50 protein-coding genes and 1 riboswitch (1 of these 51 only partly in view) are annotated in these 56,388 nt (G+C 73.3%); of the genes, 28 read left to right on the plus strand and 22 right to left on the minus strand.

All coding sequences use genetic code 11. From position 1 onward, the window contains the following. The first annotated feature begins 74 nt into the window (after positions 1 to 74). Both WN71_RS00005 and otsB read left to right on the plus strand, forming a co-directional pair. Positions 75 to 308 (plus strand): DUF3263 domain-containing protein, encoded by a 234-nt coding sequence (locus WN71_RS00005; protein WP_046591252.1) that lies wholly within the window; start codon positions 75 to 77, stop codon positions 306 to 308. A gap of 55 nt (positions 309 to 363) precedes the next feature. Beyond that, positions 364 to 1,236 (plus strand): trehalose-phosphatase, encoded by an 873-nt coding sequence (gene otsB / locus WN71_RS00010; protein WP_046591251.1) that lies wholly within the window; start codon positions 364 to 366, stop codon positions 1,234 to 1,236. A gap of 36 nt (positions 1,237 to 1,272) precedes the next feature. Here the strand turns inward: otsB and WN71_RS00015 are convergent, their stop codons facing one another. Further along, positions 1,273 to 2,670, minus strand: a complete 1,398-nt coding sequence (locus tag WN71_RS00015; RefSeq protein WP_107469508.1) for an alpha,alpha-trehalose-phosphate synthase (UDP-forming) — start codon at positions 2,668 to 2,670, stop codon at positions 1,273 to 1,275. 161 nt (positions 2,671 to 2,831) lie between these two features. Further along, positions 2,832 to 3,776, minus strand: coding sequence for a glucosyl-3-phosphoglycerate synthase (locus tag WN71_RS00020; RefSeq protein WP_046591250.1), 945 nt, complete (start codon positions 3,774 to 3,776; stop codon positions 2,832 to 2,834). 155 nt (positions 3,777 to 3,931) lie between these two features. Continuing rightward, positions 3,932 to 4,077: riboswitch (SAM riboswitch) on the plus strand. An 18-nt stretch (positions 4,078 to 4,095) separates the two neighbouring features. On the opposite strand from WN71_RS00020, the gene thrC reads away from it, so the two are divergent. The 7 genes from thrC to WN71_RS00055 all read left to right on the plus strand — a co-directional run bounded on the left by thrC (position 4,096) and on the right by WN71_RS00055 (position 11,907). Then, positions 4,096 to 5,385: a threonine synthase gene (gene thrC, locus WN71_RS00025; RefSeq protein WP_046591249.1), complete on the plus strand. Its 1,290-nt coding sequence runs from the start codon at positions 4,096 to 4,098 to the stop codon at positions 5,383 to 5,385. Continuing rightward, positions 5,382 to 5,657, plus strand: a complete 276-nt coding sequence (locus WN71_RS00030; RefSeq protein ID WP_046591248.1) for a MoaD/ThiS family protein — start codon at positions 5,382 to 5,384, stop codon at positions 5,655 to 5,657. Before thrC ends, WN71_RS00030 begins: the two co-directional genes overlap by 4 nt. A 443-nt stretch (positions 5,658 to 6,100) precedes the next feature. Further along, complete coding sequence (locus tag WN71_RS00035) at positions 6,101 to 6,304, plus strand: cold-shock protein (protein WP_004986573.1); 204 nt, start codon at positions 6,101 to 6,103, stop codon at positions 6,302 to 6,304. A gap of 393 nt (positions 6,305 to 6,697) precedes the next feature. Continuing rightward, positions 6,698 to 8,320, plus strand: a complete 1,623-nt coding sequence (gene groL, locus WN71_RS00040; protein ID WP_046591247.1) for a chaperonin GroEL — start codon at positions 6,698 to 6,700, stop codon at positions 8,318 to 8,320. A gap of 246 nt (positions 8,321 to 8,566) precedes the next feature. Beyond that, the gene (locus tag WN71_RS00045) at positions 8,567 to 9,655 is read left to right on the plus strand and encodes a tyrosine-protein phosphatase (protein ID WP_046591246.1); all 1,089 of its coding nucleotides are present in this window, start codon (positions 8,567 to 8,569) and stop codon (positions 9,653 to 9,655) included. Positions 9,656 to 9,878: 223 nt separating this feature from the next. Continuing rightward, on the plus strand, positions 9,879 to 10,997 hold the full coding sequence (locus WN71_RS00050) for an NADH:flavin oxidoreductase (protein WP_046591245.1): 1,119 nt from the start codon (positions 9,879 to 9,881) through the stop codon (positions 10,995 to 10,997). Between the two features lie 28 nt (positions 10,998 to 11,025). Further along, a complete protein-coding gene (locus tag WN71_RS00055) occupies positions 11,026 to 11,907 on the plus strand; it encodes a metallophosphoesterase (RefSeq protein WP_046591244.1) in 882 nt (293 codons plus the stop codon). A gap of 72 nt (positions 11,908 to 11,979) precedes the next feature. Here WN71_RS00055 and WN71_RS00060 read toward each other — a convergent pair whose 3' ends face one another. From WN71_RS00060 to WN71_RS00075, 4 genes are all read right to left on the minus strand, one after another. Beyond that, positions 11,980 to 12,561, minus strand: a complete 582-nt coding sequence (locus WN71_RS00060) for a hypothetical protein (RefSeq protein ID WP_046591243.1) — start codon at positions 12,559 to 12,561, stop codon at positions 11,980 to 11,982. A gap of 561 nt (positions 12,562 to 13,122) precedes the next feature. Then, on the minus strand, positions 13,123 to 14,793 hold the full coding sequence (locus WN71_RS00065) for a PTS transporter subunit EIIC (protein ID WP_046591253.1): 1,671 nt from the start codon (positions 14,791 to 14,793) through the stop codon (positions 13,123 to 13,125). Positions 14,794 to 14,809: 16 nt separating this feature from the next. Then, positions 14,810 to 15,745: an N-acetylmuramic acid 6-phosphate etherase gene (gene murQ, locus WN71_RS00070; RefSeq protein ID WP_046591242.1), complete on the minus strand. Its 936-nt coding sequence runs from the start codon at positions 15,743 to 15,745 to the stop codon at positions 14,810 to 14,812. A gap of 97 nt (positions 15,746 to 15,842) precedes the next feature. After that, on the minus strand, positions 15,843 to 16,778 hold the full coding sequence (locus tag WN71_RS00075; RefSeq protein WP_046591241.1) for a MurR/RpiR family transcriptional regulator: 936 nt from the start codon (positions 16,776 to 16,778) through the stop codon (positions 15,843 to 15,845). 55 nt (positions 16,779 to 16,833) lie between these two features. Between WN71_RS00075 and WN71_RS00080 the strand changes: the two genes are divergently transcribed. Together WN71_RS00080 and WN71_RS00085 are read left to right on the plus strand one after the other, a co-directional pair. Next, on the plus strand, positions 16,834 to 17,214 hold the full coding sequence (locus tag WN71_RS00080) for a hypothetical protein (protein WP_046591240.1): 381 nt from the start codon (positions 16,834 to 16,836) through the stop codon (positions 17,212 to 17,214). Between the two features lie 11 nt (positions 17,215 to 17,225). Further along, positions 17,226 to 17,489 (plus strand): DUF4031 domain-containing protein, encoded by a 264-nt coding sequence (locus WN71_RS00085; RefSeq protein ID WP_046591239.1) that lies wholly within the window; start codon positions 17,226 to 17,228, stop codon positions 17,487 to 17,489. Positions 17,490 to 17,792: 303 nt separating this feature from the next. On the opposite strand, the gene WN71_RS00090 is transcribed toward WN71_RS00085, so the two are convergent. Both WN71_RS00090 and WN71_RS00095 read right to left on the minus strand, forming a co-directional pair. Beyond that, entirely contained in the window at positions 17,793 to 18,860 is a 1,068-nt protein-coding gene (locus tag WN71_RS00090; RefSeq protein WP_206299979.1) for a GNAT family N-acetyltransferase, read from the minus strand. Between the two features lie 28 nt (positions 18,861 to 18,888). Next, positions 18,889 to 19,533, minus strand: coding sequence for an HD domain-containing protein (locus tag WN71_RS00095; RefSeq protein WP_046591237.1), 645 nt, complete (start codon positions 19,531 to 19,533; stop codon positions 18,889 to 18,891). 46 nt (positions 19,534 to 19,579) lie between these two features. Here WN71_RS00095 and WN71_RS00100 point away from each other — a divergent pair, with 46 nt between their 5' ends. Together WN71_RS00100 and WN71_RS00105 are read left to right on the plus strand one after the other, a co-directional pair. After that, positions 19,580 to 20,245, plus strand: a complete 666-nt coding sequence (locus tag WN71_RS00100) for a maleylpyruvate isomerase family mycothiol-dependent enzyme (RefSeq protein ID WP_046591236.1) — start codon at positions 19,580 to 19,582, stop codon at positions 20,243 to 20,245. A 106-nt stretch (positions 20,246 to 20,351) separates the two neighbouring features. After that, on the plus strand, positions 20,352 to 21,050 hold the full coding sequence (locus WN71_RS00105) for a copper homeostasis protein CutC (RefSeq protein WP_046591235.1): 699 nt from the start codon (positions 20,352 to 20,354) through the stop codon (positions 21,048 to 21,050). 262 nt (positions 21,051 to 21,312) lie between these two features. On the opposite strand, the gene WN71_RS00110 is transcribed toward WN71_RS00105, so the two are convergent. Beyond that, positions 21,313 to 23,403, minus strand: a complete 2,091-nt coding sequence (locus WN71_RS00110; RefSeq protein ID WP_046591267.1) for a HelD family protein — start codon at positions 23,401 to 23,403, stop codon at positions 21,313 to 21,315. Positions 23,404 to 23,671: 268 nt separating this feature from the next. Here WN71_RS00110 and WN71_RS00115 point away from each other — a divergent pair, with 268 nt between their 5' ends. Next, positions 23,672 to 23,851 (plus strand): hypothetical protein, encoded by a 180-nt coding sequence (locus tag WN71_RS00115; protein WP_206299980.1) that lies wholly within the window; start codon positions 23,672 to 23,674, stop codon positions 23,849 to 23,851. 199 nt (positions 23,852 to 24,050) lie between these two features. Here the strand turns inward: WN71_RS00115 and WN71_RS00120 are convergent, their stop codons facing one another. Together WN71_RS00120 and WN71_RS00125 are read right to left on the minus strand one after the other, a co-directional pair. Beyond that, positions 24,051 to 25,694, minus strand: a complete 1,644-nt coding sequence (locus WN71_RS00120; protein WP_046591310.1) for a DNA repair helicase XPB — start codon at positions 25,692 to 25,694, stop codon at positions 24,051 to 24,053. Positions 25,695 to 25,748: 54 nt separating this feature from the next. Then, the gene (locus WN71_RS00125) at positions 25,749 to 28,283 is read right to left on the minus strand and encodes a helicase C-terminal domain-containing protein (protein WP_046591269.1); all 2,535 of its coding nucleotides are present in this window, start codon (positions 28,281 to 28,283) and stop codon (positions 25,749 to 25,751) included. 120 nt (positions 28,284 to 28,403) lie between these two features. Between WN71_RS00125 and WN71_RS00130 the strand changes: the two genes are divergently transcribed. Both WN71_RS00130 and WN71_RS00135 read left to right on the plus strand, forming a co-directional pair. Then, positions 28,404 to 29,423 carry a hypothetical protein gene (locus WN71_RS00130; protein WP_046591270.1) on the plus strand — a complete coding sequence of 340 codons (1,020 nt, stop codon included), beginning with the start codon at positions 28,404 to 28,406 and terminating at the stop codon, positions 29,421 to 29,423. Positions 29,424 to 29,480: 57 nt separating this feature from the next. Further along, positions 29,481 to 30,128 carry an HAD family hydrolase gene (locus tag WN71_RS00135; RefSeq protein WP_046591271.1) on the plus strand — a complete coding sequence of 216 codons (648 nt, stop codon included), beginning with the start codon at positions 29,481 to 29,483 and terminating at the stop codon, positions 30,126 to 30,128. Here the strand turns inward: WN71_RS00135 and WN71_RS00140 are convergent. Next, complete coding sequence (locus tag WN71_RS00140) at positions 30,101 to 30,355, minus strand: hypothetical protein (RefSeq protein ID WP_046591272.1); 255 nt, start codon at positions 30,353 to 30,355, stop codon at positions 30,101 to 30,103. The two genes, WN71_RS00135 and WN71_RS00140, sit on opposite strands and share 28 nt — an antisense overlap. Positions 30,356 to 30,519: 164 nt before the next feature. On the opposite strand from WN71_RS00140, the gene WN71_RS43150 reads away from it, so the two are divergent. After that, a complete protein-coding gene (locus WN71_RS43150) occupies positions 30,520 to 30,903 on the plus strand; it encodes a cold-shock protein (RefSeq protein WP_046591273.1) in 384 nt (127 codons plus the stop codon). A gap of 107 nt (positions 30,904 to 31,010) precedes the next feature. Here the strand turns inward: WN71_RS43150 and WN71_RS00150 are convergent, their stop codons facing one another. The 4 genes from WN71_RS00150 to WN71_RS00165 form a co-directional block, all read right to left on the minus strand. Beyond that, the gene (locus WN71_RS00150; RefSeq protein WP_046591274.1) at positions 31,011 to 31,865 is read right to left on the minus strand and encodes a 1,4-dihydroxy-6-naphtoate synthase; all 855 of its coding nucleotides are present in this window, start codon (positions 31,863 to 31,865) and stop codon (positions 31,011 to 31,013) included. A 5-nt stretch (positions 31,866 to 31,870) separates the two neighbouring features. Then, positions 31,871 to 32,575 carry a futalosine hydrolase gene (locus tag WN71_RS00155; RefSeq protein ID WP_079177557.1) on the minus strand — a complete coding sequence of 235 codons (705 nt, stop codon included), beginning with the start codon at positions 32,573 to 32,575 and terminating at the stop codon, positions 31,871 to 31,873. Positions 32,576 to 32,598: 23 nt separating this feature from the next. Continuing rightward, the gene (locus WN71_RS00160; RefSeq protein ID WP_107469510.1) at positions 32,599 to 33,111 is read right to left on the minus strand and encodes a DUF2771 domain-containing protein; all 513 of its coding nucleotides are present in this window, start codon (positions 33,109 to 33,111) and stop codon (positions 32,599 to 32,601) included. A 61-nt stretch (positions 33,112 to 33,172) separates the two neighbouring features. Next, entirely contained in the window at positions 33,173 to 34,600 is a 1,428-nt protein-coding gene (locus WN71_RS00165) for an MFS transporter (RefSeq protein WP_046591276.1), read from the minus strand. Between the two features lie 448 nt (positions 34,601 to 35,048). Between WN71_RS00165 and WN71_RS00170 the strand changes: the two genes are divergently transcribed. The 3 genes from WN71_RS00170 to WN71_RS00180 all read left to right on the plus strand — a co-directional run bounded on the left by WN71_RS00170 (position 35,049) and on the right by WN71_RS00180 (position 40,511). Beyond that, a complete protein-coding gene (locus WN71_RS00170) occupies positions 35,049 to 35,975 on the plus strand; it encodes a DUF3027 domain-containing protein (protein ID WP_046591277.1) in 927 nt (308 codons plus the stop codon). Between the two features lie 278 nt (positions 35,976 to 36,253). Continuing rightward, entirely contained in the window at positions 36,254 to 39,379 is a 3,126-nt protein-coding gene (locus tag WN71_RS00175; protein WP_046591278.1) for a sacsin N-terminal ATP-binding-like domain-containing protein, read from the plus strand. Between the two features lie 196 nt (positions 39,380 to 39,575). Further along, a complete protein-coding gene (locus WN71_RS00180) occupies positions 39,576 to 40,511 on the plus strand; it encodes a hypothetical protein (protein ID WP_046591279.1) in 936 nt (311 codons plus the stop codon). A gap of 63 nt (positions 40,512 to 40,574) precedes the next feature. On the opposite strand, the gene WN71_RS00185 is transcribed toward WN71_RS00180, so the two are convergent. Continuing rightward, positions 40,575 to 42,968, minus strand: coding sequence for an HAD-IC family P-type ATPase (locus WN71_RS00185; RefSeq protein WP_046591280.1), 2,394 nt, complete (start codon positions 42,966 to 42,968; stop codon positions 40,575 to 40,577). A 227-nt stretch (positions 42,969 to 43,195) separates the two neighbouring features. After that, a complete protein-coding gene (locus WN71_RS00190) occupies positions 43,196 to 43,477 on the minus strand; it encodes a DUF2530 domain-containing protein (RefSeq protein WP_046591281.1) in 282 nt (93 codons plus the stop codon). Between the two features lie 112 nt (positions 43,478 to 43,589). On the opposite strand from WN71_RS00190, the gene WN71_RS00195 reads away from it, so the two are divergent. Continuing rightward, the gene (locus WN71_RS00195) at positions 43,590 to 45,041 is read left to right on the plus strand and encodes an NCS2 family permease (protein WP_046591282.1); all 1,452 of its coding nucleotides are present in this window, start codon (positions 43,590 to 43,592) and stop codon (positions 45,039 to 45,041) included. Between the two features lie 34 nt (positions 45,042 to 45,075). On the opposite strand, the gene WN71_RS00200 is transcribed toward WN71_RS00195, so the two are convergent. Beyond that, a complete protein-coding gene (locus WN71_RS00200; RefSeq protein ID WP_046591312.1) occupies positions 45,076 to 45,258 on the minus strand; it encodes a ribbon-helix-helix protein, CopG family in 183 nt (60 codons plus the stop codon). Between the two features lie 153 nt (positions 45,259 to 45,411). Between WN71_RS00200 and WN71_RS00205 the strand changes: the two genes are divergently transcribed. The 3 genes from WN71_RS00205 to thpR all read left to right on the plus strand — a co-directional run bounded on the left by WN71_RS00205 (position 45,412) and on the right by thpR (position 48,045). Continuing rightward, a complete protein-coding gene (locus WN71_RS00205) occupies positions 45,412 to 45,849 on the plus strand; it encodes a MarR family winged helix-turn-helix transcriptional regulator (protein WP_046591283.1) in 438 nt (145 codons plus the stop codon). A 25-nt stretch (positions 45,850 to 45,874) separates the two neighbouring features. Beyond that, the gene (locus WN71_RS00210; protein ID WP_107469512.1) at positions 45,875 to 47,221 is read left to right on the plus strand and encodes an MFS transporter; all 1,347 of its coding nucleotides are present in this window, start codon (positions 45,875 to 45,877) and stop codon (positions 47,219 to 47,221) included. A 251-nt stretch (positions 47,222 to 47,472) separates the two neighbouring features. Next, positions 47,473 to 48,045 carry an RNA 2',3'-cyclic phosphodiesterase gene (gene thpR, locus WN71_RS00215; protein ID WP_046591285.1) on the plus strand — a complete coding sequence of 191 codons (573 nt, stop codon included), beginning with the start codon at positions 47,473 to 47,475 and terminating at the stop codon, positions 48,043 to 48,045. A gap of 131 nt (positions 48,046 to 48,176) precedes the next feature. Here thpR and WN71_RS00220 read toward each other — a convergent pair whose 3' ends face one another. Both WN71_RS00220 and WN71_RS00225 read right to left on the minus strand, forming a co-directional pair. Beyond that, entirely contained in the window at positions 48,177 to 49,172 is a 996-nt protein-coding gene (locus WN71_RS00220; RefSeq protein WP_046591286.1) for an aldo/keto reductase, read from the minus strand. Between the two features lie 57 nt (positions 49,173 to 49,229). Continuing rightward, on the minus strand, positions 49,230 to 49,904 hold the full coding sequence (locus WN71_RS00225; protein ID WP_046591287.1) for a GDSL-type esterase/lipase family protein: 675 nt from the start codon (positions 49,902 to 49,904) through the stop codon (positions 49,230 to 49,232). A gap of 148 nt (positions 49,905 to 50,052) precedes the next feature. Here WN71_RS00225 and WN71_RS00230 point away from each other — a divergent pair, with 148 nt between their 5' ends. Then, positions 50,053 to 51,027, plus strand: a complete 975-nt coding sequence (locus WN71_RS00230) for a hypothetical protein (protein WP_046591288.1) — start codon at positions 50,053 to 50,055, stop codon at positions 51,025 to 51,027. 85 nt (positions 51,028 to 51,112) lie between these two features. Here the strand turns inward: WN71_RS00230 and serC are convergent, their stop codons facing one another. Beyond that, positions 51,113 to 52,231, minus strand: a complete 1,119-nt coding sequence (serC, locus tag WN71_RS00235; protein ID WP_046591289.1) for a phosphoserine transaminase — start codon at positions 52,229 to 52,231, stop codon at positions 51,113 to 51,115. A 117-nt stretch (positions 52,232 to 52,348) separates the two neighbouring features. On the opposite strand from serC, the gene WN71_RS00240 reads away from it, so the two are divergent. The 3 genes from WN71_RS00240 to WN71_RS00245 form a co-directional block, all read left to right on the plus strand. Further along, positions 52,349 to 55,321 (plus strand): FAD-binding and (Fe-S)-binding domain-containing protein, encoded by a 2,973-nt coding sequence (locus WN71_RS00240; RefSeq protein WP_206299982.1) that lies wholly within the window; start codon positions 52,349 to 52,351, stop codon positions 55,319 to 55,321. A gap of 200 nt (positions 55,322 to 55,521) precedes the next feature. After that, positions 55,522 to 55,656: a hypothetical protein gene (locus WN71_RS43155; protein WP_276208059.1), complete on the plus strand. Its 135-nt coding sequence runs from the start codon at positions 55,522 to 55,524 to the stop codon at positions 55,654 to 55,656. A gap of 144 nt (positions 55,657 to 55,800) precedes the next feature. Then, positions 55,801 to 56,388 carry the beginning of an ABC transporter ATP-binding protein gene (locus WN71_RS00245; RefSeq protein WP_046591314.1) on the plus strand. The gene runs 1,464 nt beyond the window's last position, so 588 of the gene's 2,052 nt are visible here — the first part of the coding sequence; it begins with the start codon at positions 55,801 to 55,803; the stop codon falls past the right edge of the window.

A 56,388-nucleotide genomic window follows, 5' to 3' on the forward strand; every position in this document is an offset into this window, starting at 1 on the left:
CCCCACCGGCCCGCAGGTGGGACGGGACAGGGCACGGGGAGCCGCTGTCGGCGCCGAGCGCTACCGTGCGGAGCATGCACGAGCAGGAGCTCAACCCCCGGGAACGGGCCGTCCTCGCCCTGGAGCGCCGGGGCTTCACCGGCGCCGGTGCCAAGGAACGCGCCATCCGCGAGGAGCTCGGCCTGGCCCCCGTTCGCTACTACCAACTCCTCAACGCCCTCCTGGACGACGAGCGCGCCCTCGCCCACGACCCGGTGACGGTCAACCGGCTGCGCCGGGTCAGGGAGGCCCGGCGCTCGGAACGCTGAGCGGTGCTTCCCTGAGCCATGCGTGCCCCCGGGGCCGCGCGGTTAGGGTCCCTCTATGGGCATCCACCAGGACTCGACCATCTCCGAGGGCCCCCGTGGCCCCCTGCCGACGCCGGTCACCCCGGCCGGGCGCGACGGGCTGGCCGCGCTTCTCGCGCGGCCGCGCGGCGCGCTGATCGGACTCGACTTCGACGGCACCCTCGCCCCGATCGTGCCCGATCCGGAGCAGGCCAGGGCCCACCCGGACGCGGTCGCCGCGCTCGCCGCGCTGGCCCCGAAGGTCGCCGCCGTCGCCGTCGTCACCGGCCGCCCGGCGGGCGTCGCGGTGCGCCACGGCGGCTTCGCGGGCGTGCCCGGCCTGGAGCACCTCAGCGTCCTCGGGCACTACGGCGCCGAACGCTGGGACGCCGCCACCGGCGAGGTCACCGCCCCCGAACCGCACCCCGGCGTGGCGGCGGTCCGGGCCGAGCTGCCGGGCTTCCTCGACCGCATCGGCGCCTGGCGCGGCACCTGGATCGAGGAGAAGGGCCGCGCCGTCGCCGTCCACACCCGCCGCGCCGAGGACCCGCAGGCCGTCTTCGAGGCGCTGCGCGGCCCGCTCGGCGAGCTGGCCGGCCGGCACGGGCTGATCGTCGAGCCGGGCCGGATGGTGCTGGAGCTGCGCCCGCCCGGCATGGACAAGGGCGTCGCGTTCCTCGAACACGTCCGCGAGACCGGCGCGCAGGCCGTGCTCTACGCCGGTGACGACCTGGGCGACCTGCCCGCCTTCGGCGCCGTCGAGAAGCTCCGCTCGGACGGCGTGCCCGGTCTGCTGGTGTGCAGCGGCAGCGCCGAGGTCGCCGAACTCGCCGACCGCGCCGACCTGGTCGTGGACGGCCCCGAGGGCGTCGTACGGCTGCTGGCGTCCCTGGCGGCGCACATGGAGTGAGCGGCGAGCCGGTCCCCCGCGCGGGGGACCGGCCGCTCAGTCCGCCTCGACGAGCGCGTTCAGCTGGTCCAGGAACCACTGGGCCGGCGGCAGCGCGGTCGCCGCGGCGGCCAGGCGCTTGACCCGCTCCGCCCGCTCCCCGGCCGGCATGGTCAGCGCCTCGTGCAGCGCCTCGGCCGTCTGGACGACGTCGTACGGATTGACCGTGATCGCGTCCTCGCCCAGCTCCGCGTGGGCGCCCGCCTCCCGGGACAGCACCAGCGCGCACCCCTCGTCGGAGACGACCGGCACCTCCTTGGCGACCAGGTTCATGCCGTCCCGGATGGGGTTGACCAGCGCCACGTCGGCCAGCCGGTAGGCGGCCAGCGAGCGGGCGAAGTCGTCCTTCACGTGCAGCACGACCGGCGTCCAGTCGTCCGTCCCGTACCCGGCGTTGATCTCCGCGGCCAGGCGTTCGACCTCCGCGGTGTAGTCGCGGTAGACGGCGAGGTCCTGCCGGGAGGGGTAGGCGAAGGCCACGTGCACCACCCGCCCGCGCCACTCGGGGTGGTCGTCGAGCAGCTGCCGGAAGGCCAGCAGACCGCGCACGATGTTCTTCGACAGCTCGGTGCGGTCGACCCGGACGACGGTCCGCCGTCCGGGGCCGATCTCCTCCCGCAGCGCGGCCATGCGTTCGCCGACGTCCGGCTCGTGGGCCCGCTTGCGCAGGAAGTCCGCGTCCGCGCCGAGGCCGTGCACGCCCACCCGGGTGTCCCCGAGCCCGCCGACGAGGTCCGCGCAGCACGCGGTGAACGCGTCCGCCCAGCGCCGGGTGAGGAAGCCGAGCCGGTCGGCGCCCAGCATCCCGTCCAGCACCTGGCGGGCGATGTCGTCGGGCAGCATCCGGAAGTAGTCCGCCGGCGCCCACGGGGTGTGCGAGAAGTGCCCGATCCTGAGGTCCGGGCGCAGCTCCCGCAGCATCCCGGGGGCCAGGCACAGGTGGTAGTCCTGCACCAGCACCGCGGCGCCCTCGGCGGCCTCCTCGGCCAGCGCGGTCGCGAAGGCGCGGTTGTACGCCTCGTAGGCCGCCCACTGGCGCCGGAACTCCGTGTCGAAGACCGGCTCCAGGGGGGTCTGGTAGAGCATGTGGTGGACGAACCACAGCACCGAGTTCGCGATGCCGTTGTACGCGTCGGAGTGGATGTCGGCCGGGATGTCCAGCATCCGTACGCCGTCCTCGCCCACCCCGCGGCGCACGGCCTCGCGGTCGCCGTCGCCGAGGGCCGAGCAGACCCACAGGGCGCCCGCGTCCGGCCCGATCGCCGACAGACCCGACACCACTCCGCCGCCGCCGCGCCTGGCGGCGAGCGAGCCGTCCTCCCGCACCGAGTACGAGACCGGGCCGCGGTTGGACGCGACCAGCACCTTGTGCGCAGCATCGTGCGTGGAAGCCATACGCCTCAACCTAGCCCGGCCCGGAAACGCTCAAACGTACGGACGCGTCACGGGACGGATCACACCAGGTGACGAGAGTGTGGACGAACCCGTATACAACCGGCACACTCCGTCACTCGGGTGAATCCGCCCGCACACTTTCCGTGACGGCCCGGGTCCCGTCAGGCCACTCTGCGGGACGCGTACTCGGTGATGTCCGCCATCGGCGGCCGCTCCTCGGTGTCCACCGAGTAGGTGCGCGGCTCGAAGCCGTCCGGGCCGCGTTCGAACTGCGTGAGCGCGGGCCGTACGAGATGCCCGCGGGCCAGCCGCAGCTGCGCGGTGCGGTAGATCGCCGCCGCCATCCGGCCGAGCGCCTGCCCGTCCTGGTGCCGGTGCTTGCGCACGCCGACGTCGACCTGGGCGAGGGCGTCGAGCCCGACCAGGTGCAGCGCGTCGACCAGCATCCCGAGCTCGACGCCGTAGCCCACCGGGAAGGGCAGCCGCTCCAGCAGGGAGCGGCGGGCCGCGTACTCGCCGCCGAGCGGCTGCACGAACCCGGCCAGCTGCGGCCAGTGCATGTTGAGCAGCGGGCGGGCCATCAGCTCGGTGACCCGGCCGCCCTGCCCGGCCGCCGCGCCCAGCGGGCGGTCGTACATGGCCTTGACGAGATCCACGTCCGGGTCGGTGAGCAGCGGCCCGACGATCCCGGAGACGAAGTCGGAGGAGAACTCCCTGAGGTCGGCGTCGATGAAGCAGACGATGTCCCCGCCGGTCACCAGCAGGGAGCGCCAGAGCACCTCGCCCTTGCCGGGCACGGCCGGTATCCGGGGCAGGATCGTGTCGCGGTGGACCACCCGGGCGCCCGCGGAGGCGGCCACCTCGGCGGTGCGGTCGGTGGAGCCGGAGTCCACGACGACGATCTCGTCGACGAGCGGCACCTGCTGCATCAGGTCGTGGCGGATGATCGCGACGATGTCGCCGACCGTCTCCTCCTCGTTGAGCGCGGGCAGCACGACGGAGACGGTCCGTCCCGTGCGCTGCTTGGCCGCGAGGATCTTGTGGAGCGGTCGATCGGTCACGGACCAGGAGCGGGTGCTCAGCCAGCGCTCGACTTCTTCCAGCACAGTCTGCGGCTCCTCACTGTTGCGGTCACACGTCACCGTGTGATCCATCTCGCGGTTCGGACGACTATCTCAACTGTCCTGGCCTTCGGTTACAGTCTTGAACAACGCGGATGACCATCGCATGTCCGAGGTCACCGGCGTTCACAATCGAATACCGCTCATCCAGAGGGGCAGAGGGACACGGCCCGATGAAGCCCCGGCAACCCACCTAGACCGGACTCGTTCACCACCTGCGAGGCTCCCGGCGAGGGAAGGTGCCAAATCCGTCTCACGGCGAGATGCGTCGTGAGGAAGATGAGGAGAAAGGGCCTCGCCTCACATGGCTGCGCAGACTGATGCACACACCACGAATCCCACGGTCGACCTGGGCCCCGCCGCGGCGCTGAGCTGCCGCGAATGCGGCCACCGGGTCCCCCTCGGTCCGGTCTTCGCCTGCGAGGAGTGTTTCGGCCCGCTGGAGATCGCCTACGACTTCTCGGCGTACGACACCGAGGAACTCAGGAAGCGCATCGAAGCGGGTCCCGCGAACATCTGGCGCTACGCGCCGCTGCTGCCCGTCCCCGCGGACGTGGCCGACAAGCCCAACATCAACCCCGGCTGGACCAAGCTCGTCCAGGCCGACAACCTGGCCCGCGAGCTCGGTGTCGAGCCCGGCAGGCTGTTCGTCAAGGACGACTCCGGCAACCCGACGCACTCCTTCAAGGACCGCGTCGTCGCGCAGGCCCTGGAGGCCGCCCGCGCCTTCGGCTTCACCACGCTGTCCTGCTCCTCCACCGGCAACCTCGCGGGCGCGGTCGGCGCCGCGGCGGCCCGCGCCGGCCTGCGCTCCTGCGTGTTCATCCCGCACGACCTGGAGCAGGGCAAGGTCGTCATGGCCGCGGTCTACGGCGGCGAACTGGTCGGCATCGAGGGCAACTACGACGACGTGAACCGGTTCTGCTCCGAGCTGATCGGCGACCCGGCCGGCGAGGGCTGGGGCTTCGTCAACGTCAACCTGCGGCCGTACTACGCGGAGGGCTCCAAGACCCTCGCGTACGAGATCTGCGAGCAGCTCGGCTGGCGGCTGCCGGACCAGATCGTGGTCCCGATCGCCTCCGGCTCCCAGCTCACCAAGATCGACAAGGGTCTCCAGGAGCTGATCAAGCTGGGCCTGGTCGAGGACCGGCCGTACAAGATCTTCGGCGCGCAGGCCGAGGGCTGCTCGCCGGTGTCGGTCGCCTACAAGGCCGGCCACGACGTGGTCCGCCCGCAGAAGCCGAACACCATCGCCAAGTCCCTCGCCATCGGCAACCCGGCCGACGGCCCGTACGTCCTCGACATCGCCCGCCGCACCGGCGGCGCGGTGGAGGACGTCACCGACGAGCAGGTCGTCGACGCGATCAAGCTGCTGGCGCGGACCGAGGGCATCTTCGCCGAGACGGCGGGCGGTGTGACCGTCGGCGTGACCCGCAAGCTGATCGAGGCGGGGCTGCTCGACCCGGCGAAGACGACCGTCGTGCTCAACACCGGCGACGGCCTGAAGACCCTCGACGCGGTGGCCGGCACCGGGCTCACCGCCACCATCCGCCCGAACCTGGACTCCTTCCGAGAGGCTGGCCTCGCATCATGAGCGTGACCGTCCGCATCCCCACCATCCTGCGCACCTACACCGGCGGCAAGGCCGAGGTGAGCGCCGAGGGCGCGACCCTCGCCGCGGTCATCGCCGACCTGGAGCAGAACCACACCGGCATCTCCGCCCGCGTCCTCGACGACCAGGGCAAGCTGCGCCGTTTCGTCAACGTGTACGTCAACGACGACGACGTCCGCTTCGAGCAGGGCCTCGACACCGCCACCCCGGACGGCGCCGGCGTGTCGATCATTCCGGCGGTCGCCGGCGGCTGACCTGATGACCGATCATTACCTTGGGTAATGCCGGTCACCGACTGTTCATCCGATTGCCCCCTCCGTGAGAGAAGCGGAGGGGGCAATTCAGTGTGATTGAGCGCGGTAGAGTTGGGGAACGCGCCGCGAATCTGTGAACCGGCGCCCCGCATACCTGCCGAACGGCCGATGAGAAACAGCCAAAGTACGCAGGTCTTTTGCGTCTTATGTGCCCTTTATGGGGCCCGACTTGCCCAGAAATCGGGCGAATTCTCAGTAGATTCCGGACCGCGCCTGCCCGGATTTCTCGTCCGATTGACCTGTTGCAGAGGGCAGTTGGACAGATACATTCAGCCGCGGTCGACGCGTTCCGGCGCACGCCCCCAATCCAAATGGGGGGTGAGGTCTGACCCGGATCCGCGAAGTGTGGATCTGTGCAAGGGCCAGTAATAGGGGAGTTAGGCATGGCTCAGGGCACCGTCAAGTGGTTCAACGCGGAGAAGGGGTACGGCTTCATCGCGGTCGACGGTGGTGCGGACGTCTTCGTCCACTACAGTGCGATCCAGATGGACGGTTACCGCACCCTTGAAGAGGGCCAGCGGGTCGAGTTCGAGATCTCGCAGGGTCAGAAAGGCCCGCAGGCCGACATGGTTCGCGTCACCGCCTGAACGTTCTTCTGCGCAGGGCCCGCACCCACACCGGGGGCGGGCCCTGTGTGCTGTCCGGACACGGTCCGGGCGCGGTTCGTGTGCTGTCCGTGCGCGGTCCGGGCGCGCGGATCGGCGGCCCGCGACCGCCGGTTACGCGCCCCGCGCGCCCCGCGCGCCCGGGTTCGCCCAGGGCTGAGACCCCCTCCACACCCCGAGAGGCGCTTGCACTCGGCAGGGGCGAGTGCTAATCATTGGCGTTAGCACTCTGAAGGTGAGAGTGACAAAGAAGGACCGGGTCGGTGAGGCCCGCAGACCGGGTGGGGCAAGGAACCCACGGGTCGGCGAGCCGTCCGTCGCGGGCGCGGGCGCGGTCCGAAGGAATCACCCCCAGTCCTGGAGGGACCACTTCACATGGCCAAGATCATCGCGTTCGACGAGGAGGCGCGGCGCGGCCTCGAGCGCGGCATGAACCAGCTCGCGGACGCCGTGAAGGTGACGCTCGGCCCCAAGGGCCGCAACGTCGTCCTCGAGAAGAAGTGGGGCGCCCCCACGATCACCAACGACGGTGTTTCCATCGCCAAGGAGATCGAGCTCGAGGACCCGTACGAGAAGATCGGCGCCGAGCTGGTCAAGGAAGTCGCCAAGAAGACGGACGACGTCGCCGGCGACGGTACGACCACCGCGACCGTGCTGGCCCAGGCCCTGGTGCGCGAGGGTCTGCGCAACGTGGCCGCCGGTGCCAACCCGATGGCCCTCAAGCGCGGCATCGAGAAGGCCGTCGAGGCCGTCTCCGCCTCGCTGCTCGAGCAGGCCAAGGATGTCGAGACCAAGGAGCAGATCGCTTCCACGGCCTCCATCTCCGCCGCCGACACGCAGATCGGCGAGCTCATCGCCGAGGCGATGGACAAGGTCGGCAAGGAAGGCGTCATCACCGTCGAGGAGTCCCAGACCTTCGGTCTGGAGCTGGAGCTCACCGAGGGTATGCGCTTCGACAAGGGCTACATCTCGGCGTACTTCGCCACCGACATGGAGCGTATGGAGGCGTCCCTGGACGACCCGTACATCCTGATCGCCAACTCCAAGATCTCCTCGGTCAAGGACCTGCTCCCGCTCCTGGAGAAGGTCATGCAGTCGGGCAAGCCGCTGCTGATCATCGCCGAGGACGTCGAGGGCGAGGCCCTGTCGACCCTGGTCGTCAACAAGATCCGCGGCACCTTCAAGTCCGTCGCCGTCAAGGCCCCGGGCTTCGGTGACCGCCGCAAGGCCATGCTCGGCGACATCGCCATCCTCACGGGCGGCGAGGTCATCTCCGAGGAGGTCGGCCTCAAGCTGGAGAACGCGACCCTGGACCTCCTGGGCCGCGCCCGCAAGGTCGTCATCACCAAGGACGAGACCACCATCGTCGACGGCGCCGGCTCCGCCGACCAGGTCGCCGGCCGGGTCAACCAGATCCGCGCCGAGATCGAGAACAGCGACTCCGACTACGACCGCGAGAAGCTCCAGGAGCGCCTGGCGAAGCTCGCGGGCGGCGTGGCCGTCATCAAGGCCGGTGCCGCCACCGAGGTCGAGCTCAAGGAGCGCAAGCACCGCATCGAGGACGCCGTGCGCAACGCCAAGGCGGCCGTCGAGGAGGGCATCGTCGCCGGTGGCGGCGTGGCCCTGCTGCAGGCCTCCGGCGTCTTCGAGAAGCTGGAGCTGGAGGGCGACGAGGCCACCGGTGCCGCCGCCGTCAAGCTGGCGCTCGAGGCCCCGCTGAAGCAGATCGCCGTCAACGCCGGCCTCGAGGGCGGCGTCGTGGTGGAGAAGGTCCGCAACCTCACCCCGGGTCACGGCCTCAACGCCGCGACCGGTGAGTACGTCGACCTGATCGCCGAGGGCATCATCGACCCGGCCAAGGTGACGCGCTCCGCGCTGCAGAACGCCGCGTCGATCGCCGCGCTGTTCCTCACCACCGAGGCCGTCATCGCCGACAAGCCGGAGAAGGCCGCCGCGGCCGCTCCGGGCGGCATGCCGGGCGGTGACATGGACTTCTGATCCTCACGGATCGGAGCTGTCCTCTCCGAGGGCGGCACCCCCTGCTTCGGCAGGAGGTGCCGCCCTCGGGCGTTTTCGGAGGGTGGACCGGAGCGGCCGGCTGACGCCGGCGCGGCGGCGTCGGGGCCGCCCTCGGGCGTTTCCGCAGACCCGAGCGGTGCGGTGGCACAAACTGCCATCTCTGTACGGAGCGTCAGTCATCCGCAGTTCACCGCGATGTAGGTATATGCACACAGCATCGACCTCATGAACCTCCTCAGGAACACCGCCCTCACCGGTGCCGTCGTCGCGCTGGCCTCCGTCTCCGCGACCCTCGCCGCCCCGGCCGCCACGGCCGCGCCCGCCGCTCACGCGCCCTCGATCCACGCCACGGCCTCCCGCATCCCGTTCACGGCCGCGACCGTGACCGCGCAGGCCGACGGCTCGTACCACCTCGTCTGGACGGCGCCCGGCGTCCACTCGGTGACGATCCGCGCGAACGGCCATGTGGTCGCGCGCGGCGGCGCGAAGGGCGATGTCACCGTGCGCGGGCTGCCCGCCGCCGACCGCCAGTGGTTCGACTTCGTGCCCGAGCGCGGCGGCTCGCTGCACCTCGCCGACCGGCTGATCAAGCTGGACGGCGCGGTCAACTTCCGTGACGCGGGCGGCTACCGCACCAGCGACGGCCACTGGGTGAAGATGGGCGAGATCTACCGTTCCGACGCCCTCGACAAGCTCACCGCCGCCGACGTCGCCAAGCTGCGCCGGCTCGGCATCCACACCGTCTACGACCTGCGGATGTCCTCCGAGCGCACGGCCGCGCCCGACGTGGTGCCCACCGGCGCCACCTACCACGTCGCCGACGTGCTGGCCGGCTCCTCGACCTACACGGCCATGCCGACCACCGAGGACGAGGCCGTCCAGATGATGGTGGACGGCGAGAAGTTCATGGTCAGCGGCGCCTCCGCGCAGGCCGCCTACAGCGAGGTGTACGCGGGCGTCGCGGACCGCAAGGCGCACGGCGTGGTCTACCACTGCACCGCCGGCAAGGACCGCACCGGTTGGTCGAGCGCCGCCCTGCTGACCGCGCTGGGCGTCCCGCGCTCCACGGTCACCAGCGACTACCTGGCCTCCAACACCTACCGGGCGTCCGTCAACGCGGCGACGCTCGCCGCGATGCCCGCCGCCCAGGCCAAGGTCTACAAGCCGCTGCTCGACGTCCGCGCCGAGTACCTGAACTCCGGCTTCGACGAGGTCGCCGCCAAGTACGGCTCCTTCGGCAGCTACCTGAAGAAGGGGCTCGGCATCGACTCCCACGAGCTGCGCGAGCTGAAGCAGGAGCTGCTCGTCGGCTGATCCGGCTGACCCGGCTGACCCGGCTGACCCGGCTCATCCGGCTGACCCGGCGGCCACGGCGCGCGCGGACGGGGGCGCGCGTGGACGGGTGCGCGTGGCCGGGATCACAGGGGTTCGCGCGCCCGGTGGCGGAATGTGCGGGGGCCCCGGGAGGTTGAGGGTGGGAGTACTCAATGCACGTGCACATACCGTACGGTTTCCCACTTTTCGAGGAGTCCCCCACGTGACCGCCACCGCCTCCCGGGCCGCCGAGGTCCTCTCCCGCCCGTTCGCGCTCAACGGCCTGACCGTGCCGAACCGGATCGTGATGGCTCCCATGACCCGGATGTTCTCCCCGGGGGGCACCCCCGGCGAGGACGTCGTGTCGTACTACGCCCGCCGCGCCGCCGCGGGCGTCGGCCTGATCGTCACCGAGGGCACCTACGTCGGCCACGACTCCGCCGGCCAGAGCGACCGCATCCCGCGCTTCCACGGCGAGGACCAGCTCGCGGCCTGGGCCAAGGTCGCCGACGCGGTCCACGCGGCCGGCGGGAAGATCGTGCCCCAGCTGTGGCACATCGGCATGGTGCGCAAGCAGGGCCAGCCGCCCTACGCCGACGCGCCCGCGGTCGGCCCCTCCGGGCTGCGCATGGACGGCACCGAGGGCACCGGCAAGGCCATGACCCAGGACGACCTCGACGACGTCATCGACGCCTTCGTGGAGTCCGCCGTCGCCGCCGAGCGCATCGGCTTCGACGGCGTCGAGCTGCACGGCGCCCACGGCTACCTCATCGACCAGTTCCTGTGGGCGGGCACCAACCGGCGCACCGACGCCTACGGCGGCGACCCCGTCGCCCGCACCAAGTTCGCCGCCGAGATCATCGCCGCGGTGCGCGAGGCCGTCTCCCCGGAGTTCCCGATCATCTTCCGCTACTCGCAGTGGAAGCAGGAGGCGTACGACGCCCGGCTCGCGGAGACCCCCGAGGAGCTGGAGGCCATCCTCACCCCGCTCGCCGCGGCCGGTGTGGACGCCTTCCACGCCTCCACCCGCCGCTACTGGATCCCCGAGTTCGACGGCTCCGACCTCAACCTCGCGGGCTGGACCAAGAAGCTCACCGGCAAGCCCGCCATCACCGTCGGCTCCATCGGCCTGGACGGCGACTTCATCGGCGCGTTCACGGGCCAGGGCTCCCCGCTCAAGCGGATCGACGACCTGCTGGACCGCCTGGAGCGCGACGAGTTCGACATGATCGCCGTCGGCCGCGCCCTGCTCCAGGACCCGGAGTGGGCCGCCAAGGTCCTCGCCGACCGCTTCGAGGACCTGGCGCCGTACGACGCGGCCGCGCTGAAGACCCTCAGCTGAACCCCAACAGGCGCGTAGTGTCCGGGAGATGAGGATCCTTCATCTCTCGGACACGCATCTTCGCAGGCCCGGTGAGCCGGGCCCGAACGGCGTCGACGCCACCGCGTCGCTGCGCCTCATGCTCGACATCCTGCGCCCCCAGCGCGGTGTCGACGCGGTCGTCGTCACCGGTGACCTCGCCGACGACGGCGCCGAGGAGGCCTACGCCACCCTGTGGGAGCTGGTCGGGGACTTCGCCCGCGCGCTGGGCGGCCCGCCCGTCTTCTGCACCACCGGCAACCACGACGAACGCGGCGCCTTCGGCAAGGTGCTCGGCAGCGGCCACCTGACCGCCGACGGCACCGACCGCGCCGAGTCGGTGCCCGACCTGCCCGCCGGCGAGCGGGCCGCCGTCAGCACGGTCGGCGGCTGGCGGTTCGTGACGCTGGACTCGCTGGTGCCGGGCCGCGTGCACGGACTGCTCGGCGCGGCGCAGCTGGCCTGGCTGCGCGAGGTCCTCGCCGTACCGGCGGAGCACGGCACCGTGCTCGCCCTGCACCACCCGCCGATGGCCCTGCCCACCTCCGCCACCCAGCAGGCCTTCGGGCTGCGGGACCCGGACGGCCTCGCGGACGCGCTGCGCGGCAGCGACGTGCGGGCCGTCCTCACCGGGCACTACCACGCGCAGCTGTTCGGGATGCTGGGGTCGGTGCCGGTGTGGGTGACGCCGGGCGTGGTCAACCGCATCGACCTCGCCACCGAGCCCGGCGCGGAGCGCGCGGTGCGCGGGGCCTCCGCCTCCCTGGTGGAACTCGGCGGGCCGGCGAGCCCGCTGTTCCACACCTTCCACGCCCGCGATCCGAGGGCGCACGAGGCGGTCTACGACCTCGACGCGGACCGCGTGCGCGCGATCCTCGACCGGGCGGGCTGAGCGCGCCCGGCCCGCGCCGCGTCGTGCCTGCCGTGCCGTGCCGCCCGTGCCGCCCGTGCCGCCCGTGCCGCGCTAGAGATTGCCCAGCGGCTCGATGTCCACCTTCACCGGGGTGCCCCACACCCGGAGCACCTCGTAGTCGGTGAACTCGTGGACCAGCCGGTAGGCCATCGCCGGGCGCGGGCCGCGGCGCTGTGCCGCGATGTACAGCTCCGCCTCCCTGCGGTCCCGGCGCGGGGTGCCGCACAGCTGCCACTCCTGCCCGTTCCACAGCTCCGGCAGCCAGCGCTGCTGGGGCTGTGGGCGGTCGGCGCGGACGCCGTAGCGGGAGGGCGCGGTGGCGGACTGCTCGCGTCCGCCCCGGGCGCCCTGGTAGCCGCCGCCCAGCTCGGCGCGGCGGGCGGCGCGGCGGCGGGTCTCGCACAGCAGGCAGCGGTCGGGGGCGCTCTCGTCCACGGGGCCGTTCGGGTGCTCGGCGCAGCGGGTCGTCGGGGCGGCCGTGGTGACGCTGTCCTGGAGCAGGTCCAGGGCGCGCCGCAGATCCGCGCCGACCTCGTGCAGGCGGGCGTCGGGCGTGTCGGCGGAGAGGGCCTCCCCGTGCTCCCCGAGCAGACGCAGGGCGCGCCCGAGAGCGGTCAACTGGGCGTGGTTCACGACGGTCGGCTCCTCGTCCTGGCGACACGGGATCCCTCCACGGTCGCACGTCGTGGCTCCGCCGGTGCGCTCGGGTGTGTGGGCCTGGGCCCCGTGACGAGTCCGCGGGTCCGCCGTGGCCGATCGCGCAGTTCCCCGCGCCCCCAGGTGGGGCGGGCCTTGTGGTTCGTGTGCCGGCCCGTCGTGGCCGATCGCGCAGTTCCCCGCGCCCCCGGGTGGGCTGCGCCCTGTGGTTCGTGTGCGGGGGGTGGCGGGTTGGTCGCGCAGTTCCCCGCGCCCCTGGGGGGTGGGGCCCGAGCCTCGTGGTTTGTGTGCGGTGGTGGTGGGTTGGTCGCGCAGTTCCTCGCGCCCCTGACCGGGCGACCCCGAGCCCCGTCCAGGGGCGCGGGGAACTGCGCGAGCGGCCACGATGTACCCGCGGGGTGACACGGGCCTGTGCCCCTTCAGGGGCGCGGGGAACTGCGCGATCAGGCACGACGTACCCGCAGGGTGATAGAGGGGCGCGGGGAACTGCGCGAGCGGACACGGCGTGCCCGTGGGGTGGTGCGGGCCCGTGCCCCGTCAGGGGGCGTCGTCGGGGGCGGGGCGGAACAGGGCGTACGTGGCGAGGAAGCCGACCGTGTAAGCCGTCAGCAGCCCGCCCCCGTAGATCGCCGAAGTGAGCACCGCGCCCCCGCTCCCCGCGAGCAGCGGGAACAGCGCGAGTCCCGACGGCCCGATCGCCGTCGCCCCGACCCGGTCCCCGAGCATCGCGAACACGCCGAGGAACGCCCCGCCCGCCGCCCCGCCCACGCAGGCCGTGAGGAAGGGGCGGCCGAGCGGCAGCGACACGCCGTAGATCAGCGGCTCGCCGACGCCGAGCAGCCCGGCGGGCAGCGCCGAGCGGATCGTCGTACGCACCGAGCGGTCGTGGCGCAGCCGTACGTACACCGCCGCCGCGGCCCCCACCTGCCCCGCGCCCGCCATCGCGAGGACGGGCAGCAGGACCGTGTAGCCCTGCTGCTCGATCAGCGTGGTGTGGATCGGGATCAGCGCCTGGTGCAGGCCCAGCATGACCAGCGGCAGGAACAGCCCGCCGAGCAGGAACCCCGCCACCGGCCCGGTGGTCGCGAGCAGCCAGCCGGCCGCCGTCCCGATGGCGTTCGATACCGCGCCGGCCGCCCACATCAGGCCGTAGAGCGTCGCGAGACCGGTGACCAGGACGGTGAGGGCCGGGGTGAGGAGCACGTCGAGGGTCTCCGGGACCCACCGCCGGCACCAGCGCTCCACCCGCACCCCCAGCAGCGCGGCCGCCAGCGCGCCCAGCACCCCGCCCTGCCCGGGGGCGAGCGCGGTGCCGAACACGGTCACCTTCGCCACCCCGGGGAAGACCACCACCGCGGCGACGGCGGCGCCGAGCACGGGCGTGCCGCCGAACTCCTGTGCCGCGAGGTAGCCGACGAACACCGCGATCAGCGCCATGAAGGCGGACGCGATCGCGGCCAGCGCGGGGGTGAGCCACGGCAGCAGACGGGCGTTGACCAGCAGCCCGTTCAGCCCGGCCAGGACCCCGCAGCCGACCAGGGCGGGGATCAGCGGCACGAAGACGTCGGCGATCCGGCGCAGCGCGGCCTTCAGGGGGGTGGCGTTGCGCCGCCGCTGCCGCTCGCGCAGCCGCGCACCGTCACGGGCCAGCCGGTCGGCGTAGGCGGCGCGACCGGAGGCGGGATCGGTGCCGGGGTCGGTGCCGGGACCGGAGCTGGGATCGGTGCCGGCACCGGAGCCTGGACCGGTGGCGGGCCCGGTGTCGGGGCCGGAGCTGGAACCGGTGTCGGGGTCGGGGCGGGGGCCGGGACCGGTCGCGGACCCGACACCGGGACCGGTCGCGGCCCCGGTGTCTGGTCCGGCGGGGAGACGGGCGCCGGGTTCCCGGTCGGGTCCGGCGGGGGGACCGGCGGCCGGTTGCCTGCCGGGTCCGGCGCCGGGGGGCCGGGCGGCGGCGGCGCCCGGGGCGGGGAAGTGGGCCGCGACCTTCGCCACCACGCCGGGTCCCAGCACGATCTGGTACGACTCCCCGTCCATGACGACGCCGAGCACGCCGGGAACCCCGCGCACGCCGTCGTCGTCGACGAGCGCGGGGTCGGCGAGGCGCAGCCGCAGCCGGGTCATGCAGTGGGTGACGGAGCGGACGTTCGCGGCGCCGCCGACCAGCGGGAGGAGCGCGGCGGCGGTGGCGGGGGCATCGGTAGGCACCCGCCGAGCGTGCGGCTCAGCCGCCCGCCGCCGCCAGCGCGGCACGCAGATGTCCGCCGGACTCCTCCAGAAGGCGGGCGGCCGTCGGGCCGTCCACCCCCGCCAGAATGGTGAGGATGGCGTCCTTGACCTCGCCCCCGGTGGCGGTCAGCGCCCGCTCGATCTCCTCGTCGGGCGCGCCCGTGGCGAGCGCGACGATACGGCGGGAGCGGGCGCGCAGCTTGTCGTTGGAGGCGCGCACGTCGACCATCAGGTTCCCGAAGGTCTTGCCCAGCCGGATCATCGTGATCGTCGAGATCATGTTGAGCACCAGCTTCTGCGCGGTGCCCGCCTTCAGCCGGGTGGAGCCGGTGAGCAGCTCCGGGCCGACGACGATCTCGATGCCGTGCTCGGCGGCCGCCGCGAGCGCGCTGCCCGCGTTGCAGGACAGGCCCACGGTCAGCGCGCCGAGCCTGCGGGCGTGCTCGACCGCGCCGATCGCGTACGGCGTGCGGCCCGAGGCGGAGACACCGACCACCGTGTCGTCGGCGGTCAGCCCGAGCGCCCCGAGGTCCTTCTCCGCCAGCTCCGCGGAGTCCTCGGCGCCCTCGACGGAGGTGACCATGGCGGGCGGGCCGCCCGCGATCAGGCCGACGACCTGGTCGGGCCGGGTGTTGAAGGTGGGCGGGCACTCGGAGGCGTCCAGCACGCCGAGCCGGCCCGCGGTGCCCGCGCCCGCGTACACCAGCCGTCCGCCGCGGGCCATGCGGGCGGCGACGGCGTCGATGGCGGCGGCGATCGCGGGCAGCCGCGCGGCGACGGCGGCGGGCACGGCGGTGTCCTCGCCGTTCATCAGCCGCGCGATCTCCAGGGTGGGCAGCCGGTCGATCCCGGCCAGCTCGGGCCGGAACGCTTCGGTGGTCAGGGACTCCAACTCGGCGCGCAGATCGCGGGGGTCGGACATCGAGGTCATCTACGGCGGCTCTTTTCCGTGGCGGGCCGGCGGGGGCGACGGCAGGCTGAGGCGGGGGGCGGCGGCAGGCTGACGTGGGGGGAGGGGAGGCGGTGGGCTAGCGGGTGGCGCGCGGGGTGTGACGGTGCGCCAGCGCCTCGTAGGAGGCGGCCAGGGCGGGCGCCGCCCGCTCGTACGTGCGCTGCGCCACGCCTATGAACAGGCAGTCGACGACGAGCAGTTGACTGGTCCGGGAGGACATCGCGGCCGGGCGCAGCTCGCTCTCCCGGGCCGTGGACGTGGTCAGCACATGGTCGGCGTACTGCGTCACCGGAGCGGCCGGGCGGCCGGTGATCGCCACCGTCGTCGCCCCGTGCTCGAACGCCACCCGCAGCGGTTCTATGACGTCGCCCGTCGACCCCGAGTGGGTGATGGCGATCGCCACGTCGCCGGCGCGCAGCTGGACCGCGTTGGTGACGGCGAGGTGCGGGTCGCCGTGCGCGTGGGCTATCAGCCCGATCCGCAGCAGCTTCTGCACCAGGTCCTGGGCGACCAGGCCGCTCGCGCCGACCCCGTAGACGTCGATGCGCCGGGCGCCCGCGGCGGCGGCGACCGCGGCGCCGAGCTGGACGGTGTCCAGGCCCGCCGCGGTGTCGGCGAGGGTCTGCTGCTCGTCGTAGGCGAGCTTCGTGACCACGTCGGCGATCGGGTCGTCGACCGCTATGTCGGTGGTCAGCGCGGGCGCGCGGCCGGACTGCTGCTGCGCGGCCAGCCCGGCGAGGGCGAGGCGCAGGTCGCGGTAGCCGGGGTAGCCGAGCAGGCGCGCGGTGCGCACCACCGTCGCCTCGCTGGTGCCGGTGAGTTCGGCGAGTCCGGTGACCGTGAGGGCCGCGCAGCCGGCCGGGTCGCCCGCGACGGCCTCGGCGACGCGCTGCATGGAACGGGTCATCGACGGGGCCAGGGTGCGCACCTTGGCCGCGAGGGCGGCGGGCGCGGGCGGCGCGCCGGCGGCTCCCCCCGTGGCTGCGAAAATTTCCTTCACGTCCTGGGTCACCTCTGAAAGATATTTTCGGCACGGTGTCCCGGTCAAGACCGCGCACAATGGGAGCATGCACCCCATCAGCCCCCTGGAACAGGCGTTGCACGCGGCCCGTGCCCTGGTCCTCGCCGACCTGGTCGCCGGCCGCGTCGCCGAGGCGGACGTGGTCTCGCTGGTCGAGGACTCCGTCGAGGAGCGCCGCTGGTGGGTCGAACAGTGGCCGGACGGTGCCGCGTTCGTGGCCGGCCTGGTCGCGCAGGACGTCCAGGACGCGCTCCTCGACCGGTACGGGCGCTGGCCGCTCTGCCCGGTCTGTGCCACCGGCGACCCGCACGCGCTGGACGTGGAACCCGAACTCGGCCCCGATCCGCACTGGGTGTGCCACCAGGCCGGGGTGCGGGTCGCCGCCCTCGGCTCGCTCGGCGCGGCGGGCACCGCGCCGGCCTCCTGACGGGTGCCGTCGTGACCGTCTACATCGATCCGCCGGACTGGCCCGGCCACGGCCGCTGGTGGTCGCACCTGATCAGCGATGTCTCGTACGCCGAACTGCACGCGTTCGCGGAGGGGTTGGGGGTGCCGGCGCGGGCCTTCGAGCGCGACCACTACGACATCCCGTCGCACCGGTACGCCGATGCGGTGGCTGCGGGGGCGGTCGCGGTGAGCAGCCGGGAGGTCGTCGGGCTGCTCCATGCGGCGGGCCTCCGGCGGCGCAAGCGGGCCGGCTAGCCGCCTGGCTCGGCGGGCCTCCCGGGAACCCCCTGCGGCCCTGCGGCCCCCTCCGCGCAGTTCCCCGCGCCCCTGGATGCCTGCGGCCCGGCGGGGGCTTGTCGCGCAGTTCCCCGCGCCCCTAGATCCTGCGGGCCGGTGGGGCCTGTTCGCGCAGTTCCTCGCGCCCCTGGATGCCTGCGGGCCGGTGGGGGCTTGTCGCGCAGTTCCCCGCGCCCCTTACGGGGCACGATCACCGAGGCGCCCCAAAGGGGCGCGGGGAACTGCGCGATCAGCCCCCACCGGGCCGCGGTGGAAGAACGGCTAGCCGCCGAGTTCGTAGCGGAGTTCGTCGCCGTCCGCGCCCGTGAGGACGAACCCCACCCGGGAAACCACCCGCTGCGACGGCACGTTGTCCCGCTCGATCGTGGCCAGCAGCGTACGGAGCCCGGGGCGAAGCAGCGCCCACTCCGCCAGCGCGGACAGCGCCTCCGTGGCGTACCCCCGCCCCCGCGCGGACACCGCGAGGTCGTAGCCGACCTCCGCGCACCCGCTCGCGTCCGGCGCCCCGTGGAAGCCGATCGCGCCCACCGCACGGTCGTCCTCCGTCCGGACGAGCACGAACATGCCCCACTCCTCCTGGTGCGCCCCCGCCTCGTACGCCTTCACGACCATCCCGGCGGCGTCCCGCGTGCCCTCGAAGGGCCCCGGCTCCGCCCAGTCGAACCCGCCGTCGCCGCCCGCCCTCAGCTCCCGCGCCGCGGCCGGCGTGACGCCTTCGAGCCGCAGCCGTCCGGCCGGCAGGACGATGTTGTTGCGCCAGCGCCACTCGGTGACCGGCGCCCGGCCGGGCAGGTCGCCCCGGCCGGTGGCCCACAGCAGGGTCGGCCAGGCGTCGGGACCGGGCTGCACATGCGGGAAGAGCGTGGCGAGCACGGCGTCCGCGAGCCGCTCCGGCGCCTCGTACGCGAGGCCGAGGCCCTCGGCGACGTCATGGGTGTGCAGCAGGACCTCGGCGACGCCCATCGCCGCGAAGCCGTCCCGGTTCGCGCTGCGGTACGGGTAGGGGTGGAAGGCGCGCACCGCGCGCGGCGTGGTGCGCACGGCGGCGGCCAGCAGCGTGCCGGTCGCCTCGACGACGCTCACCGCGCCCGCGTTGTCCGTGCCCTCGTCGAAGGTGATCTCGAAGGGCACGTAGTGGTCCTGCGGCCGTCCGGCCAACTGCCCGGCGTAGGCGATGAGATCGCTCGCGATGTGCTCCACCGCCTGCCGGCAGCTCCACTCCAGCCGGCCGGCCCGCGGGCCCGTCCAGTCCCGGTCCACGACCGTCCGCAGGAGTGCCGCGCAGCTCGCGACGGCCTCCTCCACCTGTTCCCCGCCCCATGCACGCATGAGGTGCAGCGTAGGCGGGCCCTCCCGCTCAGGTCGACAGCAATTCCAGCTCCGCGGCGATGTTCCAGCGGGCCGTCGCCTCCCACTCGGCGGCGCCGTACGGGGTCCTGAACAGCCGTGGCAGCGCCAGCAGTTGGCGTAGAACGTCGGAGCGTCCGGCGCGGAAGGCGTCGTCGGGCACGAAGCCGTACTCCTCCCGTACGGCGGCGGTGTAGGCGGCGTACGCCGTCGGCGGCGCGGCGAGGATCGCGAGGTCGGCGTCGCACAGCACCTGGCCGTCGCGGTCGTCGTCGGCCGGGTCGTGGGTGACGGTCAGCCGCACCAGCCGGGCGACCTCGGCGGTCGTGGCGTCGGGCACGCCCGCCTCCGGCAGGGCGCGCTCGGCCAGCCGCGCGGACCGCTCCTCGTTCTCCGAGCGGTCCGGCAGATAGACCGCGTCGTGGAACCACGCGGCGAGCCGTACGGCGTCCACGTCGTCGGCGTACTCCTCCAATACGTCGATGTGGTCCAGGACCGCGGTGAGATGGGTGAGCGTGTGATAGCGGCGCTGCGGCTCCTGCCAGCGGCGCAGCAGGTCGTCGGCGTATCGGAACGGATCGGGGTGGCAGGCGCCGTCGCGCGCCGGCAGGAGGGTGCGCAGCCACCGGGACCGCAGTGCTTCGGTATCCGCCATGGACGCATTCTCCCGCGCCGCCGCTTCCGGCCCTAGCGTGGGATGCATGACGACTGCCGAGACGCGTGATCCCGAACTGCCCGGACGGCTGCTCATCACCGAGCGGGACGCCCTGATCCCGCTGCTGCGGGCCCGGCCCGACGCCGACTTCGCCCGGGCGGCCCCCGCCTGCCCGGGATGGTCCGTACGCGATGTGCTGGCGCACTGCTCCGCGGTGCTGACGCGGGTGGCGGAGCGCAGGTTCGAGAAGGGCGTGTTCTCGCCCGAGTCCAACGACCGCGACATCGCCGAGCGCGCCGCATGGCCGAACGCGCGGGTCGTCGACGAACTGGAGCGGGGGATGACCGAGGCCGGACCGCTGATCGCCCGCGCGGGCGGGATCCTCGACCCGATCGCGCTGGGCGAGTGGGTGCACGCGGGCGACGTGCGCGCCGCCCTCGGCGAGCCGGGCGCGTACGGCGGCGCGGGGCTGCCGGACGCGCTGGCGCTGCTGGCCCGGGTCTCCGGCGAGCGCGGGCAGGCGCCGCTCCACGCCGACCTCGACGACCTGGACGAGCCGCTGCGGCTCGGCGAGGCGAGCGGCACCCGGCCGCCGGCCCGGTTCATCGGGGACGCGGCGACGCTCGTACGGCTGTACACGGGGCGCTCGCTCGACGGTGCCAAGTACGAGCTGGCCGGGGTCACGGAGGGCGAGTTGAACCTTTACGGGTGAACGGCCGAAACCCGAGGTGCGCGTGGGGTCGGGACGTGTGAGGCGCGGTGGCGCAGGCTAATCTTGGATTGGACTAGACCTGTAGCCGCCCGATGAATGGGGTCCCATGAGCAAGCGTGCAGTCCTGGAGGTGATCGCCCTCGACGTCGAGGACGCGGTGGCCGCCCAGGCCGGAGGCGCGGACCGCCTCGAGCTCGTCACCGACATGGCGGCCGACGGGCTCACCCCGCCGGCCGGGACCGTCGCCGCGATCCGGGCCGCCGTCGACATCGACCTCCGCGTGATGCTGCGGCTCACGGACGGCTTCGCGGCGGGGGCGGCCGACGACGTCGCGCGGCTCGTCGAGGCCGCCGGGCGGATGCGGGAGGCGGGCGCGGAGCAGTTCGTGCTGGGCTTCCTCGACGAGCACGGTGCGGTCGACCTGGACACGGTGGAGCGGGTGGTGGCGGCGCTCGACGGCTGCCGCTGGACGTTCCACCGGGCGATCGACCGGGCCGGCGACCGGGACGCCCTGCGCAAGCAGCTGGCGGATCTGCCGGGGCTGGACACCTACCTCACGGCGGGCGCGGCGGGGGGCGTGGACGAGGGTCTGCCGACCCTGCTGGCCGAGGCCGCCCGCGCCGACGAGCCCGGCTACGCGCAGCACCTCCTGGTCGGCGGCGGGCTGCGCCTGGACCATGTGGCGGCCCTGCGCGCGGCGGGCATCGACGGCTTCCACATCGGCGGGGCGGCGCGCCCTGCGGGCTGGGCCCGGCCGGTCTCCGCCGACGCGGTTTCGGCTTGGCGCCGGGCCCTGGACGGGTGACGGCGCCGTCCGTCGGCGGCCTTTTTGCGCAGTTCCCCGCGCCCCTGAATCCGTGCGTGCCTGGGTCCCTGCGGGCCGGTGGGGCTTGCTCGCGCAGTTCCCCGCGCCCCTTCCGGGGCGCCCCGGAAGGGGCGCGGGGAACTGCGCGACCAGCCACGACGGACCCGCGGACACATGACGGGCGCAGGCCCCACCCTTAGGGGCGCGGGGAACTGCGCGACCAGCCACGACGGTGCCGCAGACGGGCACAGAACCGGGCCTTCTACGGGGCGGCGAGCTCGAGCGGCAGCGGCGTCGCGTGGGTGATGATCAGGCCTGAGACGGCTCGAGTCAGGGAGACGTAGAGGCGGCGCAGGCCCGTGCGTTCGTCGGGTTCGCCGTCGACCACCGCCTGCGGCTCGTCCAGGACCACGTAGTCGTACTCCAGGCCCTTCGCGAGGGACGCCGGGACCAGGGTCAGACGGGTCTCGGCGGTCGTCTCCTCGCCGGGCGCCAGGTACGGGATGCCGGCCTCCGCGAGGGCGTCGGCCAGCTCCGGGACGCGGGCGTCGGCGGCGATCAGGCCGGTCGAGCCCTCGTTCGCGAGGAGTTCCGCGCAGGCCGCGACCACGTCCGCGGGGCCGGTGGCCGGGCGCACCTCGAAGAAGCCGGGGTTGTCGCGGATGGAGGCGACCGGGGTCAGGCCGGGGGCGATGTGCGGCAGCAGCCGGGAGGCGTACGTGATGACGTCCGTCGGCACGCGGAAACCGGCCGTCAGCTCCTCGACCACGCCGTCCGTCTTGCCCAGATGCGTGAGCGCCTCGTCCCAACTGCGCGTCGCCCAGGGCGTGGTGCCCTGCGCGAGGTCGCCGAGGACGGTCGCCGAACCGGTGGTGCAGCGCCGGCCCACCGCCCGGTACTGCATCGGCGACAGGTCCTGCGCCTCGTCGAGGACCACATGGCCGAGCGAGTGCGTGCGCTCCACCAGGTCCCGGGCCTCGTCGATCAGCACCGCGTCCGCGGGCGACCACTTCGCCGCCTTCACCGAGCGCACCGGCTTCGCCCACAGGATCGTCTTCTGCTCGTCCTCGTCGAGCACGCCCGCCGCGTGCTCCGCGAGGAACTCCGCGTCGGTGAGCAGCCGCAGCACCAGCTTCGCCGGGTCGACCGGCGGCCAGATCTGCTTCACCGCCGCCTTCACCGCGCCGTTGCGGGCCACCGCGTCCTGCACCCGGTCGTCGGGCGCCTCGCCCGCGCGCTCCATCTGCACCAGCACCGCGTGCGCGATCCGCTGCGGCAGCGCCTCGCGGGCGGCGCCGTAGCGGATGCCCCGCTCCCTGAGCTCGCGCACGATCTCCTCGATCTCGTACGCCGGCACCCGCCAGCGGCGCGATCCGCGCACCACCATCACGGGCTCGGTGGGCGGGGTGACGTGCGAGGCGACGGCCCGGCGCAGCACCTCCGCCATGCGCGCGTCGCCCTTCACGATCGCGGCGGGCGCCTCGTCCGCGCCGCGCACCTCCACGTGCGCCACGAGGTCGTCCACCGTCGCCTGGCGCACCGTCAGCTCGCCGAGCGCGGGCAGCACCTGCTCGATGTAGTGCAGGAAGGACCGGTTCGGCCCGATGACCAGGGTGCCGGTGCGGGCCAGCCGCTCGCGGTGGGCGTACAGCAGATACGCCACCCGGTGCAGGCCGACGGCCGTCTTCCCGGTGCCCGGGCCGCCCTGCACGCACACCGTGCCGCCCAGCCCGCTGCGGACGATCTCGTCCTGCTCGGGCTGGATGGTCGCCACGATGTCGCGCATCGGGCCGACGCGCGGCCGCTCGATCTCCTGCTGGAGCAGCTTGCTGGAGCGCGCGGCCTCCCCCGGGTCGGAGAGGTGCTCGTCCTCGTACGCCGTGATGTCGCCGCGGGTGTAGCCGAAGCGGCGGCGCAGCGCGATGTCCATCGCGTCCTTCTTGGACGCCCGGTAGAACGGCTGCGAGACCGGCGCGCGCCAGTCGATGACCATCGGGTCGCCGTCGTGGTCGTGGACGTGCCGGCGGCCGATGTAGAAGCGCTCCCCGTCCGCGCCCTCCGCCTGGTCGGCGCCCGGGGCGTGCAGGTAGTCGAGGCGGCCGAAGAACAGGGGGGTGTCGCTGAGGTCGGCCAGCGCCTTGATGCGTTCGTCGATCTGCCGGGCGAGGACCTCGGCGTTGACCCAGTTCGCGGTGACGTCGCGGATGTCGAGCGACTCGACGTCCTCGCGCATGGCGCGCAGCGCGGCGCGGGAGGAGGAGAGGTGCGCGCGCTCCCGGGAGAGCGGGTCGGTCAGCGGGTCCGTGCCGGGTTCGGAGAGGTCGCCGCGCGGGTCGTGGGCGGACGTGGACAAGGGGGTGCCTCCGGTCCTGCTGCGTGGGTGGCTGCTGCGGGAAAGCCGGCCGGTTTCCGTCCGGTCGGCGGCGCTCCGGTTCGGGAGGCGGGCAAGAGCGGAGATTCTAGGCCGGGAGCAGGGGTGCGGGCCAACCGTTTTCCGTCCCCTAGGGGACACACCCTCACTCCCGGCGGTGCGCGCTCCACCCGGAGGGGTACGCGGCACGGGCGGCGATTCGAACCACAGACCGATGCCGTTCTTATGCCGCAAAACGCACCATGGATACATGAGCGCAGCCACCATCCACCCAGCCCCGGCCCGCCCGTCCGGCGCCACGCCGGTCACCGGCGGCCACCCCCATCGCCTAGGCGACCTCCTGCGCGCCCTCAAGGTCTACGCGGGCGCCGCCTTCAGCGTCGTCGTCCTCGGCGAGTACGGCGAGGAGACCGGCGTCCGCCGCAAGTGACGTCGGCCCGCCCGACCCACCGGGGCTCCGCCCCGGGCCCCTCGACGGTCGGTGCGGCACCGTCGTGCTTGCTCGCGCAGTTCCCGCGCCCCTTTCGGGGCACGGTTGCCAAAGCGCCCCTGAAAGGGGCGCGGGGAACTGCGCGAATGGGCCCCACCCCGCCGCACCCGACGACGCGCCGCCCCCGCCGGGGACCCGCCTAGCCCTCCGCCAGGAGTTCGTCCGCGTCCATGATCCGGTACGCGTACCCCTGCTCGGCCAGGAACCGCTGGCGGTGCGCCGCGAAGTCCTGGTCGATCGTGTCGCGGGCGACCACCGAGTAGAAGTGCGCCTGGTGCCCGTCCGCCTTCGGGCGCAGCACCCGGCCGAGCCGCTGGGCCTCCTCCTGCCGGGACCCGAACGTGCCCGACACCTGGATGGCGACCGTGGCCTCCGGCAGGTCGATGGAGAAGTTCGCGACCTTCGAGACGACCAGCACGCTGATCTCGCCCTCCCGGAAGGCGTCGAAGAGCTTCTCGCGCTGCGCGTTGGACGTCTCGCCCTTGATCACCGGCGCGTTCAGATGCTCGCCCAGCTCGTCGAGCTGGTCGATGTACTGGCCGATGACGAGGATCTGCTGCCCCTTGAAGCGGCGCACGATCGCCTCGGTGACCTTCCGCTTGGTCGCGGTCGTCGCGCAGAAGCGGTACTTCTCCTCCGCCTCCGCGGTCGCGTACGCGAGCCGTTCGGAGTCGGTGAGGTTGACCCGCACCTCTACGCAGTCGGCGGGCGCGATGTAGCCCTGCGCCTCGATCTCCTTCCACGGCGCGTCGAACCGCTTCGGGCCGATCAGGGAGAACACGTCGGACTCGCGGCCGTCCTCGCGCACCAGCGTCGCGGTCAGCCCGAGCCGCCGCCGCGCCTGGAGGTCGGCGGTGAACTTGAAGACCGGGGCGGGCAGCAGGTGCACCTCGTCGTAGAGGATCAGGCCCCAGTCCCGGGAGTCGAACAGCTCCAGGTGCGGGTAGACGCCCTTCCGCCGGGTCGTCAGCACCTGGTAGGTGGCGATGGTGACCGGGCGGATCTCCTTGCGGGTGCCGCTGTACTCGCCGATCTCCTCCTCGGTCAGTGAGGTCCGCTTCACCAGCTCGTGCTTCCACTGCCGGGCGGAGACGGTGTTGGTGACGAGGATCAGCGTCGTCGACTTCGCCCGCGCCATCGACCCGGCGCCGACCAGCGTCTTGCCCGCGCCGCAGGGCAGCACCACGACCCCGCTGCCGCCGTGCCAGAAGTTCTCCACGGCCTGCTTCTGGTACGGCCTGAGCGCCCAGCCGTCCTCGTCCAGCTCGATGGGGTGCGCCTCGCCGTCGACGTATCCGGCGAGGTCCTCGGCCGGCCAGCCCAGCTTCAGGAGCGTCTGCTTGATCTGCCCGCGCTCGGAGGGGTGCACGGCGACCGTGTCGGGGTCGATGCGGTTGCCGACGAGCGGGGCGATCCGCTTGGAGCGCAGCACCTCCTCCAGGACCGGCCGGTCGGTGGTGGTCAGCACCAGGCCGTGCGCGGGGTGCTTGGAGAGCGTGAGGCGGCCGTAGCGGTCCATCGTCTCGGCGATGTCGACCAGTAGCGCGTGCGGCACGGGATAGCGGCTGAACTGCACCAGCGCGTCCACGACCTGCTCGGCGTCGTGGCCCGCGGCCCGCGCGTTCCACAGGCCGAGCGGGGTCACCCGGTAGGTGTGGATGTGCTCCGGCGCGCGCTCCAGCTCGGCGAACGGCGCGATGGCCCGGCGGCAGTCGTCGGCCTGCTCGTGGTCGACCTCCAGGAGCAGGGTCTTGTCGGACTGGACGATGAGAGGACCGTTCACGACGTGCATCCTTCCGCGCGGGCCAAACCTCCAGTGTGCCCTACCGCCCCGTGATCAGGTCTCGTCCTCCGCCAGCTCGGCCACCCCGGTGATCCGGTGCAGGGGGTAGGTCCGCACCTCGTCCGCGGTGTGGTCGTACGCCGTGACGAAACCGCCCTCGACGCGGACGGGGGCGATGACGCGCTGGCTGGCGGCGCCGTCGGCGTTGACGTACCCGATCCACAGGGCCTCGCCGGTGAGGACCGCCGCCTGCACGGTGGCGAGGGTCTCGGCGGCGGCGGTCCGGGGCAGTCCCCCGTCGGCGCCGCGGGCCGCCGCCGGCGCCTGCTTGCGCGGGGTGGTGGCGGCCAGGTCACCGGCCCGGATGGCCCGGATCGCGGCGGTGAGCAGGGTCGCGTCCGGCGCCGGAGGACCGTCCGGGACCGGCTCGGGCGCGGTGCGCGGCGGGGTGCGGTGGGCGTGCGCGCGGGTGATCACGACATCGCCCTCGGCGGACTCGGCGGCCGGCGCGTACCCCATCGCGCGCAGCCCCTCCAGCAGGGTCGCCGGGTCGCTCTGCGCGGCCAGCACGGTCGGCGCGAGCCGGCGCAGCCGCAGCACCGCCGCCCGCTTGTCGGCGAGGATCTCGCTGAGCATGGCGTCGTCGTCGCAGCGGACGTACGCCGAGGCCGCGCCCACCCGCAGATGGCCGTGCCGGCGGGCCACGTCGTCGATCAGGTACGCCAGCGGCTGCGGCACCGGGGTGCGGGCGTGCGCGGTGAGGAAGTCGTGCAGGTCGGAGGCGCTGCGCCCGGCGTCCAGGGCGCGGCGCACGGAGCCGGGCGTGAAGCGGTACACGGTCGCGCCGCCCTTGGACTCGACGTCCGCGAGCACGTCCAGCACGTCCGCGAGGGGCCGCTTCAGCGGTCCGGGCGCCACCGCGGTCAGGTCCGCCTGGAGCAGCACGTGGTCCAGCGGCTCCGGCAGCAGCGGCGCGAGCAGCCGGGCGGCCGCGGCGGCGGCGACTGCCTGCTCGGCGGGCCCGAGGGGTTCCGGGGGCGCGGCGGGGCGACGGTGGACGGGCAGCTTGTCGCCGGGCCCGGCCGCCCGCGGGTGGGGCTCGGGCACCGCCGGGGCGCCCAGCAGGGTCCTGCCGTGCGCCGACAGCGCGCCGCGGCCGGTGACGCCGAGCAGCTCCGCCTCCGACAGCGTCCAGCGGGCCAGCCGGGAGCGCAGGTCGTCCTCCTGCTGCGGGCCGCGCAACGGCCGCTCCCAGCGCAGCCGGCCGAGCACCGAGTCGGCGGCCGGGGAAGCGCCCTCCGGCAGGCCCGCGAGCAGGGTCAGCACCCGGTGGCGCACCTCGGGCGCGGCCGACCGGTCGAGGCCCGGGCCCAGCGCCTGGAGCGCGCGCTCCTTCGCGTCGCGCCCGCCGACCAGTCCGGCCGTGCGGGTGGCCGCCAGCCAGGCCAGCGCGAGCCGCGCCCAGCGGTCGGCCGGGGGCTGCTCCAGCCATTCGTCGTAGGCCGGGGTCGCGGCGTACCGCTCGTCGGCCTCGCCGTCGGAGGCCAGCAGCCCGGCGGCGTAGGCGAGTTCGACCCAGAACGCGGCGACGGGCTCGGGCACGTCGAGGGCGACGGCGGTCCGCTTGAGGTCCCGCACGCTCAGCCCGCCGGCCCGCAGGACGGCCGGGCCGCCCTCGTCCCAGTCCTTCAGCAGCTCCTCGACGGTCGCCAGCGCCGTGTACGCCTGCCCGGCCGCCGTACTGTCCACAACCTGTGGACCGTGCGTGGCGCCCGGCTCGACCGGCGGTGCCACCGGCTCCGGCGCGCGGTGCGCGCGCCCGCCGCGCAGATGCAGCGCGACCTCGCGGGGCAGGACGACCGTGCCCGGCGCGGTCGGCAGCAGCAGGCCCCGGTCGAGCAGCCAGCGTAGATGCGCGGCCGGTTCGGCGGTCACCTGCCCGTACGGCGGCCCCCACACCAGCCGGGCCAGCACCGCGTGCGCCTCCTCGGGCGCCTCGGCCAGCAGCGCGGCCAGCCGCACCCGGTCGGAGAACAGGGCGGTCAGCGCGGCGGCCGCGGAGACCGCGTCGTGCGTCGAGGGCAGTCCGGCCGTCGCCACGATCTCCTGCACCCGCCCCGGCGACATGCCCGCGGTGGCCTCCCGCACGGCGGGGCCCAGGCCGGTGGGGGAGGGGTGCTGCGGGGAGGGCGCGAGCAGTTCGCGCGCGGTGCGCACCAGGCGCAGCCGGTCGTCCCCGCCCCACACCAACGCCTGTTCGCGCAGCGAGCCGAGGGCCCGCGGCAGCGCCCCGGCCACGACCGGGTCGCCGTCGTCCCCGGCCAGCAGGCCGAGCAGTTCGTCGTACGACGCCGGGTCCGCGGCCACCGCCAGCGCCTCCGCCGTCTGGAGCGCGAACCGGTCAAGACGCTCCAGCGCCCGCACCACCGACGCCCGCGTGCCCGCCCGGGTGGCGAGCTGCGTCAGATCGGTCGGCACCGGCGTGATGAGGTCGGGGCGGCTGCGCAGGAGCGCGGCGAGGGAGGCGTCGTCGCGTCCGCGAAGCGACTCCGCCAGGGAGCGGGGGGCTGACTGGGCCTCGGTGCTCATCTGACCCACGGTAGCGGGTACGGGCGACGGGGGTTGTGCCCCCGATCGGGCTGATCGGTGATGGGTTGCGCTACCTTCTCCCCCACGGGGTCCACCAACGCACCTGCCCCGGAGGGGACTTTGGGGATCGAGAGCGACCAGGTCGTCTACGAGTACCTGAGCCGGGTCGGCGATGTCGCGCACCAGCGCCAACTGCCGTCGGCGACTCGGATGCGCCTGGTCTCCGAACTGCGCAACGAGATCGACCGGCGGCGCGCCAAGGCGCCCGTGGACAGCCCCGCCGCCGTCCGCCGCATCATCGACCACCTCGGCAGCCCGGACGAGGTCGTCGCGGCCGCGGGCGGCACCGCCCCGGCGGGCGTGCCGCAGCCGCCGGCGCCCGCGGTGCCGGCGCAGCGCGACGCGGGGGCCGACGACGACGCCGGGAGCGGCCGGCGGCCGCGCGGGCTGCGGCGGATCGTGCCGGGACCCCGGGACCGCGACGACCCGCCGCCCGCCGCCGGGGCGGCCCCGCCGCATCTTGCCGGTCCGGACGAGATCGGCACCTCGGCGGTGCGGCCGGACTGGTGGCGCGGTGAGCGGGACCTGCTCGCGGGGGGCGACTCCGTGCCCGGCTTCGTGGGCGGCGTGGAGATCCCCGACCTCCTGAAGCCGCCGCCGAAGGAGCCGGCGGAGCCGACGGAGCCCAAGGCGCAGCCCGGCGCGGACGGCGGCGCGAAGGCCGCCGGGACGCCTGGTGCGGCGGACCCGCCCGCCGCCGTTCCCGCCGCGCGTCGGCGGTGGGTCCCCGTGCTGCGCCCCGGTCGCTGGTCCAACCCGCTGCTGCTGCTCGCCGCGGCGCTGCTGGTCGGCGGCGCCGCGCTGGGCAACTGGTTCGCGCTGCTGCTCGGCTGGCTCATCGCCTACGGGTCACGCCGGCTCAGCCCGAACGAGTCGAAGTGGGCCGTGATCGGTATGCCCGCGGTGGCGCTGGCCGCGGGGGTGGGGTGGCTCTGGGGCCGGCAGACCGGTCGCTGGGGCAGTCCAATCGTGGCGGGCCACATGAGCGACGCGATCAGCCAGACCTGGCCGTGGGTGGTCCGCGGCGCGGCTCTGGCCTCGGCCGCGTTCCTCCTCTGGCGCTCCCAACGCCACCGCTGACGCCCGCGGGGAACTGCGCGATCAGGCCCCGCCGACCCGCAGGGGACAATGGTGGGCATGGATGCTCCCCCGAAGCCGCCCGCAGGGCCCGTCGTCGGGTTCGATCTCGACATGACCCTCATAGACTCCCGGCCGGGAATCCGCGCCGCCTACGTGGAGCTCTCCGCCCGCACGGGGACGTACGTCGACGCCGATCTGGTGGTCACCCGGCTGGGGCCGCCGCTCACGGAGGAACTCGCGAACTGGTTCCCCGAGGAGCGCGTACCGGCCATCGCGGAGCTGTACCGGCAGGAGATCTATCCGTCCTTCGCCGTCACCGGGACCGCCGCGACGGCCGGCGCGCGCGAGGCGGTCGACGCCGTGCACGCGGCCGGCGGGCAGGTCGTCGTCGTCACCGCCAAGCACGAGCCCAACGCCAAGCTCCACCTGACCCACCTGGGCATCGAGGCCGACGCGGTGATCGGCGACCTGTGGGCGGAGCAGAAGGCGGTGGCGCTGCGCGAGCACGGCGCGCAGATCTACGTCGGCGACCACGTCGGCGACGTGCGCGGCGCCCGCGCGGCCGGGGCGCTGTCGGTGGCGGTGGCGACCGGTCCGTGCGACGCGGACGAGCTGCGCGCCGCGGGCGCGGACGTGGTCCTCGAGGATCTCACCCGCTTTCCCGCCTGGCTGTCCGGCTACCGCGGCACCGCCCCCCGCGCTTGACGCCGTCCGGCGGCGATCGAGCGCAGCACGCCCGCGCCCGCGATGAGGAAGCCGATGCCCATGAACATGCTCAGCCCGTACATGTAAGTCGGAAAAGCCTTCGCACCGAAGAACAGCGGGGCCATCGTGACGGTTGTGGCGATGGCGCCGAGGAAGAAGACGATGGCTCCGGCACGGATCAGTCCGTCACCGGCCACGGCGGAATTCGTTTGGGTTTTGTCACGCACCGGACCAGGGTAGTTCCCAGCGCGAAGGAACAACCCGGCGACGTCTTGTCAGCGGCCCGGGGACCATTAGCCTTGGTACAGGCGGGTCGGCGTCGACCCGCTCGAGTGCTGTCAAGAGCCGTTTCCGAAGCAGTTTTCCGACGAGTACGAGGACGAGGACAGACGTGCCCACCGGCAAAGTCAAGTGGTTCAACAGCGAGAAGGGCTTCGGCTTCCTCTCCCGCGACGACGGCGGTGACGTCTTCGTCCATTCCTCGGTCCTGCCCGCCGGAGTCGACTCCCTGAAGCCGGGGCAGCGCGTGGAATTCGGCGTGGTCGCCGGTCAACGCGGCGACCAGGCTCTTTCGGTGGTGATCCTCGACCCGACCCCGTCGGTCGCGGCCGCGCAGCGCAAGAAGCCCGACGAACTCGCCTCGATCGTGCAGGATCTGACGACCCTGCTGGAGAACATCACGCCGTCGCTCGAAGGCGGCCGCTACCCCGACAAGCTCGCCGGCAAGAAGATCGCGGGCCTGCTCCGCGCGGTCGCCGACCAGCTGGACGTCTAGAACTCCCGGCCGGCACCCCCGGCCAGAACTCCCGGCCGGCACCCCCGGCCAGAACTTCCGGCCAGAACTTCCGGCCGGAACTCCCGGCCAGAACTTCCGGCCGGAATTCACGGGAACGCGAGCGCGTCCGGGCCGAGGGGCGGTACCAGTCCCTCGGCCGCCGCACGCGTGAGCAGCCCCCGCACCGCCGCATAACCGTCCGCGCCGAGGTCGGCGGTGAACTCGTTGACGTACAGCCCGATGTGCTGGTCCGCGACGGCGGGGTCCATCTCCTGCGCGTGCTCCATGACGTACGGCCGTGAGCGCTCCGGGTCGTCCCACGCGGCCCGCACCGAGGCCCGCGCCGACTCGGCGAGCAGCTCCAGCGTCGCCTCGCCCAGCGACCGCTTGGCGAGGATCGCGCCCAGCGGGATCGGCAGCCCGGTGGTGCGCTCCCAGTGCTCGCCCATGTCCGCGAGCTTGTGCAGACCGTAGTTCTGGTACGTGAAGCGCGCCTCGTGGATGACGAGACCGGCGTCCACCTTGCCGTCCCGCACCGCGGGCATGATCTCGTGGAACGGCATCACCACGACCTCGCCGACCCCGCCCGGCACGGTGTCCGCCGCCCAGAGCCGGAACAGCAGATAGGCCGTCGACCGCTCGCTGGGCACCGCGACCGTGCGTCCGGCGAGGTCCGTGCCCGCCTCCCGGGTCAGCACCAGCGGCCCGCAGCCGCGCCCCAGCGCGCCGCCGCAGGGCAGCAGCGCGTACTCGTCGAGGACGTACGGCAGCACCGCGTACGACACCTTCAGCACGTCGAACTCGCCGCGCTCGGCCATGCCGTTGGTGATGTCGATGTCCGCGAAGGTGACGTCGAGGGCGGGCGCGCCCGGCACCCGGCCGTGGGCCCACGCCTCGAAGACGAACGTGTCGTTCGGGCAGGGCGAGTAGGCGATCTTCAGCGGCTCTGCGGGTGCGGTCATGCCAGTCATGCCTTCTTCCAGCCTTCGGGCTTCCAGCCTTCGAGTACGGTCGCGAGCTTCCCGAAGCCCTCGGTGAGGGCCGCGAGCGCGTCGCCGATCCGCCAGGCGGCGCGGTCACGCGGGCCCACGGGGTTGGACACCGCGCGTATCTCCAGGGCCGCCACGCCGTGCGCGGCGGCCGCCTCGGCGACCCCGAAGCCCTCCATGGCCTCGGCGAGCGCGCGCGGATGACGGGCCCGCAGCGCGGCGGCCCGTTCGGCCGTACCGGTCACGGTGGAGACGGTGAGGACCGTTCCGGCGCGCGCTTTGGTGGCGGTCACGAGCTCTCGTACGAGTGCTTCCGGCGGACGGTGGGTGACGGTCCCGAAGCCCAGCTCGGTGACCGGCAGGAACCCGTCGGCCGTCTCGGCGCCCAGGTCGGCCGCGGTGATCTCGTCGGCGACGACGAGGGAGCCGACCGGCGCGGCGGGCGCGAAGCCGCCGCCGATGCCGGCGCTGACGACGAGGCCGTAGGGGCTGCCGCCGAGCGCGGCGGCGGTGAGTGCGGTCGCCGTGGCGGCGGCGGCGCGGGCCGGGCCCACCCCGGCCGCGAGGAGGTCGGGACCGCCGGCCGGCCGGTGCAGGGTGCACCCGGGCAGCTCCACCTCGCGCACCGGCCCGGTGAACGCCCGTGCCACCGCGTCGCGCTCGGCGTCGACCGCGGTGGCCACGAGGATGCGTACCGGGGCCGTGATCAGTCGTCCTTCTTGAGCTTGAACGACCACAGACCGGTGCCGGTCGTGCCGCTCGCCTTGCCGTCCAGCGCCTTGATGGTGACCAGGGTGGTGTTGCCCGTGGCGCCGTACTGGGCGTTGAAGAAGACGCTGCCGGGGATGGTGCGGTAGGTCTTGTCGCTGTCCTCGACGAGCTGCTGACCGTTCATCAGGATGGTCCAGCGCTTGTCGGCGATCGCCGGGTCGACGCCGAAGCGGACGGTGTCGTCCGGGTCCACCTTGATCGACTTGATGTCGGTGTCCTTCAGGCAGGACGTCATCGTCGCGACCGTGAGGGCCTTGCCCTCGCCGCCACAGGTGGCCTCCGAGCTCACCGACTTGGTGCCGACGGTGATCGTCGAGACCGGCGTCGGCTTGTCGCAGGCCGACAGGACGAGCAGTCCGGCGGAAACGGCGCCGGCGGCGGCGACGGCGCGGCGGCGTCGCACGACGCGTGTTACATCAGCGGCTTCGCCGCGGGGCAGCGTGGTCATGGCCGAAGGCTATCGGGCAGGTCGGGCCCACCCCCCAATGGGGTGCGGCGTGCCCCGTTCGTTACGCCACTCGCGACCCTTTGGTCTTTCCCCCGTACCGCGCCGACGCGAGCAGCCCCCGCACGGTGGTCAGCCATCCGGCGGCCACGATCGCCGCGCCCACCGACAGGCCCAGCGTCCCGTTCAGCGGCATCACGATGCCGATCGCGCCGCCGAACACCCACGCCATCTGGAGCAGTGTCTCCGAGCGGGCGAACGCCGACGTGCGCACCTGCTCGGGCACGTCCCGCTGGATCAGGGCGTCCAGGGACAGCTTGGCGAGCGCCTGGCCGAACCCGGCGACCGCGGCCAGACACGCCACCAGGAACGCGCCGAAGAAGACCGCGGCCGTGATCGCCGCGCCGAGCACCATGCCCACGGCCGTCACGATGATGATCTCCGGCGCCCGGGCCCGCAGCCACGACGCGACCGCCGTGCCCAGCGCGTTGCCCGCGCCCGCCGCGACGCCGACGATCCCGAGCGACACGGCCGCGCTCTGCCCGGTCAGCGGGTGCTCGCGGAGCAGGAACGCGAGGAAGAAGATCAGGAAGCCGGACAGCCCGCGCAGCGAGGCGTTCGCGGCGAGGGCGTGGGTGACGGCGGTGCCGACCGTGCGCAGCCCCGGCCGTTTGACCGGCTGCCGGTGCGGGCCGTGCAGATGCCCCTCGTCCGCGGCGAGCAGGGCGATGTCCTCGCCCTTGGCCGAGTCGACCTTCGGCGGCAGGGTGAACGACAGGAAGGTGCCCAGGACGAAGATGGCGAAGGCGCCGTACAGCGGCCAGGGGTCGCCGACCCGGTGCAGCACCGCGGCGAGCGGCGCGGCCACGGCGGTGGCGAGCAGCCCCGCGAGGGTGACCCGGGAGTTCGCCCGGACCAGCGAGAAGCGGGGCGGCAGCAGCCGGGGCACCACGGCGCTGCGCACCACGCCGTACGCCTTCGATGCCACCAGCACGCCGAGCGCGGCCGGATACAGCTGGAGGCTGCCGCTCGCGACGGCCCCCGAGATGATCAGCGCGAGCAGCGCGCGGGCCAGCATCGCGCCCGCCATCGCGGCGCGGCGGCCGTGCGGCAGGCGGTCCAGGAGCGGGCCGATCACCGGCGCGAGGACGGTGAAGGGGGCCATGGTGATGGCGAGGTAGAGCGCGACGCGGCCGCGGGCCTCGTCCGTGGGCACGGAGAAGAAGACGGTCGACGCCAGCGCCACGGTGATCATGACGTCGCCGGCGCCGTTCACCGCGTGCAGCTCGATCAGCTTGCCCAGGCCGGACTCGCCCGCGCCGTGCGCGTGCGTCGCCTTGCGGATACCGCGCGCGGTGCCGGTGACCGGGAGGTGCAGGGCATGGCCGAGCGCGCGGACGGCGCCCTGGATCCGGCCCGGCCCGCCACCCTTGCTGTTCCCCCGGACCCCACCGACTCCGGTGGCGCCCTGGGGGGACTTCGCGGCTGCCACGACGCCATAGTGCCCCGAGAACGGACCGGATAGTGCGGTTACCGCGCGTATGGCCCTGTTGCGATCCCGCCCGCGGCCCGAGGGGGCTCGTGTCGCGCAGTTCCCCGCGCCCCTTTCGGGGCACGGCCGACTGGGCCCCTGAAAGGGGCGCGGGGAACTGCGCGATCAGCCCCCACCGGGCCGCGGACGACGTCGTACGGACCCCCGATTCGGCCGAGTCTCCGGCAGGAATCCCGCGCCGCGAAACGGCGTACCTGCCACTCGGTGTAGGCCATCCGTCCCGGAACAGGTAGCGTGCCTATCTCAGCCATCCCGCACAATGGATGACGCAGGTGCGCCCGAGCGCGATTCGGACGCGGACGTCGACGCGGCCCTCAGGTCCGCTCCGTCCGCCCGGCCGCCCAAGGCGACCGCACCCGTAAGACGGCGTAGGAGAGAAGCGATACCTGTGAGCGCAGCGAGCACGCGAAGCCGCACCCCCGACCGCCTGTGCGCCGAGGCCGTCGACCTCGCCCGCGCCGCAGCCGAGGAGGCGGCCGCGCCCGGTGTCGTCGGTGAGCACACCGGGCTGGTGTCCGAGGGCGACCGGGTCGTCACGCACCACTTCGAGTGCAAGGAGCTCGGCTACCGGGGCTGGCGCTGGGCGGTCACCGTGGCCCGCGCCTCCCGCGCCAAGATCGTCACCCTCGACGAGGTGGTGCTGCTGCCCGGCCCCGACGCGCTGCTCGCGCCGGAGTGGGTGCCGTGGAGCGAGCGGCTGCGCCCCGGCGACATGGGCCCCGGCGACCTGCTGCCCACGGACGCCGAGGACCTGCGCCTGGAGCCCGGGTACAGCGGCGAGGAGGAGCCCGCGCCGAACTCGGCCGTGTCGCAGGAGATGGCCGAGCTGGTCGAGGCGGAGGACGCCGAGGTGACGGCCGGTCCGCCGGCCGAGCTGCCGGCGGCGCCCTCGCGTGGCTCGATCGCCGCGCTCGCCGAGGAGCTGGGCATGCGCCGCGCCCGGGTCCTGTCCCGCTACGGCCTGCATGTCGCGGCCGACCGCTGGGAGGAGGCGTACGGCGCGAAGACGCCCATGGCCCAGGCGGCGCCGTCGACCTGCGTCAGCTGCGGGTTCCTCTCGCCGATCGGTGGTTCGCTGGGGCAGGCGTTCGGCGTCTGCGCGAACGAGTTCTCGCCGGCGGACGGGCGGGTGGTCTCGCTGTCGTACGGCTGCGGGGGGCACTCGGAGGCCGCGGTCATGCCGAAGCCGCCGCGGCCGGCTCCGCCGGTGGTGGACGAGACGCGGGTCGACCCCTTCCCGCTGCGGCCCTCGGCGGACTCCGGGTCCGTACCGGCGACCGCGGACGCGGACACGGCGGAACTCGGCCACTCCTAGCCCCCCGGGCGGGTCCCCGCGATCCGGCCCGCGCCCCGACGAAGCCCTTTCCCGCAGTTCCCCGTGCCCCTGATCGGGGCACGACGTCTGCGGGTCGGTGGGGGCTGGTCGCGCAGTTCCCCGCGCCCCTTTCGGGGCACGGCCGGCTGGGCCCCGAAAGGGGCGCGGGGAACTGCGCGAACGAGCCCCACCGGGGTGCAGGTGTCCGGGACCCTGCTGAACTTGCGGTAGCAGCCCCGCGCGGTACCTTCAGTCGTCGCCGACGATGGAGAGTGAACGTGAGCAAGTTCGTGCGCCCTGCCGCCGAAGGCGCGGACCCCTTCGGCACCGCGCGGCTCCGGCGCGGCGTGCTGGACGCGTGGGCCACCAGCCCCGCCCGCTTCCGTGAGGACGCCAACGCCGAGGAGGACCTGGTCCTCGGCGGCTACCGCGACCGGCTCGTCGTGGAGCTCGCCCAGAACGCCGCCGACGCCGCCGCCCGCGCCGGCGTCGAGGGCCGGCTCCGGCTCACCCTCCGCGACGACGTCCTCGTCGCCGCCAACACCGGCGCCCCCCTCGACGCCGCGGGCGTGGAGTCGCTGTCCACCCTGCGCGCCTCCGCCAAGCGCGACACCCCCGCCGCCGCGGTCGGCCGCTTCGGCGTCGGCTTCGCCTCCGTGCTCGCCGTGACCGACGAACCCGCCGTCGTCGGCCGCCACGGCGGCGTCCGCTGGTCCCTCGCCGAGGCCCGCGAGCTCGCCCTGGAGGAGGCCGGCCCGAACCCCGAGCTCGCCGACGAGATCCGCCGCCGCGACGGCCACGTACCCCTGCTCCGGCTGCCCTTCCCCGCCGAGGGCACCGCCCCGGACCCGTACGACACCGTCGTCATCCTGCCGCTGCGCGACACCGCGGCCGCCGCGCTCGCCGAACGCCTGCTGCGCGACATCGACGACGCGCTGCTGCTCGCCCTGCCCGGCCTCGCGGAGGTCGTCGTCGAGTGCGGCGGCGACACCCCCCGCACCCTGCGCCGCCGCACCGAGGGCACCTTCACCGTCGTGGAGGACTCCGCCGAGGGCACCACCCGCTGGCGCACCGCGGTCGAGCAGGGCACCCTCACCCCCGACCTGCTGGCCGACCGGCCCGTCGAGGAGCGGCTGCGCCCGCACTGGTCCGTCACCTGGGCCGTGCCCGCCGACGACACCGGCGCCCCGGCCCGCCCCCGCACCGGCCCCGTCGTGCACGCCCCCACCCCCAGCGACGAGCCGCTCGGCGTGCCCGCCCTGCTCATCGCCTCCTTCCCGCTGGACACCACCCGCCGGCACGCGGCCCCCGGCCCGCTCACCGACTTCCTCGTGCAGCGCGCGGCCGACGCCTACGCCCGGCTGCTCGCCGAGTGGCGCCCGGTCACCGAGGCCGCCATCGGCCTGGTGCCCGGCCCCCTCGGCAAGGGCGAACTGGACGGCGCGCTGCGCCACGCCATCCTCGAACGGCTGCCGCGCACCGCGTTCCTGCCGCCCGTGCTCGAACCCGCCGAGGACGACCCCGACCTGCCCGAGGCGCTGCGCCCGCGGGACGCGGAGGTCGCCGAGGGCGCGGGCGCGGCCACCGTGCGCGTCCTCGCCGAGGTGCTGCCCACCCTGCTGCCCGCGGGCCTGGAGCGCCGCGTCGAGCTGCGCACCCTCGGCGTCGCCCGGGTGCCGCTCACCGACGCCGTCGACCGCCTCGCCGGACTGGAGAAGGAACCCGGCTGGTGGTGGCGGCTCTACGACAGCCTGGCCGGCGTCGACCCCGACCGGCTCTCCGGGCTGCCCGTGCCGCTCGCGGACGGCCGGACGACCATCGGCCCCCGGCAGGTGCTGCTGCCCATGGCGGACGGCACCTCGATCCACCCCGAGACGCTGGCCCGGCTCGGCCTCAAGGTCGCCCACCCGGACGCCGCGCACCCGCTGCTGGAGAAGCTGGGCGCGCTGCCCGCGACCCCGCGCGCGGTGCTGACCACCCCCCAGGTGCGGGCCGCGGTCGCCGCCTCCCTGGACGACGAGGGCGGCATCGACTGGGAGCAGGACGCCCCCGACGCCGAGGAACTCGCCGACCTGGTGCTGGCGTTGGTGCGCGACGCCGGTCTCGAACCGGGTGACGAGCCCTGGCTGGGCGCGCTGGCGCTGCCCGACGAGGACGGCGAACTCGCCCCCGCCGGTGAACTCCTCCTGCCCGGCAGCCCGTTCGCCGCCGTCGTACGCGAGGGCGAACTCGCCGAGGTGGACGCCGAACTGGCGGCCAAGTGGGGCGAACAGCCGCTCTCCGCCTGTGGCGTGCTGGCCGGTTTCGCCCTGGTGCGGGCCACCGACGTCGTCCTCGACCCGGACGAACTGGAGCCCCGCGAAGGCGACTTCGCCGAACCGGACGACGCCGGTCTGCTGGACGCCGTCGACGTGTGGTGCGAGGACGTCCTCGACCGCTTCCCCGAGACCCCGGTGCCGCCGGTCGCCACCGAACTCGTCGCCGTGCGCGACCTGGACCTGGTGGACGAGGACCAGTGGCCGAAGGCCCTCGCCATGCTGTCGCAGCCCCCGCTGCGTGACGCCCTGGTCCAGCCGGTGCGGGTGCTGCTGCCCGACGGCACCCACGAGGTCGTACGGCCGTACACCGCATGGTGGTTGCGCGGCCACCCGGTGATCGACGGCCGCCGCCCGGCCGGACTGCTCGCCGCGGGCGGCGACCCGCTGCTGCGCGGGCTGTACGACGAGGCGGACGCCACCGGCTTCGAGGACGAGCAGGTGCTGCGCGCCCTCGGCGTGCGCACGTCGGTGGCCGCGCTGCTCGACGAGCCCGGCGGGGCGGCCGAGCTGCTCGACCGGCTCGCCGACCCGGACCGTCACGTCACCGGGGCGCAACTGCACGGCCTGTACGGCGCGTTGGCCGACCTCGACCCTGAGCAGGTGACCCTGCCGGACGAGCTGCGGGCCGTCGTCGACGGGCGGGTGGAGGTCGTGGACGCCGCCGACGCGGTGGTCGTCGACTCGCCCGACCTGCTGCCCTTCACCTCGGGCGTGCCGCTGCTGCCGGTGCGGCCGTCCCGCGCGGCCGAACTGGCCGAGCTGTTCCAGGTGCGGCGGCTGAGCGAGTCGGTCACCGGCGAGGTGGACTCCGAGGGCACCGAGCACGACGTGCCGGAGCCGGTACGCGTGCTGCTCGGGTCGCGGACCCCGCGGACGTACGTCGAGCACGAGGAGCTCGTCGTCGACGGCGTGGAGATCGACTGGCGGCTCACCGGCGACGGCGTGCTGCACGCGGCCACGCTGGAGGGCGTCGCGGCGGGCCTGGCCTGGGCGGCCGGCCAGTGGCCGCGCCGCTTCGAGGTCGCCGCCCTGCTGGAGGACCCCTCCCGCACGCAGGAGCTGGCGCGGGACCGCTGGTTCGACTGACCGGAGCGCGCGGGCGGTGCGGTCCGCGGCGGGCGGCGAAGATCACTTTCACTTTTCCTTCACCCGTCGTACAACCTTCACGCACCCTCGTGTATCAATTCATGCGAGCCACCTGGCTCCGTCATCACTTGGATCCCGGCTGCCCCGGCCGCGTGCCGTGCGGGCCGCCGGGACTCCCCTCCGACCAGAGGAACGCATGCGCATACGTGCCACCGTGGCCGCCGTCTCCGGCGCCCTGGCCCTCTCCGCCCTCGCCGTGCCGGCCGCCCAGGCCGCGGGCTCCCACTCGCCCAGCCACGACGCCGTCCAGCAGGCCGTGCAGTCCGTGCGCGAGGCCGCCGACGGCAAGTCCGCCTACACCGGCTCCACCGGCGAGGAGGGCACGCCGTACCAGCTGAGCGCGACCTTCTCGAACGTGAAGGTCAACGGCGGCAAGCCGATCGTGGTCGGCACCACCAACGTCGTCACCGTCCCCGTCACCTTCACCGTGACGCACGGCGCGGACGTCGACCTCGCGGCCGCCGACACCTACCTGGACGTCGAGCTCTACCGCGGCGACTTCGAGCTGCCGGACAACTGGCTGCTCGGTCCGGACTGGCCGTCCTGCACCGACGTCTCCACGACGAAGGCGAACTGCACGAGCAGCATCGAGGTCGACCCGAGCTGGGACCTGCTGGGCAACGAGGACGCCACCACGTGGAAGGCCGACGGCTACGTCGTCGACTACAACGACCAGGACCCGCTGGCCGATGACATCGACTACAGCAAGGTCGGCTACGCCGAGGCCGGCGACCTCGCCTCCGTCAAGCTCCAGCGCTACTCCAAGCTGACGGTCAACGCCTCGCCGGAGCCGGTGAAGAAGGGCAAGACCATCACGGTCACCGGCTCTCTCACCCGCGCGAACTGGGACGACTTCAAGTACCACGGCTACACCGTGCAGCCGGTGAAGCTCCAGTTCCGCAAGAAGGGCACCACCACCTACACCACGGTCAAGACGATCAAGAGCAGCTCGACGGGCTCGCTCAAGACGACCGTCACGGCCTCGGTCGACGGGTACTGGCGCTACAGCTTCGCGGGCACCTCGACCACCCCGGCGGTCAACGCCACGGGTGACTACGTCGACGTGCAGTAGTCACGGCATCACGAAGCCCCGTGCCTCGGCGGAGGCGCGGGGCTTCGCCGTGTGCGGCGAGCCTCAGGCGAACCGCCGGTCCACCCACCGCCACACCACTTCCAGGGCGACGCCCGCCACCGCCGCGATGCCCACCGCCAGCCAGGGCATCGCCACCCCGACCAGCTTCAGCGCGAAGAAGTGCTGGAGGGCGGGGACGATCAGCACCACGACGAAGGCCGCCGCCATCGCGGCCACCAGCAGCACCCGCCACCAGGTGTAGGGGCGGGCGATGATGGCCAGCACCCACATCGAGATCAGGAACAGGGTGAGCGTGGCGGCGCTGGTCTCCGCCTCCAACGAGCCGTCCCCCGTGTAGTAGTGACGGGCGATCAGGTAGGTGACGAAGGTCGCCGTCCCGGCCACCAGGCCGCCCGGCACCGAGTACCGCATCACTCGCCGTACGAAATGGGGTTTCGCGCGTTCCGTGTTGGGCGCGAGGGCGAGGAAGAAGGCCGGGACGCCGATGGTGATGGTGGACAGCAGGGTCAAGTGGCGCGGCAGGAAGGGGTATTCGACCTGCCAGAGCACCACCAGGATGGCCAGCAGCACCGAGTACACCGTCTTCACCAGGAACAGCGTCGCCACCCGCGTGATGTTCCCGATCACCCGCCGCCCCTCCGCGACCACCGAGGGCAGCGTCGCGAAGCTGTTGTCGAGCAGCACGATCTGCGCGACGGCCCGGGTCGCCTCGGATCCGGAGCCCATCGACACCCCGATGTCGGCGTCCTTGAGGGCGAGCACGTCGTTCACGCCGTCCCCGGTCATGGCGACGGTGTGCCCGCGCGACTGGAGCGCGCCGACCATGTCCCGCTTCTGCTGCGGGGTGACCCGCCCGAAGACCGTCCCCTCGTCCAGCGCCCGGCCCATCTCCTCCTGCCCCTCGGGCAGCCCGCGCGCGTCCACGGCCTTGCCGGTGAGCCCCAGCTTGGCGGCGACCGCGCCGACGGAGACCGCGTTGTCGCCGGAGATCACCTTCGCGCGGACGTTCTGTTCCGCGAAGTAGCGCAGGGTGTCGCCCGCGTCGGGCCGCAGCCGCTGCTCCAGCACGACCAGCGCGGCCGGCTGCACGCCCTTCGCCACCTCCGGGTCGTCGAGCTCGCGCCGGGTCCGGGCGAGCAGCAGCACCCGCAGCCCCCGCTCGTTCAGCCGACCGGTTTCGGCCAGCGCCGGATCGTCCGCGGTGAGCAGCACGTCGGGCGCCCCGAGCAGCCAGCTGCTGGTGACACCGTCGCCCTCGCTGAACGCGGCCCCGCTGTACTTGCGGGCCGAGGAGAACGGCAGCGACTCCACGCACCGCCACTCCTCGCTGTCCGGGAACGCGTCGATGATCGCCCGCAGCGAGGCGTTGGGCCGCGGGTCCGACTCGCCGAACGCGCCGAGCACCCGCCGTACGTACGCCTCGTCGCCGTCTCCGAGCGGGCGCACCTCGGTGACGTCCATGCCGCCCTCGGTGAGCGTGCCGGTCTTGTCGAGGCAGACGGTGTCGACGCGGGCCAGCCCCTCGATCGCGGGCAGCTCCTGCACCAGGCACTGGCGGCGGCCGAGGCGGATCACGCCGATCGCGAAGGCCACGGAGGTGAGGAGCACCAGCCCCTCGGGGACCATCGGGACGATGCCGCCGACCGTGCGGGCGACGGCGTCCTTCACGTTGTGGTTCTTCACCACCAACTGGGTGACGACCAGGCCGAGCGCGGCCGGGATCATCATCCAGGTGACGTACTTGAGGATGGTCGAGATACCGGTGCGCAGCTCCGAGTGGACCAGGGTGAACCGGCTGGCCTCCTCGGCGAGCTGCGCGGCGTAGGCCTCGCGCCCCACCCGGGACGCGGCGAACGCCCCGCCGCCCGCGACGACGAAGCTCCCGGACATCACCTGGTCCCCGGGCCGTTTGACCACGGGGTCCGCCTCGCCGGTGAGCAGCGACTCGTCGATCTCCAGGCCGTCGGCCTCGACGCACGCGCCGTCGACGACGACCTTGTCCCCCGGCCCGATCTCGATGAGGTCGTCCAGCACGATCGCGGACGTGCTGATCGGGGTGGAGGTGCCGTCGCGGCGTACGGTAGGGCGCGCCTCGCCGATCACCGCCAGCGAGTCCAGGGTCTTCTTGGCCCGCCACTCCTGGACGATGCCGATGCCGGTGTTGGCCAGGATCACGTAGCCGAACAGGCTGTCCTGGATCGGCGCGACCACCAGCATGACCAGCCAGAGCGCGCCGATGATGGCGTTGAACCGGGTGAAGACGTTGGCCCGGACGATCTCGCCCATCGAGCGGCTGCTGCGCACCGGCACGTCGTTGACCTGCCCGCGGGCCACCCGGTCGGCGACCTCGGCCGCGGTCAGCCCTCCGGCCGGGGTGGCCGGAAGGGGCGCCCGGTGCCCGGGTTCCAGATCGGCGCCCGCGTCGGTGTGGGTCATGCCTTCGACGGTACGTGGCGCCCTGGGGGTTCACCCCCTGAGCGATGGCATCCCGCCGGGTGCGGCCCGCCGGGGCCCTTTCGCGCAGTTCCCCGCGCCCCTGAAGTGATTTCGTCCGCGGCGCGGTGGGGGCTGGTCGCGCAGTTCCCCGCGCCCCTGTCGGGGCACCGCTACCTGGGCCCCCGGAAGGGGCGCGGGGAACTGCGCGAACGGCCGAACCGCCCCGGTCACCCCCCGTTCGGGCCCGCCGGAGCCCCGGCCCCCGCGCCCCGAGAGGAACGAATCGCCGCGTCGCGCTTGCGGACGTACCAGACGCCGATCAGGCCGAGGCCGCCGCCGGCCAGGCAGGTCCACACCCACCACGCGTGCCCGTGGTCGTCGAACCAGCCGTAGAAGGGGAGCTGCACCAGGAACAGGGCGAACCACAGAATCGTGCCGCCGATGATCGTCGGTACGACGGGCCCCTCCAGGGGCTCCGGTGCCTCGTGCTGGGGAGTCCACTTCGCCATGGGGCACAGCTTACGAGGTGATCAGGTCTACGCGCGGAGATAGCGCTTAGGTGATTCATATGTTCATACTGAATTCGTTTGCGTCTGTCCATTTCTGCTCGTAGGAACCTACATGTCCACCTCGGCCCCCGCCAAGGTCCCCGCCCCCGAACAGCCCGGGGCCCAGCCGTCGTACGGTGCACTCGACCGCTTCTTCAAGATCTCCGAGCGCGGCAGCACGCTCGTCCGTGAGATCCGGGGCGGCTTTGCCACCTTCTTCGCGATGGCGTACATCATCGTGCTGAACCCGATCATCCTCAGCAGCGCGAAGGACATGTACGGGCACCACCTGAACAGTGGCCAGCTGGTCACCGCCACCGCGCTGTCGGCCGCCTTCACCACGCTGCTCATGGGTGTCATCGGCAACGTGCCGATCGCCCTGGCCGCCGGTCTCGGCGTGAACTCCGTCGTCGCCCTCCAGCTCGCGCCGCGGATGACCTGGCCGGACGCCATGGGCATGGTCGTGCTGGCCGGCCTCGTGGTGATGCTGCTGGTCGCCACCGGTCTGCGTGAGCGCGTCATGAACGCGGTGCCCTACGGCCTGCGCAAGGCGATCGCCATCGGTATCGGCCTGTTCATCATGCTGATCGGTCTGGTGGACTCCGGCTTCGTCACCCGTATCCCGGACGTCGCCCAGACCACCGTCCCGCTCCAGCTGGGCACCGACGGTCACCTGCACGGCTGGCCGGTTCTGGTCTTCATCCTGGGCGCCCTGCTGACGTTCATCCTGATCATGCGCAAGGTTCCCGGCGCGATCCTGATCTCGATCGTCGGCATGACCGTGCTCGCGCTGATCCTGAACTCGGTCACGACCATCGACACCTGGGGCCTGACCGTCCCGAAGTGGCCCGGCAACCCGGTCTCCTCGCCCGACTTCGGCCTGATCGGTCACGTCAGCCTGTTCGGCGGCTTCTCCAAGGTCGGCGTGCTGACCGGCATCCTGTTCGTCTTCACGGTCCTGCTGTCGTGCTTCTTCGACGCGATGGGCACGATCATGGGCATCAGCGACGAGGCCAAGCTCACCGACGCCGAGGGCTACATGCCGGGCATCAACAAGGTCCTCTTCGTCGACGGCCTCTCGGTCGCCGTGGGCGGCGCCACCTCCTCCTCCGCCACCACCGCCTTCGTGGAGTCCACGGCGGGTGTCGGCGAGGGCGCGCGCACGGGCTTCGCCAACGTCGTCACGGGCGGTCTGTTCGGTCTGGCGCTGTTCCTCACGCCGATCGCCACGATGGTCCCGTCCCAGGCGGCCACCCCCGCGCTGGTCGCGGTCGGCTTCCTGATCCTGTCCAACTCGATCAAGGAGATCGACTGGGCGGACTACACGATCGCCGTCCCGGCGTTCGTGACGATGCTGATGATGCCGTTCACGTACTCCATCACCAACGGCATCGGCATGGGCTTCATCACCTTCGTGATCCTGCGGCTGGCCGCGGGCCGGGGCCGTGAGGTGCCGGTTCCGATGTACGTGGTCGCGGCGGTGTTCGGCTTCTACTACCTGATGCCGGCCCTCGGCCTCACCTGATCACCCGTGCGACGGGGTCGCCTGGACGGATGGCTCAGGTGACCCCGTAGAACTTCTCCGTCTCCTCGACGGCGGTCTGGAACCGCTCGTCGAAGTCATCCCGAATGAGCGTCCGGACGACATAGTCCTGGACGCTCATTCCTCTTCTGGCCGCGTGGTGCCGGAGCCGTTCGAGCAGCTCGTGGTCTATGCGCAGGCTGAGCACGGTGGTCCCCATGGACATGAGGGTCGCGGCACCCTTCGGTGCGGCGGGCGCCGTTCCGCGCCCGCATCACCCATATGAGTGATGTTGCGGTTCAGTGGCCGGGGTCACGGGCATCTCGCGTGTTCCGAGTGGTCTTTAGTTAGGGTAATGAGTTACTCTAATGACATGCCGGACCTCACCCATGGCGACGATGCTGCCGCCGTGAACTCCCTCCGCTCCGCCGTGATGCGGCTGTCCCGTCGGCTCAAGCACCAGCGGGTCGACGAGTCGCTGAGCCCCACCGAGATGTCGGTGCTGGGCACGCTGTCCACCTGCGGGCAGGCCACCCCGGGCGAGCTCGCCCGCAAGGAGCATGTGCAGCCGCCCTCGATGACCCGCATCGTGGCCCTGCTGGAGGCCAAGGGCCTGGTCCGGCTGGAGCCGCATCCCGAGGACCGGCGCCAGAAGGTCGTCACCAGGACCGAACAGGCCGAGGCGATGCTCCTGGAGAGCCGCCGCAAGCGCAACGCGTTCCTGGCCGGCCTGGTCGACGGCCTCGACGAGGACGAATGGGCCAAGCTGCGCGCGGCCGCCCCCGTGCTCGAGAAACTCGCACACCTGTAAGACGTCCCAAGGAGGCGAACCCATTTTGAGTACGGGACCCGGAGCAGCTTCCGCCCCCGCACCGATCTCCCCTACGACCCCCTCCGCCCGCCCGTCCTCGATGTTCAGCTCGCTGCGGATCCGCAACTACCGCCTGTTCTTCATCGGGCAGGTCGTCTCCAACACCGGCACCTGGATGCAGCGCATCGCCCAGGACTGGCTGGTGCTCAGCCTCACCGGCTCCTCCGCGGCCGTCGGTATCACGACGGCCCTGCAGTTCCTGCCGATGCTGCTGTTCGGGCTCTACGGCGGCGTCCTCGTCGACCGGCTGCCCAAGCGGCCCACGCTGCTCGTCACGCAGTCGGCCATGGCCCTCGCGGGCCTCGCGCTGGCGGCGCTGACGCTCACCGGGCACGTCCAGGTGTGGCACGTGTACCTGGCGGCCTTCTTCGTGGGCCTCGCGACCGTCGTCGACAACCCGGCCCGGCAGTCGTTCGTCTCCGAGATGGTCGGTCCCGGCCAGCTCCAGAACGCGGTCAGCCTGAACTCGGCGAACTTCCAGTCCGCCCGGCTCGTCGGGCCCGCCGTCGCGGGCCTGCTGATCACCGGCGTGGGCACCGGCTGGGCGTTCCTGCTCAACGGGCTGTCGTTCGTGGCGCCCCTCGCGAGCCTGCTGCTGATGCGGGGCCGCGAGCTGCAGGCGGTGCGGCGCGCACCGCGCGGCAAGGGCCAGCTGCGGGAGGGTCTGCGCTATGTCGCCGGGCGCCCGGAGCTGATCTGGCCGATCGTCCTGGTCGGCTTCATCGGCACCTTCGGCTTCAACTTCCCGGTGTGGCTGTCGGCCTTCGCGGACGACGTCTTCGACGGCGGCGCGGGCTCGTACAGCCTGTTCAACACGCTGATGGCGGCCGGCTCCCTGGTCGGCGCGCTGCTCGCCGCCCGGCGCGGGACGGCGCGGCTGCGCCTGCTGATCGTGGCCGCGGCGGGCTTCGGCGCGCTGGAGATCGTGGCGGCGCTGGCCCCGTCGTACTGGCTGTTCGCCGTGCTGATGGTGCCGATAGGCATCTGCGGCCTCACGGTCAACGTCACCGCGAACACGGCGGTCCAGATGGGCACCGACCCGGCCATGCGCGGCCGGGTGATGGCCCTGTTCATGATGGTCTTCATGGGCGGTACGCCGCTGGGCGCGCCGGTGGTCGGCTGGATCACGGACGCGTACGGCCCGCGGGTCGGCTTCGTCCTCGGTGGCGCGGTCTCGGCGGCCGCGGCGATCACCATCGGCCTGGTCCTGGCCCGCCTCGGCGGACTGCGCCTGTCGGTCGGCTGGCACCACGGGCACCCGCGGGTGCGGTTCGTGGCGCGGGAACGCGAACTGGCGGCCGCGTCCGCCTGACACCCCTGCCGCACCCCGGAGGCCGGTGCCCCACGCCCACGAGCGCGGGCCACCGGCCTCCGGGCGGTCCGGCCCGCCCCACCGGCCGCGGGGCCTCTGCGAGGCCGATCCCGTGAGACCCACCCCTTCGGCCCCATCGGCCCCGAGGTGGCCGCGAGGCCTGTTCGGCCCCCGCTGGTCGCGGGACCGAGCCCCACGAGCCCGCCCCGTTCGCCCCCCGCCCGCCGCCAGGTCTCTGCGAGGCTGGGCCCATGAGACTCTTCGCCGCCGTGCTGCCGCCCGAGGACGTCGCGGACGAACTGGCCGTGGAGGTGGCCCGGCTGCGGGGGCTGCCCGGTGCGGACGGGCTGCGCTGGACCGGGCGGCCCGGCTGGCACTTCACCCTGGCGTTCTACGGCGAGGTGGACGACGACGTCGTACCCGCCCTGTCGGCCCGCCTGGAGCGCGCGGCCGACCGCACCCCGCCCTTCGCGCTCGCGGTCCGCGGCGGCGGGCAGTTCGGGCATGGCCGTGCCCTGTGGGCGGGCGCGGAAGGCGACCTGGCCGCGCTGCGCCTGCTGGCCGACCGCGCGGAGGCGGCGGCCCGCAAGGCCGGGGTGCCGATGAACGAGCACCGCCGCTACAAGGCCCACCTGACCCTGGCCCGCAGCCGGGACGCGATCGACGCACGGCCGTACGTCGAGCGTCTCGCCGACTTCACCGGCCGCACCTGGACGGTGGGGGACCTGGCGCTGGTCCGCAGCAACCTGCCGCGGTCCGGGGTGGCGGGCGAGCAGCCCCGCTATGAGGCGGTCGCCCGCTGGGCACTCGGCCGTTCCGGTTAATCTCGATGACGTGGACCCGAAAACCCGGAACCGGATCATGGCCGGTGCGCTCGTACTGATGTTCGTAGTGGTGGCGATGGCGGCGGCGATCGGCCGATAGCCCGGCCGCCGCCGCCACCGCCTGCCCGGACCTACCAGGCGAACGCCTCCGGCGACGGACCCGGGCCGGGGAAGATCTCGTCGAGCCCGGCCAGCAGCTCCTCGCTCAGCTCCAGCTCGACGGCGCGCAGCGCGGACTCCAGCTGCCCGGCCGTGCGCGGCCCGACGATCGGCCCGGTGACGCCGGGGCGGGTGAGCAGCCAGGCCAGGGCGGCCTCGCCGGGCTCCAGCCCGTGCTTGTCGAGCAGGTCCTCGTACGCCTGGAGCCGGCCGCGCATGACCGGGTCGGCCAGCGCCTCCGCCGCCCGGCCGCCCGCCCGCCGGCCGCCCTCGACCTCCTTCTTCAGCACGCCGCCGAGCAGCCCGCCGTGGAGCGGCGACCAGGGGATCACCCCGAGGCCGTAGTCCCGCGCGGCCGGGATGACCTCCATCTCGGCGCGCCGCTCGGCCAGGTTGTACAGGCACTGCTCGCTGACCAGGCCGATGGTGCCGCCGCGCCGGGCGGCGGTCTCGTTGGCCTGGGCGATCTTGTACCCGGGGAAGTTGCTGGAGCCGACGTAGAGGATCTTCCCCTGCTGGACCAGCACGTCGACGGCCTGCCAGATCTCGTCGAACGAGGTGTCCCGGTCGATGTGGTGGAACTGGTACAGGTCGATGTGGTCGGTCCGCAGCCGCTTGAGGCTCGCGTCGACCGCGCGGCGGATGTTCAGCGCGGAGAGCTTGTCGTGGTTGGGCCAGACCGGCCCGTCGCCGAGGCCCATGTTGCCGTAGACCTTGGTGGCGAGGACCACCTTGTCGCGCCGGCCGCCGCCCTGCGCGAACCAGGTGCCGATGATCTCCTCGGTGCGGCCCTTGTTCTCGCCCCAGCCGTACACGTTCGCCGTGTCGAAGAGGTTGATCCCGGCGTCGAGCGCCGCGTCCATGATGTGGTGGCTGTCGGCCTCGTCGGTCTGCGGTCCGAAGTTCATCGTCCCGAGAACGAGCCTGCCGACCTTGAGTCCTGTGCGTCCGAGCTGCGTGTACTCCATGACCACCCAGCCAACGACTTGGAGCGCGCTCGATGCAAGGGGAATCGTGGGCGGCGTTCAGTCCCGGTACGCCGCCCCGAGCCCCCACCCCTGGTGCATGGCCCCCGCGAACGCCGCCGCGATCCGGTGTTCGCCGGACGGGCCCGGGTGGGTGCCGTCGTACGTGTCGCGGTCGAGGTCGTACGGGGACGGGGGAGACGCCAGCAGGATCGGGGAGCGGGGCTCGTCGAGATCGGCGGACGTCTTCGCGAGGAGGTCGTTGAAGAGGGCGACCTGGGCGGCGAAGGGGGCGTCCGTCAGGGCGCGGATGTTCGGGACGACCGGCAGCAGGACCATGCGGATGCCCGGGTTCGCCGCGCGGGCCGCCGCCACGAAGGCGCGCACGTTGTCGGTGGTCTGCTCGGCGTTCGTGTAGAAGCCCAGGTCGATCAGGCCGAGGGAGACCAGCAGCACGTCCGCCCGGTGCGCGCGCACCGCCTCGCCGATCAGCGGGGCCATGTGCAGCCAGCCCTCGCCCCAGCCGGCCAGGTGCGCGCGGGGGAACTCCGGCTCGGCGTAGTCGTACGACGTCGGCTCGTCCGCCGCCTTGTCGTAGAGCGTCTCGCGGGGCCCGACGAGGGTGAACGGGCCGCCGTACGCGGCGCACAGGTGCTGCCACATCCGGTAGCGCCACGTGTGTTCGCCCGCGCTCCCGATCGTCATGGAGTCGCCGACGGGCATGAACCTGAGCATCCGATCATGATGGACGATCGCCGTCCGGCATGGGATGTGAGGCCCGACACGCGGGCTCCCGCGCGAGCCCGACACGCGGGCTTCCGCGCGCCCTTGGGCGTGCGTACGCGCGTGGGTGATCCACAGCGCGGGATGGCAGGCTTGGCGCATGCGCCGATCCCTCGCGTTTCTCGCCGCCGGTCTCCTCGTGGGGGCGTTCGCCCTGCCCGCCTCCGCCGCCGACGGCGACCAGGGGTTCACGATCAAGGATTCGCGGATCGCGGAGTCCAGCGGCCTCGCCGCCTCGCGGCAGCACCCCGGCATCTACTGGACCCACAACGACAGCGGCGACGGCCCGTACATCTACGCCGTCGACAGCGCCACCGGCAAGACCGTCGCCCGAGTCACCCTCAGCGGTGTCGGCTCCCCGCGCGACGTCGAGGCCATCTCCATCGGGCCGGGCAACCAGATCTACGTCGGCGACATCGGCGACAACCTCGACGGCAGCTGGCCCTACGTGTGGATCTACAAGCTGCCCGAGCCCAAGGTGCTGAAGGACCAGACGGTCCGCGCGACGCAGTACGTCGTCAAGTACTCCGACGGCGCCCGCAACGCCGAGTCCCTGGCCGTGAACCCGAAGACCGGGCGCGTCTACATCGTCGACAAGAAGGAGAACGGCGGCCATCTCTTCGAGGGGCCCGCCCAGTTGTCCGCCTCCGGCAGCAACATCTTCAAGCCGATCGCCAAGGTCGACCTGTGGGCCACCGACGCCGCCTTCTCGCCGGACGGCGAACAGCTCGCCGTGCGCGGCTACTTCGGCGGCATCCTCTACGACTTCGACGGCGGCGCCCTCAAGCGCAAGCAGCAACTCGACGTGCCGATCCAGGGCCAGGGCGAGTCGATCACCTACTCCGCCGACGGCACCAAGCTGATGTACGGCACCGAGGGCGCCGACAGCTCGGTCGAGGCGAAGGACGCGCCGGGCGCGAAGGCGGCGAGCAAGTCCCCCTCCACGGGCGGGGGTTCGGCCTCCGGGACGGACGGCTCCAGCGGCCTGAGCGGCAACGTCAAGGTCGGCGCCGTCGCGGTGGCGGCCGCCGTGCTCGCCCTGTTCGGCCTCACCCGGCTGCGGCGCAGGCGCTGAACCGGGAGGCCGTAGGCACGGGAAGGGCGGCACCACCGAGCGATCGGTGGTGCCGCCTGTCGTCCGCCGTCCGCGGGCGGAACGGTCAGAGCTTCTCGATCACGTAGTCGATGCACTTCGTCAGCGCCTCGACGTCCGCCGGGTCGATCGCCGGGAACATCGCCACGCGCAGCTGGTTGCGGCCGAGCTTGCGGTACGGCTCCGTGTCGACGACGCCGTTGGCGCGCAGCACCTTGGCGACGGCGGCCGCGTCGATCTCGTCGGCGAAGTCGATCGTGCCGATGACCTGCGAGCGCTTGGCCGGGTCCGTGACGAACGGGGTCGCGTACTTCGACTCCTCCGCCCAGCTGTACAGGCGGGTCGAGGAGTCCTTGGTGCGCGCCGTCGACCAGGCCAGGCCGCCCTGCTCGTTGATCCACTCCAGCTGCTCGTTCAGCAGGAACAGGGTCGTGAGCGCCGGGGTGTTGTACGTCTGGTTCTTGCGCGAGTTGTCGATCGCCGTCGGCAGCGAGAAGAACTCGGGGATGTGGCGGCCGGACGCGTGGATCCGCTCGGCGCGCTCGATCGCGGCCGGGGAGAACACGCCGATCCACAGGCCGCCGTCGGAGGCGAAGGACTTCTGCGGGGCGAAGTAGTAGACGTCCGTCTCGGCGATGTCGACGGGCAGGCCGCCGGCGCCGGAGGTCGCGTCGACCAGGACCAGCGCGCCCTCGTCGGCGCCCGCGACGCGCTGGAGCGGCGCGGCGACACCCGTGGAGGTCTCGTTGTGCGTGAAGGCGTACACGTCGACGCCCGCCTCGGCCTGCGGCTCCGGGTGGGTGCCCGGGTCGGAGGAGACGACGGTCGGCTCGGCGAGCCACGGCGCGAGCTTGGCGGCCTTCGCGAACTTCGAGCTGAACTCGCCGAACGTGAGGTGCTGCGACTTGTTCTCGATCAGGCCGTGCGTCGCGACGTCCCAGAACGCGGTCGAGCCGCCGTTGCCGAGGACGACCTCGTAGCCCTCGGGGAGCTGGAACAGGGAGCTGATGCCTTCGCGGACCTTGCCGACGAGGTTCTTGACCGGGGCCTGGCGGTGGGAGGTGCCGAGAAGGGACGTCCCGGTGGCGGCCAGGGCGTCCAGCGCCTCCACCCGCACCTTGGAGGGACCCGCGCCGAAACGGCCGTCCGCGGGCTTGATGTCAGCAGGAATCTGGATGTCAGCCACGAGGCGAGGTTAGCCGGTGGAGGAAACCTGGGTGAAACCTCGTCCGTCGGATGAGACGGCGCCTCGCGCACGCGTTCGGCCGATGTGCGAGGACGCCCCGGCTGATGTGATGGGCGCATGGCACGACGGGCGACGGAACGGGCGACGGGGCAGGCCATGGAGCGGGCCACGGGGCAGGCCCCGGGGCAGGCCCCGGGGCAGGCCCCGGGGCAGGTCAGGGAAGAGGCGGCCGAACTGGCCGCGCGGCTGCGCGCGGCCGTCCGGGGCGAGGTGCGCTTCGACGCCGGTTCCCGGGCGCTCACGACCATGGACGCCTCCAACTACCGGCGTGTCCCCCTCGGCGTGGTCGCCCCGCGGGACGCCGACGACGTGGCGGCCGTACTGGAGGTCTGCCGGGCGCACGGCGTGCCCGTCGTGCCGCGGGGCGGCGGCACCTCCATCGCCGGGCAGGCCACCGGCACCGGCGTCGTCCTGGACTTCACCCGGCACATGAACCGGCTGCTCGCCCTGGACCCGGCCGCCCGCACGGCCGTGGTCCAGCCGGGGCTCGTCCTCGACCGGCTCCAGGAGGCCGCCGCCCCGCACGGCCTGCGCTTCGGCCCCGACCCCTCCACCCACAGCCGCTGCACGCTCGGCGGGATGATCGGCAACAACTCCTGCGGCTCGCACTCCGTCGCCTGGGGCACCACCGCCGACAGCGTGCGCGAGCTGCACGTGCTGACCGCGCGCGGCGAGCGGCTGCGCCTCGGCCGCGGCTGGGCGGGCGCCCCGGCCGGACTGCGGGAGCTGGCCGAGGGCGAACTCGCCCGGCTGCGCACCGGGTTCCCCGACCTGCCCCGCCGTATCTCCGGCTACGCCCTGGACGCGCTGCTGCCCGAGCGCGGCGCCGACGTCGCCCGTTCCTGGTGCGGGTCCGAGGGCACCCTCGCCGTGCTGACGGAGGCGGTCGTCACGCTCGTCGAGGCGCCGCCCGCCCGTGCCCTCGCGGTCCTCGGCCACGCCGACGAGTCCGCCGCCGCCGAGGCCGCGGCCGGCCTGCTGCCGTTCGGGCCGCTCACGGTCGAGGGGATGGCCCGGGACCTGGTGCGGGACCCGGCCGCCGCCGGACTGCCGCGCGGCGGCGCCTGGCTGTTCGTGGAGACCGGCGGCGCGAGCGGGGCCGAGGCCCGCGCGCGTGCCGAGGCGATCGCCCGCGCGGCGGACGGCACCGCGACCCTCGTCGTCACCGACCCGGCCGCGCAGCGCGCCCTGTGGCGCATCCGCGAGGACGCCGCCGGTACGGCGACCCGGATGCGCGACGGCAGCGAGGCGTGGCCCGGCTGGGAGGACTGCGCGGTGCCGCCCGCCCGGCTCGGCCCCTATCTCCGGGAGTTCCGGTCGCTGCTCGCCGCGCACGGACTGCGCGGCACGCCCTACGGCCACTTCGGCGACGGCTGCATCCACGTGCGGATCGACTTCGACCTGGTCACCGCGGCGGGCGTGGCGCGCTTCCGCCGCTTCTCCGAGGAACTGGCCGCCCTCGTCGTCGCCCACGGCGGCTCGCTCTCGGGCGAGCACGGCGACGGGCAGGCCCGCGCCGAACTCCTGCCGGTGATGTACGGCCCCGAACTGGTCGGCGTGTTCGAGCGCGCCAAGGCCGTCTGGGACCCCGACGACCTGCTCAACCCCGGCATCCTGGTCCGGCCCGCCCCGCTCGACGCCGACCTGCGGTTCTCGGTCCTGCCGCGCCGCCCCGTCGACGTGGCCTTCGGTTACCCGGCCGACGGCGGCGACTTCGCGGCGGCGGTGCGCCGCTGCGTCGGCGTCGCCAAGTGCCGTACGACGACGGCCGCCGGACCCGCCGTCATGTGCCCGTCGTTCCGGGCGACCGGCGAGGAGGCCCACTCCACGCGCGGCCGGGCCCGGCTGCTGCACGAGATGCTCGCCGGGGAGGTGGTCACGGACGGCTGGCGCTCGACGGAGGTCCGTGACGCGCTCGACCTGTGCCTGGCCTGCAAGGGCTGCCGCTCGGACTGCCCGGTCGGCGTCGACATGGCCACGTACAAGGCGGAGTTCCTGCACCACCACTACGCCGGGCGCCGCCGCCCCGCCGCGCACTACGCCCTCGGCCGTCTCCCGCGCTGGCTGCGCCTGGTGGCGCTGACCCGCACGGCCCGGCTGGTCAATACGCTGGCGTCGGTGGGGTTCCTGGCCCGCGCGGCCAAGCGGCTGGCGGGGATCTCGCCGGGGCGGGAGATCCCGCGGCTGGCACGGGAGACGTTCAGCGGGTGGTGGGCACGGCGGACGGCCGTATCCGGGGGGCGGCGAACGGGCGCCCCCGGCGTCCCGTCCGTCGTGCTGTGGCCCGACACCTTCACCGAGCACCTGGCGCCCGGGGTCGGCCGTGCGGCCGTGACCGTGCTGGAGGCGGCCGGGCTGCGGGTGACGCTGCCGCCCGCCGGGCCGCCGCGCCGGGGCCGGGTCTGCTGCGGACTGACGTACGTCTCCACGGGCCAGCTCGGCCAGGCCCGCGCCACCCTGCGCCGCACCCTCGACCTCATGGCACCCGTGCTCCGCGACGAGGTGCCCGTCGTCGTCCTGGAGCCGAGCTGCGCCGCCGCCCTCCGGGCCGACCTGCCCGAACTCCTCCACGACGACCCGCGCGCGGCGCGCCTCGCGGCGGCGGTCGTCACCTTCGCGGAGGCCCTGGAGCGCCACGCTCCCGGCTGGGTGCCGCCCACGCTGGACCGCCCGGTGACCGGCCAGACCCACTGCCACCAGCACGCGGTGCTGGGCGACACCGCCGACCGCGCGCTGCGCGCCGCCGCGGGCCTGACCGGGGAACTGAGCGGCGGCTGCTGCGGCCTCGCGGGCAACTTCGGTTTCGAGCGCGGCCACGAGGAGGTCTCGGCGGCCTGCGCGGAGGAGCAGCTGCTGCCCGCGGTGCGGGAGGCGGCCGACGGCACGGTGGTCCTGGCGGACGGCTTCTCCTGCCGCACCCAGCTGGAGCAGCTCGCCGGGGTGCGGGGCCGACACCTGGCGGAGGTGCTCGCCGAGGCGCTGGAGGGCGGACCGGGCGCGTCCCGGACAGCCGACTCCCAGCTTCCATAAGCCCGCTCTCAGATTTATCAGAGGAATCTCAGGTTGCGGCCGCGAACACAGGATTCGCCCAGCAATTCACAGCGTGTCCTATCCGTTATAGAGCCGACTTTGCCGTTGCTTGGGGTGAGTGGCGTGTAAGTTTCTGGATGCCGGGAGCCGGACGCGGAAATCCCGGGACAATCCAGAACGGTGAATACCTAGGAGACGGAATGAGCTTCAAGAAGCTGGCCCCGCTGCCCCCGAAGCCCAAGTCGAAGCAGCTTCCCCCGCCGCCGAAGCCGAAGCCGAAGAAGAAGCACCAGCCCGCCCCGCAGCCCAAGCCGCTGCCCGGCCACGGCGCCTGATCCGACACCGGTCGGCAGGCGGCAGGAGAAGGGGGCCGACGGTGCACCGTCGGCCCTCCTGCATTTCCGCGAAAAAAGTCAGCGACCTCTTTTGATAATGCGCGGAAGAATGTGACGCCGGACTGAGAAGGGGAATATGCCGTGGTGGACGAGGTCCGATACGACGATGAATCCGACGACGAACTCGACCACGAGGACTCCCCGACCATTCCCGCCCGCGACGCCTTCCGGCGTTTCTGGCCGCTGACCAGGGGACTGCGCGGCCGGCTCATGGCCGTCTGGCTGTGCACGGTGGTCGCCGCGCTCGCCGAGACCGAGGCGATCCTGCTCTTCAGCGATCTGACCGACCACGCCCTGGAGAAGGGCTCGCTGAGCGCGTTCTGGGAACCGGCCGTGAAATGGCTCGGCGTCGCCGTCGTCGGCGCGCTCGTCGCCTACGCGGGCAACTCGCTGGCCGCGCTGCTCACCGAGCGGTTCGTGATGCGGCTGCGCGAGCACGTCTTCGACCACGTGCAGCAGCTCCCGCCGCACTTCTTCCAGCGGCACCGGCAGGGCGACCTGCTGTCCCGGCTGACCAGCGACATCGAGGCCATCGAGACGATGGTCGTGTCCGGCCTGGTCGGCGCGGCCTCCGCCGCCTTCAGCGCGCTCTTCTACGCCGCCGCCGCGTTCTGGCTGCGCTGGGACCTGGCCGCGGCGACCTTCGTCCTCGCCCCGCTGTTCTGGCTGGCG

This window comes from Streptomyces mangrovisoli, from assembly GCF_000974985.2.
Lineage (GTDB): Bacteria > Actinomycetota > Actinomycetes > Streptomycetales > Streptomycetaceae > Streptomyces > Streptomyces mangrovisoli.

What these genes read in the sequence shown, in the direction of transcription:
- WN71_RS00035 (WP_004986573.1), top strand. Translation starts at nt 6,101, where the DNA reads ATGGCTCAGGGCACCGTCAAGTGGTTCAACGCGGAGAAGGGGTACGGC.
- WN71_RS00105 (WP_046591235.1), top strand. Translation starts at nt 20,352, where the DNA reads ATGAGCAAGCGTGCAGTCCTGGAGGTGATCGCCCTCGACGTCGAGGAC.
- WN71_RS00190 (WP_046591281.1), bottom strand. Translation starts at nt 43,477, where the DNA reads ATGGCGAAGTGGACTCCCCAGCACGAGGCACCGGAGCCCCTGGAGGGG.
- WN71_RS00095 (WP_046591237.1), bottom strand. Translation starts at nt 19,533, where the DNA reads ATGGCGGATACCGAAGCACTGCGGTCCCGGTGGCTGCGCACCCTCCTG.
- WN71_RS00185 (WP_046591280.1), bottom strand. Translation starts at nt 42,968, where the DNA reads ATGACCCACACCGACGCGGGCGCCGATCTGGAACCCGGGCACCGGGCG.
- thpR (WP_046591285.1), top strand. Translation starts at nt 47,473, where the DNA reads ATGAGACTCTTCGCCGCCGTGCTGCCGCCCGAGGACGTCGCGGACGAA.
- murQ (WP_046591242.1), bottom strand. Translation starts at nt 15,745, where the DNA reads ATGACCTCGATGTCCGACCCCCGCGATCTGCGCGCCGAGTTGGAGTCC.
- WN71_RS00080 (WP_046591240.1), top strand. Translation starts at nt 16,834, where the DNA reads ATGCACCCCATCAGCCCCCTGGAACAGGCGTTGCACGCGGCCCGTGCC.
- groL (WP_046591247.1), top strand. Translation starts at nt 6,698, where the DNA reads ATGGCCAAGATCATCGCGTTCGACGAGGAGGCGCGGCGCGGCCTCGAG.
- WN71_RS00220 (WP_046591286.1), bottom strand. Translation starts at nt 49,172, where the DNA reads ATGGAGTACACGCAGCTCGGACGCACAGGACTCAAGGTCGGCAGGCTC.
- WN71_RS00150 (WP_046591274.1), bottom strand. Translation starts at nt 31,865, where the DNA reads ATGACCGCACCCGCAGAGCCGCTGAAGATCGCCTACTCGCCCTGCCCG.
- WN71_RS00090 (WP_206299979.1), bottom strand. Translation starts at nt 18,860, where the DNA reads ATGCGTGCATGGGGCGGGGAACAGGTGGAGGAGGCCGTCGCGAGCTGC.
- WN71_RS00240 (WP_206299982.1), top strand. Translation starts at nt 52,349, where the DNA reads ATGGCACGACGGGCGACGGAACGGGCGACGGGGCAGGCCATGGAGCGG.
- WN71_RS00030 (WP_046591248.1), top strand. Translation starts at nt 5,382, where the DNA reads ATGAGCGTGACCGTCCGCATCCCCACCATCCTGCGCACCTACACCGGC.
- WN71_RS00230 (WP_046591288.1), top strand. Translation starts at nt 50,053, where the DNA reads ATGCGCCGATCCCTCGCGTTTCTCGCCGCCGGTCTCCTCGTGGGGGCG.
- WN71_RS00015 (WP_107469508.1), bottom strand. Translation starts at nt 2,670, where the DNA reads ATGGCTTCCACGCACGATGCTGCGCACAAGGTGCTGGTCGCGTCCAAC.
- WN71_RS00005 (WP_046591252.1), top strand. Translation starts at nt 75, where the DNA reads ATGCACGAGCAGGAGCTCAACCCCCGGGAACGGGCCGTCCTCGCCCTG.
- WN71_RS00180 (WP_046591279.1), top strand. Translation starts at nt 39,576, where the DNA reads ATGCGCATACGTGCCACCGTGGCCGCCGTCTCCGGCGCCCTGGCCCTC.
- WN71_RS00045 (WP_046591246.1), top strand. Translation starts at nt 8,567, where the DNA reads ATGAACCTCCTCAGGAACACCGCCCTCACCGGTGCCGTCGTCGCGCTG.
- WN71_RS00200 (WP_046591312.1), bottom strand. Translation starts at nt 45,258, where the DNA reads ATGGGGACCACCGTGCTCAGCCTGCGCATAGACCACGAGCTGCTCGAA.
- WN71_RS43155 (WP_276208059.1), top strand. Translation starts at nt 55,522, where the DNA reads ATGAGCTTCAAGAAGCTGGCCCCGCTGCCCCCGAAGCCCAAGTCGAAG.
- WN71_RS00195 (WP_046591282.1), top strand. Translation starts at nt 43,590, where the DNA reads ATGTCCACCTCGGCCCCCGCCAAGGTCCCCGCCCCCGAACAGCCCGGG.
- WN71_RS00055 (WP_046591244.1), top strand. Translation starts at nt 11,026, where the DNA reads ATGAGGATCCTTCATCTCTCGGACACGCATCTTCGCAGGCCCGGTGAG.
- WN71_RS00160 (WP_107469510.1), bottom strand. Translation starts at nt 33,111, where the DNA reads ATGACCACGCTGCCCCGCGGCGAAGCCGCTGATGTAACACGCGTCGTG.
- WN71_RS00205 (WP_046591283.1), top strand. Translation starts at nt 45,412, where the DNA reads ATGCCGGACCTCACCCATGGCGACGATGCTGCCGCCGTGAACTCCCTC.
- WN71_RS00225 (WP_046591287.1), bottom strand. Translation starts at nt 49,904, where the DNA reads ATGCTCAGGTTCATGCCCGTCGGCGACTCCATGACGATCGGGAGCGCG.
- WN71_RS00135 (WP_046591271.1), top strand. Translation starts at nt 29,481, where the DNA reads ATGGATGCTCCCCCGAAGCCGCCCGCAGGGCCCGTCGTCGGGTTCGAT.
- WN71_RS00125 (WP_046591269.1), bottom strand. Translation starts at nt 28,283, where the DNA reads ATGAGCACCGAGGCCCAGTCAGCCCCCCGCTCCCTGGCGGAGTCGCTT.
- thrC (WP_046591249.1), top strand. Translation starts at nt 4,096, where the DNA reads ATGGCTGCGCAGACTGATGCACACACCACGAATCCCACGGTCGACCTG.
- otsB (WP_046591251.1), top strand. Translation starts at nt 364, where the DNA reads ATGGGCATCCACCAGGACTCGACCATCTCCGAGGGCCCCCGTGGCCCC.
- WN71_RS00115 (WP_206299980.1), top strand. Translation starts at nt 23,672, where the DNA reads ATGAGCGCAGCCACCATCCACCCAGCCCCGGCCCGCCCGTCCGGCGCC.
- WN71_RS00100 (WP_046591236.1), top strand. Translation starts at nt 19,580, where the DNA reads ATGACGACTGCCGAGACGCGTGATCCCGAACTGCCCGGACGGCTGCTC.